The 57,357-nt window shown below is 40.2% G+C and carries 58 protein-coding genes and 2 riboswitches; of the genes, 48 read left to right on the top strand and 10 right to left on the bottom strand.

What is annotated here, in order from left to right:
* The first annotated feature begins 609 nt into the window (after positions 1 to 609).
* The 7 genes from IEX94_RS14160 to IEX94_RS14130 all read left to right on the top strand — a co-directional run bounded on the left by IEX94_RS14160 (position 610) and on the right by IEX94_RS14130 (position 6,618).
* Positions 610 to 1,299, top strand: coding sequence for a FadR/GntR family transcriptional regulator (locus tag IEX94_RS14160; protein ID WP_188858440.1), 690 nt, complete (start codon positions 610 to 612; stop codon positions 1,297 to 1,299).
* A 4-nt stretch (positions 1,300 to 1,303) separates the two neighbouring features.
* On the top strand, positions 1,304 to 2,551 hold the full coding sequence (locus IEX94_RS14155; protein ID WP_188858438.1) for a CynX/NimT family MFS transporter: 1,248 nt from the start codon (positions 1,304 to 1,306) through the stop codon (positions 2,549 to 2,551).
* Positions 2,552 to 2,789: 238 nt separating this feature from the next.
* Entirely contained in the window at positions 2,790 to 3,230 is a 441-nt protein-coding gene (locus tag IEX94_RS14150) for a cell wall hydrolase (protein WP_188858436.1), read from the top strand.
* 481 nt (positions 3,231 to 3,711) lie between these two features.
* Positions 3,712 to 4,413 (top strand): DUF998 domain-containing protein, encoded by a 702-nt coding sequence (locus tag IEX94_RS14145; protein ID WP_188858434.1) that lies wholly within the window; start codon positions 3,712 to 3,714, stop codon positions 4,411 to 4,413.
* A 346-nt stretch (positions 4,414 to 4,759) separates the two neighbouring features.
* The gene (locus IEX94_RS14140) at positions 4,760 to 5,296 is read left to right on the top strand and encodes a chromate transporter (protein ID WP_188858432.1); all 537 of its coding nucleotides are present in this window, start codon (positions 4,760 to 4,762) and stop codon (positions 5,294 to 5,296) included.
* Positions 5,293 to 5,823, top strand: coding sequence for a chromate transporter (locus tag IEX94_RS14135; protein ID WP_156857356.1), 531 nt, complete (start codon positions 5,293 to 5,295; stop codon positions 5,821 to 5,823). The genes IEX94_RS14140 and IEX94_RS14135 overlap by 4 nt, the downstream gene beginning before the upstream one ends.
* 228 nt (positions 5,824 to 6,051) lie before the next feature.
* Positions 6,052 to 6,618 carry an SCO family protein gene (locus IEX94_RS14130; protein WP_229782732.1) on the top strand — a complete coding sequence of 189 codons (567 nt, stop codon included), beginning with the start codon at positions 6,052 to 6,054 and terminating at the stop codon, positions 6,616 to 6,618.
* 84 nt (positions 6,619 to 6,702) lie between these two features.
* Here the strand turns inward: IEX94_RS14130 and tatA are convergent, their stop codons facing one another.
* The 3 genes from tatA to IEX94_RS14115 are packed head-to-tail and all read right to left on the bottom strand — an operon-like array spanning position 6,703 to position 9,495.
* Entirely contained in the window at positions 6,703 to 6,924 is a 222-nt protein-coding gene (gene tatA / locus IEX94_RS14125) for a twin-arginine translocase TatA/TatE family subunit (RefSeq protein ID WP_156857355.1), read from the bottom strand.
* Positions 6,925 to 6,945: 21 nt separating this feature from the next.
* A complete protein-coding gene (locus tag IEX94_RS14120; protein WP_188858430.1) occupies positions 6,946 to 8,694 on the bottom strand; it encodes a GMC family oxidoreductase in 1,749 nt (582 codons plus the stop codon).
* Between the two features lie 27 nt (positions 8,695 to 8,721).
* Positions 8,722 to 9,495, bottom strand: a complete 774-nt coding sequence (locus IEX94_RS14115) for a gluconate 2-dehydrogenase subunit 3 family protein (protein WP_229782731.1) — start codon at positions 9,493 to 9,495, stop codon at positions 8,722 to 8,724.
* 411 nt (positions 9,496 to 9,906) lie between these two features.
* Between IEX94_RS14115 and IEX94_RS14110 the strand changes: the two genes are divergently transcribed.
* The 11 genes from IEX94_RS14110 to IEX94_RS14060 all read left to right on the top strand — a co-directional run bounded on the left by IEX94_RS14110 (position 9,907) and on the right by IEX94_RS14060 (position 17,964).
* Positions 9,907 to 10,887 carry a 2-hydroxyacid dehydrogenase gene (locus IEX94_RS14110; protein WP_188858428.1) on the top strand — a complete coding sequence of 327 codons (981 nt, stop codon included), beginning with the start codon at positions 9,907 to 9,909 and terminating at the stop codon, positions 10,885 to 10,887.
* A gap of 4 nt (positions 10,888 to 10,891) precedes the next feature.
* Positions 10,892 to 11,407, top strand: coding sequence for a GNAT family N-acetyltransferase (locus IEX94_RS14105; protein WP_188858426.1), 516 nt, complete (start codon positions 10,892 to 10,894; stop codon positions 11,405 to 11,407).
* Positions 11,408 to 11,907: 500 nt separating this feature from the next.
* The gene (locus tag IEX94_RS14100) at positions 11,908 to 12,435 is read left to right on the top strand and encodes a GNAT family N-acetyltransferase (RefSeq protein ID WP_188858423.1); all 528 of its coding nucleotides are present in this window, start codon (positions 11,908 to 11,910) and stop codon (positions 12,433 to 12,435) included.
* Positions 12,436 to 12,524: 89 nt separating this feature from the next.
* The gene (locus IEX94_RS14095; RefSeq protein ID WP_229782730.1) at positions 12,525 to 12,686 is read left to right on the top strand and encodes a hypothetical protein; all 162 of its coding nucleotides are present in this window, start codon (positions 12,525 to 12,527) and stop codon (positions 12,684 to 12,686) included.
* A gap of 175 nt (positions 12,687 to 12,861) precedes the next feature.
* The gene (locus IEX94_RS14090) at positions 12,862 to 13,182 is read left to right on the top strand and encodes a hypothetical protein (RefSeq protein WP_188858419.1); all 321 of its coding nucleotides are present in this window, start codon (positions 12,862 to 12,864) and stop codon (positions 13,180 to 13,182) included.
* A 117-nt stretch (positions 13,183 to 13,299) separates the two neighbouring features.
* Positions 13,300 to 13,836 carry a GNAT family N-acetyltransferase gene (locus IEX94_RS14085; protein WP_188858446.1) on the top strand — a complete coding sequence of 179 codons (537 nt, stop codon included), beginning with the start codon at positions 13,300 to 13,302 and terminating at the stop codon, positions 13,834 to 13,836.
* A gap of 303 nt (positions 13,837 to 14,139) precedes the next feature.
* On the top strand, positions 14,140 to 14,790 hold the full coding sequence (locus IEX94_RS14080) for a hypothetical protein (protein WP_188858418.1): 651 nt from the start codon (positions 14,140 to 14,142) through the stop codon (positions 14,788 to 14,790).
* On the top strand, positions 14,777 to 15,535 hold the full coding sequence (locus tag IEX94_RS14075) for a cytochrome c biogenesis CcdA family protein (protein ID WP_188858416.1): 759 nt from the start codon (positions 14,777 to 14,779) through the stop codon (positions 15,533 to 15,535). The genes IEX94_RS14080 and IEX94_RS14075 overlap by 14 nt, the downstream gene beginning before the upstream one ends.
* Positions 15,536 to 15,553: 18 nt before the next feature.
* A complete protein-coding gene (locus tag IEX94_RS14070) occupies positions 15,554 to 16,162 on the top strand; it encodes a redoxin domain-containing protein (RefSeq protein ID WP_188858414.1) in 609 nt (202 codons plus the stop codon).
* A 40-nt stretch (positions 16,163 to 16,202) separates the two neighbouring features.
* Entirely contained in the window at positions 16,203 to 16,886 is a 684-nt protein-coding gene (locus IEX94_RS14065; protein ID WP_188858412.1) for a response regulator transcription factor, read from the top strand.
* On the top strand, positions 16,879 to 17,964 hold the full coding sequence (locus tag IEX94_RS14060) for an ATP-binding protein (protein WP_188858409.1): 1,086 nt from the start codon (positions 16,879 to 16,881) through the stop codon (positions 17,962 to 17,964). The genes IEX94_RS14065 and IEX94_RS14060 overlap by 8 nt, the downstream gene beginning before the upstream one ends.
* Positions 17,965 to 18,062: 98 nt before the next feature.
* Here IEX94_RS14060 and IEX94_RS14055 read toward each other — a convergent pair whose 3' ends face one another.
* On the bottom strand, positions 18,063 to 19,064 hold the full coding sequence (locus tag IEX94_RS14055) for a YeiH family protein (protein ID WP_188858407.1): 1,002 nt from the start codon (positions 19,062 to 19,064) through the stop codon (positions 18,063 to 18,065).
* 120 nt (positions 19,065 to 19,184) lie between these two features.
* On the opposite strand from IEX94_RS14055, the gene IEX94_RS14050 reads away from it, so the two are divergent.
* From IEX94_RS14050 to IEX94_RS13990, 14 genes are all read left to right on the top strand, one after another.
* Positions 19,185 to 20,087 carry a LysR family transcriptional regulator gene (locus IEX94_RS14050; RefSeq protein ID WP_188858406.1) on the top strand — a complete coding sequence of 301 codons (903 nt, stop codon included), beginning with the start codon at positions 19,185 to 19,187 and terminating at the stop codon, positions 20,085 to 20,087.
* Positions 20,088 to 20,162: 75 nt separating this feature from the next.
* The gene (locus IEX94_RS14045; protein WP_188858404.1) at positions 20,163 to 20,642 is read left to right on the top strand and encodes a YbaK/EbsC family protein; all 480 of its coding nucleotides are present in this window, start codon (positions 20,163 to 20,165) and stop codon (positions 20,640 to 20,642) included.
* A gap of 578 nt (positions 20,643 to 21,220) precedes the next feature.
* Positions 21,221 to 22,348, top strand: coding sequence for a trans-sulfuration enzyme family protein (locus IEX94_RS14040; RefSeq protein WP_188858402.1), 1,128 nt, complete (start codon positions 21,221 to 21,223; stop codon positions 22,346 to 22,348).
* Positions 22,349 to 22,388: 40 nt separating this feature from the next.
* Complete coding sequence (locus IEX94_RS14035; protein ID WP_188858400.1) at positions 22,389 to 23,585, top strand: CynX/NimT family MFS transporter; 1,197 nt, start codon at positions 22,389 to 22,391, stop codon at positions 23,583 to 23,585.
* Positions 23,586 to 23,602: 17 nt separating this feature from the next.
* Positions 23,603 to 24,121 (top strand): dihydrodipicolinate synthase family protein, encoded by a 519-nt coding sequence (locus IEX94_RS20030; RefSeq protein WP_268239594.1) that lies wholly within the window; start codon positions 23,603 to 23,605, stop codon positions 24,119 to 24,121.
* A complete protein-coding gene (locus IEX94_RS20025) occupies positions 24,096 to 24,428 on the top strand; it encodes a dihydrodipicolinate synthase family protein (RefSeq protein ID WP_268239593.1) in 333 nt (110 codons plus the stop codon). The genes IEX94_RS20030 and IEX94_RS20025 overlap by 26 nt, the downstream gene beginning before the upstream one ends.
* Positions 24,429 to 24,770: 342 nt before the next feature.
* The gene (locus IEX94_RS14025; protein ID WP_188858399.1) at positions 24,771 to 26,075 is read left to right on the top strand and encodes a pyrimidine-nucleoside phosphorylase; all 1,305 of its coding nucleotides are present in this window, start codon (positions 24,771 to 24,773) and stop codon (positions 26,073 to 26,075) included.
* 31 nt (positions 26,076 to 26,106) lie between these two features.
* Positions 26,107 to 27,288, top strand: a complete 1,182-nt coding sequence (gene deoB / locus IEX94_RS14020; protein ID WP_188858397.1) for a phosphopentomutase — start codon at positions 26,107 to 26,109, stop codon at positions 27,286 to 27,288.
* An 11-nt stretch (positions 27,289 to 27,299) separates the two neighbouring features.
* Positions 27,300 to 28,130, top strand: a complete 831-nt coding sequence (locus IEX94_RS14015) for a purine-nucleoside phosphorylase (protein WP_188858395.1) — start codon at positions 27,300 to 27,302, stop codon at positions 28,128 to 28,130.
* Positions 28,131 to 28,144: 14 nt separating this feature from the next.
* Positions 28,145 to 28,795, top strand: coding sequence for a deoxyribose-phosphate aldolase (gene deoC / locus IEX94_RS14010; RefSeq protein WP_188858393.1), 651 nt, complete (start codon positions 28,145 to 28,147; stop codon positions 28,793 to 28,795).
* 50 nt (positions 28,796 to 28,845) lie between these two features.
* A complete protein-coding gene (locus IEX94_RS14005; RefSeq protein WP_188858391.1) occupies positions 28,846 to 30,141 on the top strand; it encodes an NCS2 family permease in 1,296 nt (431 codons plus the stop codon).
* A gap of 319 nt (positions 30,142 to 30,460) precedes the next feature.
* Positions 30,461 to 31,180: a GntR family transcriptional regulator gene (locus tag IEX94_RS14000; RefSeq protein ID WP_188858390.1), complete on the top strand. Its 720-nt coding sequence runs from the start codon at positions 30,461 to 30,463 to the stop codon at positions 31,178 to 31,180.
* A 182-nt stretch (positions 31,181 to 31,362) separates the two neighbouring features.
* Positions 31,363 to 32,550, top strand: a complete 1,188-nt coding sequence (locus tag IEX94_RS13995; protein ID WP_188858388.1) for a NupC/NupG family nucleoside CNT transporter — start codon at positions 31,363 to 31,365, stop codon at positions 32,548 to 32,550.
* A gap of 170 nt (positions 32,551 to 32,720) precedes the next feature.
* The gene (locus IEX94_RS13990) at positions 32,721 to 33,269 is read left to right on the top strand and encodes a GNAT family N-acetyltransferase (protein ID WP_188858387.1); all 549 of its coding nucleotides are present in this window, start codon (positions 32,721 to 32,723) and stop codon (positions 33,267 to 33,269) included.
* 206 nt (positions 33,270 to 33,475) lie between these two features.
* Here IEX94_RS13990 and IEX94_RS13985 read toward each other — a convergent pair whose 3' ends face one another.
* The 3 genes from IEX94_RS13985 to IEX94_RS13975 form a co-directional block, all read right to left on the bottom strand.
* On the bottom strand, positions 33,476 to 34,180 hold the full coding sequence (locus IEX94_RS13985; protein ID WP_188858385.1) for an SDR family oxidoreductase: 705 nt from the start codon (positions 34,178 to 34,180) through the stop codon (positions 33,476 to 33,478).
* Between the two features lie 102 nt (positions 34,181 to 34,282).
* Entirely contained in the window at positions 34,283 to 35,425 is a 1,143-nt protein-coding gene (locus IEX94_RS13980) for an ABC transporter permease (RefSeq protein ID WP_188858383.1), read from the bottom strand.
* Positions 35,413 to 36,126: an ABC transporter ATP-binding protein gene (locus IEX94_RS13975; protein WP_188858380.1), complete on the bottom strand. Its 714-nt coding sequence runs from the start codon at positions 36,124 to 36,126 to the stop codon at positions 35,413 to 35,415. The genes IEX94_RS13980 and IEX94_RS13975 overlap by 13 nt, the downstream gene beginning before the upstream one ends.
* Positions 36,127 to 36,285: 159 nt before the next feature.
* Here IEX94_RS13975 and IEX94_RS13970 point away from each other — a divergent pair, with 159 nt between their 5' ends.
* Positions 36,286 to 36,894: a TetR/AcrR family transcriptional regulator gene (locus IEX94_RS13970; protein WP_188858378.1), complete on the top strand. Its 609-nt coding sequence runs from the start codon at positions 36,286 to 36,288 to the stop codon at positions 36,892 to 36,894.
* 245 nt (positions 36,895 to 37,139) lie between these two features.
* Here IEX94_RS13970 and IEX94_RS13965 read toward each other — a convergent pair whose 3' ends face one another.
* Together IEX94_RS13965 and IEX94_RS13960 are read right to left on the bottom strand one after the other, a co-directional pair.
* On the bottom strand, positions 37,140 to 37,835 hold the full coding sequence (locus IEX94_RS13965; RefSeq protein WP_229782733.1) for an HAD family hydrolase: 696 nt from the start codon (positions 37,833 to 37,835) through the stop codon (positions 37,140 to 37,142).
* On the bottom strand, positions 37,835 to 38,734 hold the full coding sequence (locus tag IEX94_RS13960) for a fumarylacetoacetate hydrolase family protein (protein ID WP_188858376.1): 900 nt from the start codon (positions 38,732 to 38,734) through the stop codon (positions 37,835 to 37,837). The genes IEX94_RS13965 and IEX94_RS13960 overlap by 1 nt, the downstream gene beginning before the upstream one ends.
* A 429-nt stretch (positions 38,735 to 39,163) precedes the next feature.
* On the opposite strand from IEX94_RS13960, the gene IEX94_RS13955 reads away from it, so the two are divergent.
* The 4 genes from IEX94_RS13955 to IEX94_RS13940 all read left to right on the top strand — a co-directional run bounded on the left by IEX94_RS13955 (position 39,164) and on the right by IEX94_RS13940 (position 43,858).
* Entirely contained in the window at positions 39,164 to 39,958 is a 795-nt protein-coding gene (locus tag IEX94_RS13955; RefSeq protein WP_188858374.1) for an ABC transporter ATP-binding protein, read from the top strand.
* 204 nt (positions 39,959 to 40,162) lie between these two features.
* Positions 40,163 to 41,101, top strand: a complete 939-nt coding sequence (locus tag IEX94_RS13950) for a glycine betaine ABC transporter substrate-binding protein (protein WP_188858372.1) — start codon at positions 40,163 to 40,165, stop codon at positions 41,099 to 41,101.
* A gap of 150 nt (positions 41,102 to 41,251) precedes the next feature.
* Positions 41,252 to 41,352, top strand: a riboswitch (purine riboswitch).
* A gap of 162 nt (positions 41,353 to 41,514) precedes the next feature.
* A complete protein-coding gene (locus IEX94_RS13945; protein WP_188858370.1) occupies positions 41,515 to 42,819 on the top strand; it encodes an NCS2 family permease in 1,305 nt (434 codons plus the stop codon).
* A gap of 310 nt (positions 42,820 to 43,129) precedes the next feature.
* Positions 43,130 to 43,858, top strand: a complete 729-nt coding sequence (locus IEX94_RS13940; protein ID WP_229782729.1) for a gamma-glutamyl-gamma-aminobutyrate hydrolase family protein — start codon at positions 43,130 to 43,132, stop codon at positions 43,856 to 43,858.
* Positions 43,859 to 43,885: 27 nt separating this feature from the next.
* Here IEX94_RS13940 and msrA read toward each other — a convergent pair whose 3' ends face one another.
* Positions 43,886 to 44,422 carry a peptide-methionine (S)-S-oxide reductase MsrA gene (gene msrA, locus IEX94_RS13935; RefSeq protein ID WP_188858365.1) on the bottom strand — a complete coding sequence of 179 codons (537 nt, stop codon included), beginning with the start codon at positions 44,420 to 44,422 and terminating at the stop codon, positions 43,886 to 43,888.
* A gap of 87 nt (positions 44,423 to 44,509) precedes the next feature.
* Here msrA and IEX94_RS13930 point away from each other — a divergent pair, with 87 nt between their 5' ends.
* The 11 genes from IEX94_RS13930 to purD all read left to right on the top strand — a co-directional run bounded on the left by IEX94_RS13930 (position 44,510) and on the right by purD (position 56,604).
* On the top strand, positions 44,510 to 45,220 hold the full coding sequence (locus tag IEX94_RS13930; protein WP_188858363.1) for an MOSC domain-containing protein: 711 nt from the start codon (positions 44,510 to 44,512) through the stop codon (positions 45,218 to 45,220).
* 18 nt (positions 45,221 to 45,238) lie between these two features.
* Positions 45,239 to 45,523, top strand: coding sequence for a DUF3219 family protein (locus IEX94_RS13925; protein ID WP_188858361.1), 285 nt, complete (start codon positions 45,239 to 45,241; stop codon positions 45,521 to 45,523).
* A 33-nt stretch (positions 45,524 to 45,556) separates the two neighbouring features.
* Complete coding sequence (locus IEX94_RS13920) at positions 45,557 to 46,150, top strand: DUF2179 domain-containing protein (protein ID WP_188858359.1); 594 nt, start codon at positions 45,557 to 45,559, stop codon at positions 46,148 to 46,150.
* A 585-nt stretch (positions 46,151 to 46,735) separates the two neighbouring features.
* A riboswitch (purine riboswitch) is annotated at positions 46,736 to 46,838 on the top strand.
* Positions 46,839 to 46,941: 103 nt separating this feature from the next.
* A complete protein-coding gene (gene purE, locus IEX94_RS13915; protein WP_188858357.1) occupies positions 46,942 to 47,433 on the top strand; it encodes a 5-(carboxyamino)imidazole ribonucleotide mutase in 492 nt (163 codons plus the stop codon).
* Complete coding sequence (purK, locus tag IEX94_RS13910; RefSeq protein ID WP_188858354.1) at positions 47,420 to 48,547, top strand: 5-(carboxyamino)imidazole ribonucleotide synthase; 1,128 nt, start codon at positions 47,420 to 47,422, stop codon at positions 48,545 to 48,547. Before purE ends, purK begins: the two co-directional genes overlap by 14 nt.
* Before the next feature lie 29 nt (positions 48,548 to 48,576).
* Positions 48,577 to 50,793, top strand: coding sequence for a phosphoribosylformylglycinamidine synthase subunit PurL (gene purL, locus IEX94_RS13905; protein WP_188858351.1), 2,217 nt, complete (start codon positions 48,577 to 48,579; stop codon positions 50,791 to 50,793).
* 20 nt (positions 50,794 to 50,813) lie between these two features.
* Positions 50,814 to 52,181 (top strand): amidophosphoribosyltransferase, encoded by a 1,368-nt coding sequence (purF, locus tag IEX94_RS13900; protein WP_188858349.1) that lies wholly within the window; start codon positions 50,814 to 50,816, stop codon positions 52,179 to 52,181.
* Between the two features lie 23 nt (positions 52,182 to 52,204).
* Positions 52,205 to 53,224, top strand: a complete 1,020-nt coding sequence (gene purM, locus IEX94_RS13895; protein ID WP_188858347.1) for a phosphoribosylformylglycinamidine cyclo-ligase — start codon at positions 52,205 to 52,207, stop codon at positions 53,222 to 53,224.
* Positions 53,225 to 53,226: 2 nt separating this feature from the next.
* A complete protein-coding gene (gene purN / locus IEX94_RS13890; protein ID WP_188858442.1) occupies positions 53,227 to 53,784 on the top strand; it encodes a phosphoribosylglycinamide formyltransferase in 558 nt (185 codons plus the stop codon).
* A 10-nt stretch (positions 53,785 to 53,794) separates the two neighbouring features.
* Complete coding sequence (gene purH, locus IEX94_RS13885) at positions 53,795 to 55,327, top strand: bifunctional phosphoribosylaminoimidazolecarboxamide formyltransferase/IMP cyclohydrolase (RefSeq protein WP_188858344.1); 1,533 nt, start codon at positions 53,795 to 53,797, stop codon at positions 55,325 to 55,327.
* 29 nt (positions 55,328 to 55,356) lie between these two features.
* Positions 55,357 to 56,604: a phosphoribosylamine--glycine ligase gene (purD, locus tag IEX94_RS13880; protein WP_188858342.1), complete on the top strand. Its 1,248-nt coding sequence runs from the start codon at positions 55,357 to 55,359 to the stop codon at positions 56,602 to 56,604.
* Positions 56,605 to 57,357: the final 753 nt, after the last annotated feature.

Here is a 57,357-nt window from a genome sequence, read left to right as displayed (position 1 = left end):
CTCTTTTTTGTTCAAACCTCAAATTTCTTCATTACAGGAATGCTCCTAATTTGTTTTTGTGGTTAAAAACATTCTATCAGAGGAATTAATATGGCTCATTCTTTATGTTTGAGCTTTTGGCAATTTACACAATTATAAGTACTTAATCGGTGAACATGCTAAAGGGAGAATAAACGCTAGTTGTTTTCCCATTACAGTAAGATGAATATGCTAAAGGGAAAATAACCCCCAGTTGTTTTCTCATTAAAGTAAGATGAATATGCTAAAGGGAAAATAAACCTCAGTTGTTTTCCCATTAAGCCAGATGAAACTCTAATGGGAAAATAAAACTGACAGTTGCCAGAGGAGGCGAGGCTCACCAGCCGCTCAGCAGGTGCGAGAGGTGTCGGGACTGCGGACCTCCAGATAGCCGAGGAATACATAACTGTTTCAAACTGCGGATGTTGAGTTAGTAAATAACTTTATAAAAAGAACAGGAAATCTATGAGCACAGCGTGATTTTCTGTTCTTTTTTATATTGCGTCTTAATCATTCTTATTGACAAGGCACTCTCACATGTTAACATATACAATATGCCAATCATCCTACAACTTTTAAAAGGAGAATACTATGATTCATAAAACGAACCGCATGTATTTAGTTGAACAGGTTGCTTCACAAATAGAGCAATTAATTGAGTCTGGACATTGGCCAGTTGGAGAAAAGATTCCACCTGAGATGGAACTGATGAATTTGTTTGATGTCAGTCGTAATACACTTAGGGAAGCAATCCGTGCCCTCGTTCATGCCGGGTTACTAGAAACGAAACAAGGTAGCGGGACGATTGTTCGCTCTGCCAATCCTCTTGGTGCAACGCTGAAACGCTACATAAAAAGATCTGCTTTACTTGAAACACTTGATGTACGCTTGGCGTTAGAAAAACAAGCGGCACAATTGGCTGCTGAACATAGAACCGCAACCGATTTATCAACGCTTGAAGCATGTATTCAATCTAGTCGCGAGGCAGCTGAAAATGGTGACTATGAACAATTTATTGCATCAGACATTCGCTTTCATCAGACGATTGTACAGGCCTCAGCTAATCAGTTACTGATTGATTTATACGAACCGATGGTGGAAATTGTATATTCTTTTGTTCAGGATTTAATGGCGATGGACGCTCCTTTTAAGTATGAAGAAGAACTTCATCTTGAGTTATTTAGGGCTATCCGTAACCAGGATAAGGTGGAAGCAGCATCATATATGGAAGATTATATGAAAATACTGAGAGAGAATATAATGAAATTGATGGAGGATTAACTAAATGAATAATGATGGAATATCATCTACCTTAAACAACAGTACAAAAAATAGTTGGTTGTTACTAATTGGCGTGATTTTAGTTGGCGCCAATTTAAGGGTTCCTTTAACTTCTGTTGGAGCGCTTATTTCTTTTATACGAGATGACCTAGCTATAAGTAATGCCCTCGCTGGGTTTATTACGACATTACCTTTACTTGCATTTGCACTTATATCTCCATTTGCTCCGAAAATAGCAAACCGTATCGGTATGGAATGGACAATTATGTTATCACTCGTCGTGCTCATAATTGGTATTGTAATTCGATCACTTTCAGGAATCGGCTTTTTATTTACTGGTACACTTTTCATAGGGCTAGCTATTGCAATTGGGAATGTGCTCATTCCGGGAATTGTGAAGATGAATTTTCCGCTTAAAATAGGCCTGATGACTGGTATATATGCTATATTCATGAACATTTTCGGCGCACTTGGTTCCGGTCTTAGTGTTCCCATTGCTTCAATCGGTAACTTTGGATGGCAAGGTGCGCTTGGGGTATGGGGAGCCTTGACAATGGTATCCTTGTTAATTTGGCTACCGCAGCTCAGCAAGCGGCGGAATCAGAAAACGAATGTGAAAACAGAGAAGAAAGAAAAAAGTAATCTATGGCGTTCTCCGCTCGCATGGAAGATTACAATATTTATGGGTGGGCAATCGTTAACTTTCTATACATTAATCACATGGTTGCCGGATATATTGCATTCAAACGGTTATAATTTAAACAGTGCCGGATGGATGGTATTTCTTATGCAGTTTGCTCTTATCCCTTTTACTTTTATTATTCCTGTTATTGCAGAGAAAATGAAGAATCAAGTTGGTTTAAGTGTGGCAACAGCCTTACTATTTATGATTGGTTTTGTAGGGTTACTGCAAGGAAGCCCTGCACTTGTTCCAGTATGGGTCATTCTTCTTGGAATTGCTGGCGGAAGTGCTTTTAGTTTGTCAATGATGTTTTTTACACTAAGAACAAAAGATGGAAAAGAAGCAGCAGAATTATCAGGGATGGCGCAGTCTTTCGGTTATCTTTTAGCGGCAGTTGGCCCTGTATTGGTTGGTGCGTTGCAAGATATAACTGGAGGATGGACAATCCCCCTTTTCTTACTTATTCTCCTATCTGTTGTTTTACTAATCGTTGGTATCGCATCAGGGAGAGAAGGACAAGTTACAGACGGGATAGACTTATACCCAGCTAAAGCAGTTGTAAAGCAATAAAGAAACGGTGCTCGCTCTGATGTTTGGAGTCAGATATGCCGGACATAGAGGGCTTGTAAGGATACCCCACTGAATATGAAAAAAGATATTGTTCCATTAATAATCGAAAATATAAAGGGATTCCTAAGAAGGTAAAAAACACTTTCCTAGGAATCCCTTCAACTATGCTGGACACTTTATTTCTAAAAAAGAAACATAATATACATACTCCTTCATACTATATCCTGGAGGTGAAGAAATGGCGAGAGTAGCTTACCGGGAAGCGGACGTTGATTTAATGGCAAGGATGATGAGAGCAGAAGCTGAAGGTGAAGGTGTTCAAGGAATGCTATATGTCGGAAACGTAATTGTTAACCGTGCTGTAGCAGATTGTTTAGATTTTAGTGATTTGAGAACGATTGAAGATGTCATATTTCAAGTACAAGGGGGAAATTTCTCTTTTGAAGCTGTTCAAAAAGGCAATGTATTTTATCAAAGGGCGAGGGAAAAAGAAAAAAGATTAGCAAGACGGAATTTGGAATCATGGAGGGATCATCCCGCGCAATTTGCTCTGTGGTACTTTAATCCATTTGGTCCGTGTCCACCAACATGGTACGGTCAGCCTTTTACTGGTCAATTCAAACTGCATTGTTTTTATGAACCAGAGGCTGGAACATGTGATAGTGTTTATATGGGTTAGGAGTTTGCGGGCTTTGATTGAAGTTTGTTGCTGTTTAGTACCAACATACAATTTTTAAAACTAAGGTACTGGTAGCCAATAATATTCATTCACTAGAACCATGTGGAAAAATTCAACTTGAAACTAAGCATACCAAAACGCAGCCAACTTTGTTTTGATGTACTTTTATTCCATGAAATAACGAGGGGAACTTTCGGTTGAGGGAGTTCCCTATTTTAATGGAAATTTCCATAGCGGCACTCCAAGGTGAGCTAAGGGGATAGCGCTGTTTTCCTCTTCATTTTAGCAAGAGGAAAAATCATCTGTAATAGTATGAAAGCAAGGAGGCTATAACGTGTGTGCAAGTAAAAATAGAATTTCTTCGCATTGTCTCTGGATTGGAATTAGCGCTGATGAAGATTAAATTAAATTTTGCTTCTCGACTCCTGAATAAAGCAGTATAATCGTCTCAACAAAGAAGCAAATGTTAAGGAGATGAAACATGATTTCATATGTATTCATGGGATTGTTGACTGTTATCGGTTTAAGTGCAGCTCTTTTGTTACGAAAGTATCATGAAATTACAAAAAGAATCGGCATGGTATCCTGGGTATCATTAAGTGCATATTTCTTTATGGAATACATTGTTATCCGGGCTGCTGAAGCACCGTATAATTTGTTGAGACAGCCGATGAGTGATCTAGGTGTCACTTCTTGTGGAACAGGGACATATGAACTTGCAACTTATGAAATTTGTTCCCCTTATCATTCGTTAATGAATTGGACTTTTACGCTTACCGGAATTGTTACATTTGCCGGTGCTATTTTCTTGCAGCAATGTTGGCCAAATAAACGAGGTATAAGAGCAGCAACAGTCTTACTCGTCATATTCGGGCTTAGTTATGCGATCTCAGGTATTTTTCCCGCCGACTTAAATTTTCTGATTCATACATTTGCTTCATTACCGGGAATGTTTGTTCAAATACCTGCTTTGATTTTAATCGGGGTTGCAATCAAAACGGTTATGCCGACATTATCAAAATGGACCTTCTTCTGTGTGTTTCTGTCAACCGTCAGTCTTATCCTGATATTCTTTCAGCCCCTATTTAATGATCTACCGGGCGGGCTGTTGCAAAGATTTCTCTATGGTTCCGTCTGGTTATGGATGACTGTAACTGGAATAGTACTTTGGAAAAAGGAATAAATTAAAAATCCGGATTAAGTGTTAAAGCTAGGCATATCAGCACTCTCTTGTAAATGAATTAACTTTCTGCCGCAAAAAAGTCCTCCAGCTACCACCCTGAAGGATAACCTGGCTAAAATTATCCCTGTTATTTTATCCTTTCGCACCTGTGTAATTAGAAATTAGAACCTCCATCTATTCGTAAAAATGTTCAATATTTGTTACGATCATATAGGAAGTATTTGTGATATTTTCAGTTATATGGTTCGCTACGGATGCTTGTGAGTGGCTTTATGTTTAGATGGCTTGAAAAGTTAAAAAAGGTAGAAGGATAGTGGTAACTTTGGTGAGGCAGAGGGATCTTTTTATGGCTTTTTTTCGGGCAGGCATGCTCGGATATGGTGGTGGATTGTCGGCCATTCCACTGATGCAAAGGGAAGTGGTTACGAAATTTGAATGGATGACAGATGAAGAATTTGCAGATGTATTAGCACTTGCCAATACATTGCCAGGCCCCATTAATACGAAAATTGCCGGGTATATCGGCTGGAAGATCGATCGGTGGCGCGGAATGTTGAATGCACTCCTTGCGACAATTTTACCGACATTAGTTTTAATGATCTTATTGTTAACGGTTTTAAATACTTATAAGGACCGTCCATGGGTACAAGGAATGGCCAAAGGTGTTATTCCTGTTGCCGGTGTGATGATTGGTGTGTTGGCCTGGGATTTTCTCAGGCTTTCCAAGAAACTGATGGGGTGGTTGCCGACTGTGATGCTAACGATTATCAGTTTAGTCGTCATGCAAATGCTCGGTATTCATCCGGCCATTTTAATATTGATTCTCATTATTTCCGCATTGCTTTCCAGAGAAAAAAAAGAAAGGCGAGTTGATGGGAATTGATATACTGGGAAATTTTTAAAGCAAACTTTATCGCGAATATATTAGGATATGGTGGGGGTCCAGCGACCATACCATTATTGGAACATGAAGTGGTTCATAAATATGAATGGTTTACGGTGAGCGAATTTAGTGAAATGGTGGCATTAGGGAATGGTTTACCAGGTCCTATTGCGACTAAGCTTTCAGGCTACATCGGATTTGAAATGGGTGGTGTGTTAGGATCTTTTATTGGTGTCTTTGCAGCTGTCGCACCCTCGATGATTTTAATGATTGCATTGCTTGGTTTGTTGTTAAAATTTAAAGACTCCCCGAAAGTAAAGCGGTTGACACAATATATTCGCCCGACAATTGCTGTTTTGTTAGGTGTAATGACCTTTAACTTTTTCATGAATGCTTATGAGACATCGGGGATCTATCATACTGTTATTATTGCTGTCTTAAGTTTTTTTGCGCTTGAGCGATTTAGGATTAGTCCTGTGTTAGTTGTTTTAGGAGCACTTATTTATGGAGCAGTGTTAATTGGGTAATAATTTATAAGAGAAGTTGTTAGAATTTCTGGCAAAAGACGTGAGATTAACATTTTCTCTCTCGTCTTTTACTTTTTTCTGTTTCAATTAAATTCGTAAAGATATGCGAAGTTTGTTACGATTGAATAGGAAGTATTCAGAGCTAAGTTTTAAAAATCCTAGGGACAACGAAAACTAATTTTAGCTAAGAAACCATTGATATATAGAACTGGCGAAAGAAGGGTAAGGATGAAAATCAAGAAATTTTTATTGCTTTTTGTATTACTTGTTTTCCTGGCAGCTTGCGGAGACAAGATAGAAACAAATATGTCTGAACCGATGGTTGATTTTGAATTTATAACACAAGATGAGGAAGTATTAAACTTGAACGATCTTCAAGATGAGTGGTGGGTAGCAAATTTCATGTATACGAATTGTCGAATAGTTTGTCCAAGAACAACAGCTAACATGGCGGCCGTCCAACAGAAATTGAAAGAGGATGGTCTGAGCCCACAATTCGTCTCGTTTAGTGTTGATCCAGCACACGATACTCCGGAGGTTTTGAAAGAATATGCCGAGGGGTATGATGCAGATTTAGAAACGTGGAGCTTTTTAACAGGTTATGATTTTGAAACGATTCAAGAAATATCAGAGAATACGTTTAAAACGGTGTTGGAAGAAGGAGTAGTGGGACAAAGGGCACATGGAATTTACTTTTACTTGATTGATCCTGACGGGAACATTGTAAAAAAATATGATGGCATGAGCGAGGCGGAACTTGACCTACTGGTTAACGATTTAAAGACGGTATTATAGAAGGGAACGTCAATTGATCCTAAACTGTGAAAAACACCTTCGAATGGTGTATACCATTTCGAAGGTGTTTTTTAATGCAAGTACTTAAGATTGTTTATCAGACACTTCTCCCGGTTCTTCTACATTATCCGTAGCTTCGTCTTTCTTTTCGTCCCCACTAACTAATTCATTAGCCGAATTTTTAAACTCCGAGAGTGTTTCTCCGGCCGCCTTGCCGATTTCAGGTAGTTTTTTTGGACCGAAAATAATCAAAGCTAGAAGTACAATAAGAATTAAACCTGGAATTCCAATATTAGCTATCCCCATAGCAATTCACCTACTTTTCGTCTATGCCATTTTGTGTGTGTTTGTTTTCTTTTCAGCGAGTAATCCTCCGTTTTTGAGGTATTTCTCTACACCTTCAGCGGCACGATAAGCTAAAGCTCCGATTGTTCCGGTCGGGTGATAATCGGAAAAGTGTGGAAATGCAGATCCACCTGTGACAAATAGGTTTTCCATATCCCACATTTGCAAGTAATTATTAACAGCAGATGTTTCTGGATCGGCACCCATTGCAACTCCGCCAGCATAATGTCCACCGCTGTAGATATGGTCGAACTCTTCCGGAACTTCATCTTCATCGATGATATCTGCACCCATTTCTTCCATGATCTTTCTAGTTACTTCGATACCGTACTTCGCAATATTAATATCTTGATCTGTTAATTTATTTGTAACACGTAGTAACGGATCACCAAATGCATCTTTATAGGTCGGATCTAAGTCTGTAAAATTGTGCCACCATGGCATAACTCCTGGTACAAACCAAACATGCAGCATACTGTTTGCATATTTGACAGAGTTGTCCTTGAATTCTGCACCCCAGCTAGGAGTATCACTTGGTACGGCTAGACTTTGGATTGGACCCAATCCATACTGTCTAATTTCCGGGTGTCCACCATGTATGAAGTTTTTACCCTCAGGGTCAATATGCTCTACTGTAAAGTCTCTTAATGTTGCGCCAAGAGCCCCTGCTCCACCATACATATTGAATTTCTTGTCATTGAAAAAGCCCCGAACACCGAGGAAAGTATTATTAAATTGGCCGACAAAGTTTCTTCCAATTACACCTTCTCGTTTTTTTGGATTATAAGGCTTGCCGATTTCGGAAAGTAGTAGTAAGCGTGTATTTGTAAAGGTAAATCCACCTAAAACAACTACATCCGCGGGCTGTTCGTATTCAAGTCCTGTTTTCATATCTACATACATGATCCCAGTAGCCTTTTTACCATTATGTAGCACACGACGGGCATAGGAATGAGGACGAAGCTCGTAGTTACCTGTTTTTTGTGCTGTTGGAATAACGGTAACAACAGGATCCGATTTTGCCCCGAAATCACACCCGAAGTGAGAGCAGTAGGAACAAAATTGGCACTGGCTCAGTTTTTCCCCATCTGGGTTTTCATAAGCTTCACTCATGTTACCTGCAGGAATCATATATGGATGGTACCCGAGATTCTCTGCTGCCTCTTTAAATAAATTGATTGCCGGTGAACTTTTAAGTGGCGGGTTTGGATAAGGGTTCGAACGGGGTGGTCCGAGTGGATCCTCTTCTCCTGATGTTCCTGCTGTTTTTTCAAACCGGTCATAGTACTTTTCAAATTCATCATAAGTGATGCCCCAGTCTTGCAAAGTCATTCCTTCTGGTATTTTATCTTTACCGAATTTCTCAACGGTTTTCGTATACACTTCAAAGTCAAATGGATTATTACGGAACGTACAGCCTGCCCAGTGCGCACTACCTCCACCTACATCGTTTCCAACCATCATTTCAGCTTGTGTTCGGACTGGCTGGGCTTCTTCATCCATTTCACTACGAGAAGTAATGGTTTCTTTTGATAAATCTTGCATCATATCATAACGCTGTGTAAATCTGAGTTCATCTTTACTTCCAAGATAATCGTTGACTGTTTTTTCTTTTCCTCGTTCTAGTCCAACGACTTTATAGCCAGCTTTGGCAAGCTCGGCGGATACAATACCACCTGACCAACCTGTACCAACTACAACTACGTCTACTTTATCCAGTTTTATTGCCATGAAATCTTCCTCCTGTTGTGTTTAAACTTATGATTGTTGGTAATCGTTCAATCCCATTGGTTCCATTTTGACAAATTCTTCTTCCTCGATAATATCGATGAAGCCTGGACGTGGACCTGGATAATCTACCATTCTCCAGCCATCCATGTTTTTATTTCCGCCATAGAGAGGATCCGCAAATACACCTTCGATTGTCATTTTTCGGAGTAAACTAAAGAAATGTTGTGAACCTACACCAGTCAGTTCAACCTCTCCATTATCAAATAGTTGTAATATCTCGTCTTGTTGCTCGCCATCAAGGTTACTGAATTTATCATCGAACTTATCTTCACTTACTACATCCAATTTTCTTAGGCCTTCGATAATGATTTGACCTCTGTTTAGAGGTGTTTCATAACGCATCACTTCATCATCATCCGTATCACCATTGACCTTAAATGGATTTTGCATATACTCTTTCGCGTTCGTTCCCCATGAGCCTGCTAATTGCTTGTCAATGAAATATGGTACACCTAACTCAACTGCACCTGGGCCATTGTCATCTTCCGGGTAGATACGCTCAACTGCTGCTCGCAGAATTACAAAGTCCTCAAAGCGATCGAAAAACATGCGCGCTTCTTGGAAATCGCTTGCTGATTCTGTTGTGGTTTGCGGTGTTTCTGACTCCTCCTTTAGAAACGGATTCGTTAGTATTCCCCCAAGGATAGATCCACCTACAACACCACCAGTGAATATCCCAGCATTTTTCATGAATATCCGGCGGTTCATTGTTTTTTTATTATTAGAGTTTTCATTAGCCAAGATAGTACCTCCTTAAAATTAGATATATGTACTAAAAAAAACAGTACAGTTGAATATTATACGCTTTTCTAACTTTAATGTCTAACAATCTAAATGAAACTAAAGACTTGCTTATATTTGGGTAATCCTTCAAGTGGAATGTGCGGAAGATTAGAATGAAAAATGGTCCTATTTACTTAGTTATCAGTCTACCCACAATCTAGCGTTTTAAACCAAATTTTTTGAATGAATTATGAAGTATTATTTTATAAATCTCCCCTGCTTGCAAATCAAGAAGGATGGGATAAAATTAGATAAGGAAGTAAGTGAAGTAAATAGAAAAAGCGGAAGAACAGGTGTATTTCTGCGCAAGAAATACACCTATTCAATCAGATTTTTATTTTCAGTTGTAAAAGGGGAGTGTGAATGCATATGAAGAAAAAGGTAATCGTTTATGACCGAATTGAAGAACCAGTACTTAGCGCATTACAAGAAGAATTTGATGTACGAATATTTAAAGAACGTGATGCGCATGATAATCCTGAATTCTTATCATTCCTCCAAGAGACCGAGGGGGTTATTGGGCTAGGTTTTCCTGGTCAAAGTGACATCCTTGATAAAGCACCGAATTTAAAAATCATTAGTAATGTGTCTGTCGGTTACAATAATCTAGATACCGAAGAATTAACAAAGCGGAACATCATGGGAACGAACACGCCAGATGTATTAACAGACACTGTAGCTGATATGGCAATGGGCTTAATGCTTTCAACCGCGAGAAGAATGCCCGAGCTCGACCAATATGTAAAACAAGGAAAATGGAAAGAAGCTGTTACTACAGAATTATTCGGCGTGGATGTTCATCATAAAAAGCTCGGAATTATCGGGATGGGCCGGATTGGTAAAGCTATTGCACAACGAGCTCATTTAGGGTTTAATATGGATATACTGTATCATAGCCGCACGCCGAAACCAGATGCGGAGGAACGGTTTAATGCAACATACATGAATCTCGAGAGTCTGCTTAGGAATTCCGATTACATATGCCTTATTACCCCTCTTACGGATGAAACAAGGGGGATGATTGGCAAAAAAGAATTCCAATTAATGAAGCGATCCGCAATTTTTATTAATGTATCCCGGGGAAGTACGGTTGTGGAAGCGGATTTGATTGAAGCGCTGAAAAATAAAGAGATAGCAGCGGCAGGGCTAGATGTATACGTACAAGAACCAGTAAATCCAGATAACGAGTTATTAAAAATGAAAAATGTCGTGACATTACCGCATATTGGGTCGGCTACGGCTGAAACAGAACATAAAATGGCAGCATTAGCAGCTGAAAATTTAAGAGCAGGATTGAACGGTGAAAAACCAGGAAATCTTGTAAATCCAGAGGTATGGAAGAAGGAGTAAGAAAATGGCAGAGCAACTAAGATTAAGAGCATATGAAGAAGATGATATTCATTTTCTACACAAGTTAGTGAATGATCCCGCAATTATGTCCTATTGGTTTGAAGAAGCTTATTATTCAAAGTCTCGACTAAAAGAAATATTTGAAAAAGAGCAGCAAGATAGCAGTACGCGCAGCTTTATTTTAACAAACGGCGAACAAGCACTTGGTCTTGTTCAATTATTTGATATTGATTTTGTCCATCGTCATGCTGAATATGCGATTATGATTGATCCCGCAGCTCAAGGAAATGGCTATGCAGCTAAGGCAACAAATTTAGCATCTGATTACGCATTTAAAGTGTTGAATCTACACAAATTATTTTTATATGTGGATGAAGTTAATGAAAAAGCCGTGCATGTTTATAAAAAATGTGGCTATAAATATGTTGCTACGTTAGAAGAAGCGTACTTTGTTAATGGAATTTATCATAATGCTGTCTTGATGAATATTTTTAAGCGGGATTATCTTGGATTGAATTAATTTTTTTATGTCTGAAAAGAATAGAGAAACTTGTGAAACAGTTGATATTCATGCTGTAATTAGGGTATACTTTATATAGAAAGACATATACTAAAAAGACCGCAGATGCTGGTAACATCTACGGTCACAATAAACTGAAACCCCATCAAGAGGGGTAGGTAGCTTGGGAAAATAATCCCTCACTTTCCCGCTTAAGATCATGAGGGATTATTTTTTATTGCTTTCGGACATGATAAACGCTATTAACATCCCAAAGGATATCATTAGCGCTAACACGCTTTCAAAAGCCATTGGCAACACCTCCCAACTTGGGAAGTCTCCCGCCGAAAACGAATCGACAAGACGACAAGTGCTACCATAACCCCTCATGTGAAGCTCAGTTTATTGATGAGTTTAGTATATCATAAGAACGAATGAAGTTTCCTAAGACAGAGTTATTGTGTAGCAATAGCTCTTTTTTGTGTTTTCTAGTGAAGAAAGAGCAGAAAGGAAGGGGTTAATTGCAAATACGAAAAGCTAATTCAGACGATGTAACCGGTATCGCAAAAGTACATGTAGACAGTTGGAGAACGACTTATAAAGGTATTATTCCAGACGATTTCTTGAATAACCTTTCCTACGAGCAACGAACAGAATTATGGAAGGAAAATATTGCAAGAGAAGACAATTATATTGTTGTTGCAGAAAATAACGAAGGACAAATTATAGGTTTTGCGGATGCTTGGAAAAGAGAAAGCAATATAGTGAAGAACTCAAGTGACTTAACTTCCATTTATTTGCTTGAAGAATTTCAGGGTAAAGGGATGGGGAGGAAATTACTTCATGAACTGTTTTTGCATTTTAAGCGATTAGGCATTGAGAAAGTCTTTGTCGAAGTATTAGAGGAAAATAAAACCCGGTATTTTTATGAACATTATGGTGCGAAGCTAGTTGAAACGAAACAGATAAAACTTGCCGGAAAAACGTTGAGTGAGTTGATATATGTATGGGATGATGTAGACAAGGTGATAGAGAGAATAAATTCCTAATGAGAAGCAGATTCTAAATCGTTCAGTAAACGAGCCATATGTGAAACTTCTGCAGGAGTACATACGTAATGATACGAGGAGGGATAACCGTGAAACTTTTATCCTATGCTCTATTGCTTGGCTTCATTTTATTTTTAAACTTAGGACTTTATTTACCATCCTTACTTTCAGTTGATGAGGAAGACATAGGAAAAAATACAAACCGTTTAAAGAAATCTAAATGGTTTCAAGAGTGGAATATAAACAATTAATTATTCACGATAAGGATGTCCGTAAAGTTATTGGAAAGTTCAATGATAAGAAAATTGATAAGAAATTTTTTCAGAATAGATACCGAAAAAAACTACAAAGTATTTTACAACAAAAGCCAAATAATAATTTAGCTTAGTATGCATATTATCGTGCTCAGAGTTCTGGAGGGATCGTGTGAAAGATAGTTTAATTGTGGTGTTATCCATCGTGGTAGTCACTTATATTATTTATAAAAACAGAATTAAATTAAAGGAACTTACAAAATTTCAAATTCTAGGAACGGGATTTACCTATCTTGCTGTTGCTTGTATAGGGGGATTTATTATATATTACGGTGGAAATTGGGTTGCAGGGAAAATGCCGAATTTGTTTTTTAAATATATAATTTTTCTAGTAGTCATTTGTATAACGCTATATTTATGTGTAAGTGTGTTGCACAAATTATTACGGAAGATTACGAGTGGGAAACTGCCTACAAACAATCATGATTGCTAAAGCTAACAGTATCATTGGTTAAGCTGGATTAAGCTCCGACTGTTTTTAATAAATAGCAGCAAACATAAAACGAGATAGGTGAATTAATTGAGTATAAAAATAAATAACGAACTTGAAATGAGGTCGTTAAATGAAACAGATTTAAAGCCCTTGTGGGTATTAGCATATAAAGAGTCAAATCCGGAATGGAAAAAATGGGATGCCCCTTATTATGACCACGCGGCGGTAACATACGATGCTTTTCTGAAAGAAATGAAATCATCTCTAGTACAGCAGGATAATCGCTGGGGCTTGTTTGTTAACGGAGAGTTGATCGGAACCGTGTCCTATTATTGGGAGCATAAGCCTTCAAATTGGCTTGAAACGGGTATTGTTATTTATAACCCCGATTATTGGAATGGTGGATACGGAACCATCTATTTTAAAGCGTGGGTCGATCATTTGTTCAACACTTTACCCTTAGTTAGAGTGGGCTTCGCTACGTGGTCCGGGAACGAGCGTATGATGCGGTTAGGCGAGAAATTGGGAATGCGTTTGGAAGGAAGACTGAGAAAATGTCGGTTATACAATGGCATATATTATGACTCTATTCGAATGGGAATATTAAGAGAAGAATGGGAGCGGTTATCAGACGAGTGCAAATTGTATTTTTAAGAAGCATTAATATAATAATAGTAAGATCATAAACTATTAAAAAAGAAAGGCTTGAGCACTCTAATATCTAAAGCCCAAGATGAAAATTAACTTCAGACGGGCTTTTTCTTTCGCTCTTATGTTTTACTGAACGGAACTTAAGGACAATTTAAATGCATCATCGAATACTCGCTGACTTATCTACCTTCCTTTTAAAACAAACTTTACTTCATCACTCCACTGAATAATTTAATATTTTCATCGAACTTTCATAATCAATGTGTATGCTTAAGGAGAGAACAATGGTATAAAGGAGAAAAGTTATTGGCGCTAATAAGTAAATTAATACCTATAGGTGTATTTGCTCTGAGTTTTGCAGGTGGTATCCTTTTCTTTTATATAACGAGTGATTTATCTAAAAACAATAAAAAAATACATATCGAACAGATGGTTTCAGAGTTGATAAATGTTGTCATCTTTATTTGGATCGGGAAAATTTTAACAAATCTGAAGCTGTTCATCCAAGATCCTTTGGCAGTGCTTGCTTACCCAAGTGATTCTCAAGCATTTTATCTCGCTATTCTAATCAGTGGGATTATCCTGTTTATAAACGTAAAGAGGGGAAAAATAAATGCTGTCCCATTTATGAAAGCATTTATTCCCGTAATTTTAGTCGCATCTTTTTTGTATGAATTTATTTACCTCGTTTGGCTTCAAACGGGTGGTACAATTGGATACTTTATTTTAATCTCCTTGCTTCTTATCTTATATTACATCGTACATGATCAATTACCTGACAAGCTGCTGTTCATCATGTTACTGGTAGTTTGGTCTGTTGGAGTGTTCATTCTTTATTCGATACAACCATTTGTTACCGTGTTCGGTTATATAATAGCACCTTGGTTTGTTTGGTTATTTTTTACAATAAATATCGTTATTATTTTAAGAAAGAGGGATCGTCGTGGGCGGAATTGAAGCAGATACGCTATTGATTGCGGGCACATTTCTTGCGGTTGGTGCAGGGGCGTTATCATTCTTATCTCCTTGTGTACTTCCAATTTTTCCAGCGTACCTGTCCTATATAACAGGAATCAGTGTGAAAGAGTTACAAGGAAGTAAAAATACAAAAATCAGAAAGGAAATCCTTAGTCATTCTTTAATCTTTCTAATTGCTGTATCGCTTGTCTTCATTAGCCTTGGAGCAAGTGCGTCATTCTTTGGACAGTGGGTGCAAGGATTGCTGATAGGAGATTCAGGGTTGTTTATTCAGCGGATTGCGGGCATCCTAATCATGTTCATGGGGCTCTTTGTTGGTGGTTGGATTACAATTCCAAGCTTGATGAAAGAAAGGCGTTTTCAATATACGAAAAAGCGGGCGAATTACATTGGAACATTTTTAATAGGTCTTGGATTTGCGGCTGGATGGACGCCATGTATTGGACCGATTTTCGGATCTATTTTACTACTGGCAGCTAGCAATCCTGGACAAGGCATTTTTTACACGGTGATGTATGTTGTCGGCTTTTCGTTGCCGTTTCTTGTTTTAAGCTTTTTCCTCGGTTCCACAAGGTGGATTGTGCGCCATAGTGGCATCATTATGAAGGTCGGTGCGGTCGTCATGATTCTCATGGGGCTCGTCTTGTTCTTAGGACTGATGCCACAAATTACTGGTTTCTTACTTGATATTGTTGATGATACATGGTTATCAAAGCTAGGATAATATTAGGAGGCTTTTGGGATGAAAAAGTTAATTCTTATTGTTGTATTTGTTCTCATGTTTGGCTGGGCGGTCTATGAATTTGTCGGAGATGCTGATACGGAAATTGTAGAGGAAAATGGTGTGAATGATTCTGAAATAGAAACAAGCGGAGAAGAGGGTGCGAGTGTGGCCAGCGATATCGCAGTAAGTGGGAGTACTGAAGAGGAAGGGCTCGATTTTGGTGATATGGCACCTGACGTGAAACTGAAGACAATGGACGGGGAAGAGGTGCAGTTATCTGATTTCCGCGGGGAACGTGTCATGCTGAATTTCTGGGGAACTTGGTGCCCGCCTTGCCGTGCAGAAATGCCGGATATGGAGAAGTTCCATCAGAATACAGATATAAAAATTATTGCAGTTAATTTAATTGAAACAGAGACGAGCCTTGATGATGTTCATCAGTTTATCGATGATTATGGACTCACCTTTTCTGTTTATACCGATGAAGGGAATGCTGCAGCGGAGGCGTATCGCATTCAGCCGATCCCAACTTCCTATTTGATCAACTCGGACGGGACAATTCATAATAAAGCCTTTGGTGCTTTGAATTATGAATTGATGATACAGGAGTTCGAAAAGATGAAATAACAGTTTCTTTTCCTTACAATATATATAGAGGTGTCAGAGGATGAAACAAACGGTATTAGTTGTTGAGGATGACGAGATGATTCGTAAGCTCGTGAAGATCTATTTGGAAAAGGCTGGGTATGATGTTTTGGAAGCTGTGGACGGTGAGGAAGCGCAGGAAGTCTTTTTAACTCATCGTCCTTGTTTGATTATCCTTGATTTAATGTTGCCAAAGCTTAGCGGGGAAGAATTTTGCGGGTGGGTAAAAGAGCAGGCCGCGAATGAAGTTTCTATTATTATGCTTTCTGCTAAAGCGAAGGTAGAGGATCGGATTAATGGTCTAAAAATCGGAGCAGATGACTATTTAACGAAGCCGTTTGATCCTGATGAATTAATTGCCCATGTTGAAGCAGTGATGCGTCGGACAGGTCAGTTCTGTCAAAAAATAGTCTATGACGGATTATGCATTAAGCCTAGAAGGGGAGAGGTTTTGTTATATGATGAGGAGCTTCATTTAACAAAACATGAATTCAATCTCCTTTATTATTTTATGGAGAATCCGAATGTTGTCTTGTCGAGAGAAGAATTAATTGACCAATTATATCCGAATGTGGATAAAACGGTGTTAGATCGGACGATTGATGCACATATTAAAAAGTTAAGAAGTAAAATTGAAATCAATCCATCAACTCCAACACGGATTCAAACGGTTCGAGGAATGGGGTATAAATTTGTTCATGAATAAAAAGAAGACGTCCTGGCTGCCGAAAAACTTTCTCTTTCGTTTGACTTTCATCAACATCATTATTGTAGCTTCCTTTATTGCTCTAAGTAGTTGGGCAATCTACAATACAGCATGTTTTCTTGTGGAGAGCATGGGAACAATGACTGGAATGAATCAAGCACAGTTTAATAAAACACTTTATTATTACTTGTGGATTTTCAGCCTGCTTGCGATCATCATTGGAAGCATCGCCCATTTTTATCTAACGAAACGATTAATCCACCCATTAAAAAGATTGATTGAATCTACAAATAGTATGAAAAAAGGTGATTATCCAGAACCTATCGAAGTTACAACAAGTGATGAAATCGGTCAGTTGACAAGGAACTTTAATGGATTAGTTCATCAGTTGAAAAAGAATCATGAACAGCGACAGAAATTAGTATTGGATTTATCACATGAAGTACGGACACCGCTTGCGAACTTAAGCGGCTATTTGTATGCATTAAAAAATGGGGTTATCGAGGGCGATCCAGCTTTATATGAATCGCTTTATAAAGAATCGGAACGGCTGACGAAGATGATTACACAGCTCGAAACGTTGAAGGAATGGGATTACATTTCGGAACAATTATTTTTTAAAAAAGAAAATGCTGATCTTGCGAAATTGCTTAAGGAAACGGTGAGCATGTTTGATTGGCAGTTGCAGGATAAAAATATTCCACTGGAGATCGATGTGGAATGTGCAGAATTATCAGTTGATAGAGAAGGAATTTTACAGGTGTTTCGTAATTTAATTGATAATGCGATTCGTTATTATTCTGGTTCAGGCACGATAATGATTAAAGGTGAAAGGTTAGCAAACGATTATTATATAGGTATCACTGGTCCAAGCCATCCTATTCCGTCCGACGCGGGGGAAAAGCTCTTCGAACGGTTTTACCGGGTCGATCCGTCGCGTAGTCGAGGTACGGGAGGTTCAGGACTTGGTTTAAGCATTACGAAAGAAATTATTGAACGACATAATGGAGACATTGGTTGGAAGGAAGGAAAAAATAAAAATACATTTTGGTTAACATTGCCGCTAGAAGATGCCTAATCAAACAGCATCAGGTTGGATAAATGATGAGTAGAAGAAGGAGCCATACAGCTTTTATGTTGTATGGCTTTTAGCAGTTCTAAATTTTAATATGCAAATTAAATTATAAAATAAGCAAAAATGGATAGGCAAATAGAGGTGATGCCTATTGTAATGAATGGTTTTAATGCTTTTGTACGTAAATCTCTCAGGCTTACATTCAATCCAAGGCCAACCATGGCTGCTGTCAAGATCCAGGTTGTTGCAGTACTCACGCCTTCTAAAAGCTTCACAGGAAGAGGGAAGATGCTACCGAGTACATAGCTACCTAACATACTCATTAAAATAAATCCGAGCAAGAACCAAGGGAATTCTATCTTTTCCTGTGTCTGCTCCTCACTTCGCTTGAATTTAAGAAAATAGATAAGAAGGAAGCAGAACGGTACAAGTAGGAATACTCGACCCAATTTCGCCAGAAGTGCCATAGCTAATGCTTCTTCTCCAGCTGGCTCTGCCGCGATTGCAACGTGGGCAAGCTCATGTAAGCTGATTCCCGACCAGATTCCATAATCAATTGCAGTGAATGGTAATAATGGCTTAATTAATGTATATCCAATTGCGAAAATCGTTCCCATTAACGCAATAATACCGACACTAATAGCCGTGTCTTCATCCTTTGTTTTTATTATTGGCGCGACCGCAGCAATGGCAGCAGCTCCACAAATCCCAGTTCCCACCCCGAGTAAAAATGAAATATTTTGATCTGCTTTCCACGCTTTCGCTAGCAACATCATCAGACCAATTGCAAAGACTATAACAATGGCGTCACGGAAGAGCAATCCAATGCCATCTTGGAATATAGTATTAATATTTAATTTCAGTCCATATAAAATGATAGCGAAACGTAGGAGCTTCTTCGTCGAAAATGTAATACCTGCTCGCAATATTTCCGGATAACCAAATAGTTGTCGGTAAAGAACAGCGATAACGATTGCACAAGCCAATTGGCCAACGGGCTGAAATCCTGGTACGAGTGCCAATAAATAGCCGAGTAAAGCAATAAAAAAGGTAAATGCGATACCAGCTAACCAATAAGGAAATGATTTTGCATTGTTCGTCATGGAACCCCTCCTTTTCTAAGCATAGCTAAGAAAAGTTCATAAGAAAAATAAAATATAGTAATGATTATCATAAGTAATTAGTTATAATAAAGAAAAATGAATAGGTAAGGAGGCGAGATGATGGATAAACATTTACAACTATTTATAACCGTTGCTGAAAAGAAAAGCTTTTCTAAAGCGGCAGAAGAACATTACATGACACAACCTGCTGTGAGTCAATATATTCGTGCATTAGAAGATCAAATCGGCATGCGTTTATTGGAAAGGACGAACAAATACGTTCATTTAAATAAAGCAGGTGAGATTGTCTATCATTATGGAAAGGAAATTCTAGGTTTATATACAACGATGCAAAACCTGGTGGACGATTTAACGAATAAAGCCAATGGGCCACTAGCCATTGGAGCGAGCTATACCTTTGGGGAATATGTTCTGCCGCGAATGATCGCTGAGCTAAAGAGGAATTATCCGGATATTGAACCGACTGTAACAATCGGAAATACGGTCAGGATTGCAGATTTAGTTGCGGCCCACCAACTTGATGTAGGCATTGTCGAAGGGCATTTTAACAGGAAAGATGTTCATATAGAACCGTTTGCTGAAGACGAAATGTTTATTGTTGCTTCCCCGACAAGCAAACTGTGTAGTAAAGAAGGATTAACGCATCGTGATCTTGAAAATGAAACATGGATTGTCCGGGAAAAGGGGTCTGGAACGAGAGAAGCGACAGAGAAGCTATTTCAAACTTATGGAATTAATCCTTGCCGGTTCATGCATTTTAGCAGTACCCAGCCGATTAAAGAATCGGTAGCGTCCGGGCTTGGAATTAGCCTGCTATCTAAGTGGGCGATTCAAAAAGAAGTGAGATATGGAGATTTAAAAATTATTGCAATCGACGGCCTCCCGCTCTTACGGGAATTCTCGATTATTACAAAATCTCCATTCCAGACGAGGGCCTTAGAAGTCTTTCTTAATCTTCTTCGGGACAATGGAAATGAAACAAAGAAAAAACATCCAGAATGAGCGGTGAAGTTTTTCCTCTGTATATTTTTCAAATATTTAGTTATAATGAAAGATAAAAAGAGGGGATTACATACAATGGGGAAATTAAAGAAAAGCGCGCAAGTTATACAAGATTCTCTGCTTGCGAAGGGATATGACAATGAAGTAATTGAGCTTGCAGATAGCACACGAACCGCAAAGGAAGCCGCTGAGGCACTGGGGTGTAAAGTTGCGCAAATTGCGAAGTCGATTGTCTTTAAATTGAAAGAATCCGACAACGCATTGCTCGTTATAGCCAGTGGTTCCAACCGGATTAATGAAAAGCATTTAGGGCAGTTGATCGGTGAAACATTAGGAAAAGCAGATGCGGAATTTGTGAAAGAAAAAACTGGCTTTGCGATAGGCGGTGTGTCGCCAGTCATTCAGGATGCGACGATTAAAGTTATCATTGATGAAGATTTACTTCAATACGAAGATATATGGGGCGCCGCGGGACATCCGAAAGCTGTGTTTCAAATGACACCTGTCCAATTAATTGAACTGACAGATGGTGAAGTATTAAATATAAAAGGATAAAACAGGAAAACATGTCCTTACCGATTAATGGTAAGGGCATTTTTTTTGAAAAAATCTGTTTAATTCCAATTAAATCGGGTAAAAATTGAATATATTAAAATAAATGCATTAAATTTGTGACGGAAATGTGAACAAAGGTATTGTTTCGCATAACGTATAGTGTTATACTATTCATAAATTCCGAAAGGGGCAAATTGTATGAAAACATTGGGAAACGGAGTGATAAGGTTTTTTTTGGCTAATCTTACGGTAATTGTTGTGATCGCAATGCTACCGGTATTTTTGGTCACGGATCAAGTACCTTTTTATAATAGTTTGATGGATTACTTATTTAATAATAAGTCTGCACTATAAGGAAGTGCCAGGCACTCTTAAAGAACATAGGATAATCTAAATAAACCCCGCCTCATGAGCTGGTGGGGTTTTTTTGTGTTTCAGTCTGCGGAAGTTCGGTTAATGACAAATTTATTCATCCAACAAACGATATAGGTAATTAATAACAGAAACTTTAAAAATATCAAGATTTACTATAGTATTAGATGAATAGACAACAAAAACTTTGAAAGTGAGGAAATTATATGCGTTTTGAAACAAAGGCAATTCACGTTGGGCGAGGAATAGACCCGTTAACTGGGGCAGTGACGAGTCCACTTCATTTATCTACTACATATGAACGAGCTGCAGATGGCTCGTATACAAATGATTTCATGTATAGTCGCGGGGATAATCCGAATCGTCGAGCACTGGAAGCGTGTCTGACATCGCTTGAATCCGGGTTTGACTGTGTGACTTATGCTTCCGGTATGGCAGCGATTTCTTCTATAATCGAGGCACTGCCGCAAGATTTACCACGCCGGGTTGTGATGCCGGATGATATGTATTTCGGTATTCGTGCACTTATATCTGAGACGGATATTGGAAAGAGATTCGATATTGCCATCGCAGATATGACGAATCTTGCTGAAGTGGAAAAGGTGATACAAGATGCGCCGACAGGTCTTGTCTGGATGGAGACACCATCTAACCCGCTCGTGAAAATAGTCGATATCAAAGCAATTACGAAGATTGCACAAAAAGCAGAGGCTTACACGGTCGTTGATAATACATGGCCAACCCCGGCTTTACAACGTCCCCTTTCATATGGAGTTGATTTTTCTCTTCATTCTGTTACAAAATATATTGGAGGTCATAGTGATTTAATGGTTGGGGCAATTGTGGCTAAGTCTGATAGTATCTATTTGAAAAATTTGCGTGCTTGGCAGCATGAAAAAGGTGCAGTTCCTTCACCGTTTGATTGTTGGCTGGCTCTCCGGGGTGTCCAATCGCTTTCACCAAGGATGAGAGTCCATTGTGCAAATGCTTTAGAACTTGCGGAATTCCTTGAAGCACATCCGAAAGTCGAAGCGGTCCATTATCCTGGCCTTGCTAGTCACGCAGGGCATGCGATTGCAGCTAAACAAATGAGTTCATTCGGCGGGATGTTATCTTTCCAAGTAAAAGGCGGCGAGAAAGAAGCAATGGAAGTTGCAGCAAACGTAAAAATATTTACACGTGCAACGAGTCTAGGCGGGACACATAGTCTCATTGAACATCGCGCCTCCGTTGAAAAAGATAAAACGATGGCACCAGCTAATTTATTACGTGTTTCTGTTGGAATTGAAAATATAGAAGACTTGAAAGAGGATTTGTCACAGGCATTAGAGTAAGTTCGTGATACATGAAAGGAAGCTTGGAGGCATCAATAAAATGGTATTAGATACAGAACAGAGAAGGAAAAATGAGACAATTAGCCTTCTATTAGTTGCAGGAATTATGTTATTTGCTTCTAATTTACGTGTTCCCATCACATCAATTGGCTCACTGGTGCCAGTTATCCGCGATAATTTAGACGTAAGCAGTTCGGTGATGGGCTCAATCTCAACTTTACCGCTACTGGCATTTGCGTTTGTTTCCCCATTTGTACCGAAAATCGCAAACCGGTTCGGTATGGAAAAGACGATATTTTTAGCGATGATGATATTGGGGCTTGGGATTGTTGTTCGGTCTGCTAATGGAATTAGCACATTATTTATTGGGACCGCTCTGATCGGGATTACGATTGCTTTTGGAAATGTGTTGCTTCCAGGTCTTATAAAAATGCGTTTTCCCTTTAAAATCGGCTTAATGACAGGTCTGTATACGATATTTATGAATATATTTGGTGCACTAGCTTCTGGGGTTAGTGTACCATTATCGAATATTGAAGGATTTGGCTGGAGAGTTTCCTTGGGAATATGGGTCGCATTAATCCTAATTGCTCTCATTGTTTGGTATCCGCAAGTAAGAAACCCACAGCCCCAACCTGACTTAAATGTCGAACAGAAAAAAACAAAAATGTGGACTTCTGCTACAGCTTGGAACGTAACAATTTTTATGGGTTTTCAATCATTGATGTATTTTACCCCACTAACCTGGCTGCCTGATATTCTGCAGTCTCATGGTTATTCGCTTAGTCAGGCAGGGTTGATCATCTCGGTGATGTTGTTAGGCATTATTCCAGTAAACTTTATTATTCCGGTGCTCGCCGACCGAATGAAAAACCAAAAATTATTAGGAGCGTTTACGGGTATTGTTTTCATCCTCGGTTCAGCGGGGTTATTTAGCAGCAATCTTAGTATACTCATTATTTCCGCTATCTTAATTGGGATTGGATGTGGCAGTGGTTACAGCTTATCGATGATGTTCTTTACATTACGAACTAGAAATGGTTATGAGGCCTCTGATTTATCTGGGATGGCCCAATCGATTGGCTATCTTATCGCGGCAACGGGACCAATTGCATTTGGAGGATTTTATGATGTAATGGGCAGCTGGACGGCGCCGATTATCGTATTAATTGCAATTGGAATAATCATCGTGATATCAGGAGTGCTCGCTGGTCGGGATGTCGTTATCGATAATTAAAAAATGGAGGTAACAGGATGCTGAAAGAACAGTTTCATATTGCCGTACCGACAGCTTTTTTAGAAGATGAATCAGTGGACCTGGATGGAACAATCAACCATATAAGAAACCTTTATAAACAAGGGATAAGGTCTGTACTTGTTTCAGGAACAACTGGTGAACAGCATAGTTTAAACCTGCAAGAGAAAATGGAACTCCTTAACCGCTTAGAAAAGGAAGAAGAACTCATTAACGAGATGGAAATCATATTCGGTGTTTCTTCCGTTAGGCAGAAAAAAGCGGAGGAACTTGCGGAAAGGATTCAAGAGACAAAAATCGCGGGAGTTATGCTTGGCTTTCCTCCTTATATTTTACCGACACAGGAAGAGGCTGTCAGCTATGCAAAGAGCATTTTGGAACGGAGTAAGAAACCTACCATTTTATATAACAATCCGAAGAGAACTGGTTTCGACCTTTCCGTTGACAGTATTCTTGAATTGAGCAAGCTTGAATTAGTCCTGGGAATTAAGGATGCCGGGGCTAAAGAAAAAAGTTGAAGCGATTAAAAATCATCTCAAGCGCAATGAATTTTATTTTTATGCAGGCGGAGAAGTAGATTTAGAGGAGAAAATATCTTATGGCTATTACCGATTATCGTCTATTGCAGGGAATATAGCGCCACGAGTAATCAATAATTGGTTTCGCGGATTGTTAGAAGGGCGACAGGAGAACGAACAAGAAATAATGGAAATAGGCATGATTTTAGAGCAGGTTTATCAAGGAAATGCAATTGTAAATGTGAAAAGAATCTTGAATCAGAAAGGTTTTCAAGTGGGGATTTGTAGAAGTCCGATAGGAAACTAGTTTCTTGAATAAATTTTATACTTTAGAAAGTGGAGTAGAATAATAAACAAATTTAGATTAGGGATTGGAGAGCTACCTCAAAGCTTCCAATTCCTTTTTTTGTATAAGAAACCAGTTGTTTATTATGGCGTTATTATTATATTCACATTCACCAGTCAAACCGAAATGTTTGAATAATAAAACAGTTGACTTGTAGGACGTCCAATCATATACTGGTTGTAGAACGACTGAAAGGGCTTTCTAATTAGTAGTTGTTGGACGTCCTATAAGTAGTCAGTTGCTTTGTTGGATAAAAGTATTTGAAACCGTAAAACATAATATAAAAAGGAAGGTGCTTTCCACATGAGAATGGTAGATGTTCTTGAGAAGAAACGTGATGGATTGGAATTAACAAAAGAGGAAATTGAATTTGTAATTGAAGGGTATACAAATGGTGAAGTTCCTGATTATCAAATGTCCGCATTCCTAATGGCTGTTTATTTCCAGGATATGACGACAGAAGAACGGGTAAATTTAACAAAAGCGATGGTTGAATCTGGAGACCAAGTCGATCTATCAGAAATTGACGGTGTGAAAGTCGATAAGCACTCTACTGGCGGGGTGGGTGATACAACAACATTAATCCTTGCACCACTCGTAGCCGCTGTAGGTGTTCCTGTTCCGAAGATGTCCGGCCGTGGTCTAGGGCATACAGGTGGTACGGTTGATAAGCTGGAATCTATTGCAGGCTTTCAAGTTGAAATCGAACCGGAAACATTCATTGAACTTACGAATAAAAACAAAGTCGCAGTTGTCGGCCAAAGTGGTAACTTAACACCTGCTGATAAAAAGATTTATAGCTTACGTGATGTAACGGCTACGGTAAATGCGATTCCCTTAATCGCAAGTTCGATTATGAGTAAGAAAATTGCTTCCGGTGCAGATGCAATTGTACTTGATGTGAAGACAGGCTCTGGGGCATTTATGAAGACATTGGAAGATTCCAAGGAATTAGCCCATGCGATGGTACAAATTGGTAATGGAGCTGGAAGAGAAACGATAGGGGTTATCTCGGATATGAACCAGCCTTTAGGATTTGCAGTTGGTAATGCGCTTGAAGTAAAAGAAGCCATTGACACATTACGGGGAGAAGGACCAGTTGATTTACATGAACTCTGTCTTGAGCTCGGCAGCCGGATGGTTTATCTCGGTAAGAAAGCAGATTCCATTGAACAAGCGAAAGAAATGCTTGAGGAAGCAATTAACTCAGGAAAAGCGATTGAAACATTCAAAACAATGATCACAGCGCAAGGCGGAGATGCATCGATTGTCGATGCGCCGGAAAAACTACCTAAGAGCTCCTACACATTTGAAGTGGAAGCAAAAGAAGATGGCTTTGTATCAGAAATCATTGCGAATGAAATAGGAATTGCAGCAAGCTTACTTGGAGCGGGACGTCTAACGAAGGAATCCGAAATTGATTTAGCAGTTGGACTCGTGCTGAATAAAAAGATCGGTGATGAAGTGAAAAAAGGCGAATCGCTTGTGACAATTCATAGTAACCGGGAAGATGTAAAAGATGTGATCGATAAGATTTATGGATCCTATTCTGTTTCCAAAGAAAAGATAGAGAAAAAACCCCTAATCTATGATGTCATTTATGAATAAAAGAACAACATTTTTAAAGGAGTGAAGATTAATGAGTCATACATTTAAGCGAGTATTTGTTGTTGTTATGGATTCTGTTGGAATTGGTGAGGCACCGGATGCTGAGAAATATAATGACGTAGGAGCGAATACTCTTGGTCACATTGCCGAGCATATGGATGGGCTTCATATGCCAAATATGGAGAAATTAGGGCTAGGCAATATTCACGAGTTAAGAGGCATTGGGCCTGTAGAAAAACCACTTGCACATTATACAAAAATGCAGGAAGCTTCTGCTGGAAAAGATACGATGACAGGACACTGGGAAATCATGGGGCTTTACATTGATACACCGTTCCGTACATTCCCGGACGGATTCCCTGATGAAGTCATTCAAAAATTAGAAGAGAAATCCGGTAGGAAAGTGATTGCAAATAAACCGGCATCGGGAACGGAGATTATTGAAGAGCTAGGGAAAGAACATATGGATACAGGAGCGCTAATTGTTTATACATCAGCCGACTCCGTATTACAAATAGCTGCACACGAAGACATTGTTCCGCTTGAGGAACTATATGAAATCTGTGAGTATGCCCGTGAAGTATTGAATGATCCGGAGTATATGGTTGGTCGTGTCATTGCCCGTCCGTTTATCGGAGAACCTGGCAGCTTCGAGCGGACGGCAAATCGTCATGACTATGCTTTGAAACCATTCGGGCGGACAGTGATGAGCGAATTGAAAGATGCAAACTATGACGTGATTGCAATTGGTAAGATTTCCGATATATTCGATGGAGAAGGAGTAACAGAATCTCTAAGAACCGTATCTAATATGGATGGTATGGATAAATTACTGGAAACGATGGATATGGACTTTACTGGTTTGAGCTTCTTAAACCTAGTTGACTTTGACGCGAAGTATGGTCATCGCCGTAATCCTCAAGGCTACGGAGAAGCGCTGGAAGAATATGATGCAAGACTTCCAGAAGTGTTTGAGAAGTTAAGAGAAGATGATTTACTCATCATTACAGCTGACCACGGAAATGACCCCGTCCATCATGGAACCGATCATACGAGAGAATATGTTCCGTTACTCGTCCATCATAAGGGAATAGCAGTAGGAAAAGAACTGCCGTTACGGAAAACATTTGCCGATCTTGGCGAAACGGTCGCCGACAACTTTCAAGTTATAAGTCCGAAGTTCGGGCAAAGCTTTTTAAATGAAATAAAGTGAGGGGGAGAGACATGAATAAAACAGCAATTGAAACAGCTGCAACGTTTATTAACGATAAATTGACAGCACGTCCTGAAATTGGTCTTATTCTTGGTTCAGGTCTTGGTGTACTCGCGGAGGAAATAGAAAATCCGGTACAGATAACGTATGAGGATATACCCAATTTCCCGGTTTCGACGGTGGAAGGGCATGCTGGCAGACTTGTTATTGGTGAACTTGAAGGAAAAACGGTACTTGCTATGCAAGGGCGTTTCCATTTCTATGAAGGTTACGGTTTAGATGAAGTGACCTTCCCGGTTCGAGTGATGAGGCAGCTAGGGATTGACAAGGTAATCGTCACGAATGCGGCTGGAGGAGTGAACCCAGCGTTTGAAGCAGGAGATTTAATGATGATTACGGACCATATTAATAATGTCGGAATAAATCCGTTAATCGGTCCGAATGATGCGGAACTTGGCGTCCGTTTCCCGGATATGTCAACTGCCTATGATCGCAAATATCAGGAACTAATGGAAGAGGTTGCTGAAACTCTAGAAATTCCGTTACAAAAAGGTGTTTACGTCTGGAATAGTGGACCAAGTTATGAAACACCAGCGGAAGTTCGAATGCTGCAACAAGTAGGCGGGGATGCGGTCGGAATGTCTACCGTTCCGGAAGTGATTGTCGCTAAGCATAGCGGGATGAAAGTGCTTGGAATATCCTGTATTTCGAATATGGCTGCAGGAATCTTAGACCAGCCATTATCCCATGAAGAAGTAATGGAAACAACAGAAAAAGTAAAAGCGGATTTCCTCAAATTAGTTAGAGGCATCGTACGCCGTTTACCAAGTTCCCATAAATAAGATGAGGTGAGAAAATGACAGAGAATATCGCGAAAATGATTGACCATACGTTGCTCAAAGCTGATTCAGTGAAAGAGCAAATCATAACTTTATGTAAGGAAGCAAAGGAATATAACTTCTATTCCGTATGTGTAAATCCAACTTGGGTGAAAGAAGCAGCGGAACAATTAAAAGGTACTGACGTAGAAGTTTGTACCGTTATCGGCTTTCCACTAGGCGCCAACACACCGGAAACGAAAGCATTTGAAACAAAGGATGCAATTGCAAATGGTGCGACCGAAGTGGATATGGTCATTAATATTGGCGAGTTGAAAGCTGGAAACGATGAAGCAGTTGAAAATGATATTCGTGCGGTTGTAAATGCTGCGGCAGGTAAAGCGCTTGTCAAAGTAATTATCGAAACGAGCTTACTTACAGAAGAAGAAAAGGTTCGAGCTTGCGAACTTTCTGTAAAAGCAGGCGCAGATTACGTGAAGACTTCAACTGGCTTCTCTACTGGAGGAGCCACGCTGGAAGATGTGAAACTTATGCGCGAAACAGTTGGCCCGGATATTGGTGTAAAAGCTTCTGGCGGTGTGCGCGGTAAGGAAGATGCACATGCTATGATAGATGCCGGTGCTAGTCGAATCGGCGCAAGTTCCGGGATTAAAATTGTCACCGAATAACGATCAAACGACTGGGCGGGCCGAGGGAATTTTAGAAGGAAGTAGACAGAGTGAAAGATAAATTAAATCGAATAACTGGAGTTTATGATAAAGGATCAAATGTAAAGCAAGAGATCCTAGCAGGATTGATCTCATTCTTTGCAATTGTATATATTATTGTTGTAAATGCGACGATACTTTCGGATGCTGGAATTCCGATTGAAGGTGCCGTCTGGGCAACAATTATAACGTCGATGGTCGGCTGTTTCATTGTCGGATTCGGTGCGAATGTGCCCTTGATTCTTGTTCCGGGCATGGGATTGAACGCGATGTTCACGTATACGTTCGTCCATGCCATGGGACTAACCTGGCAGGAAGCATTGGCGGTTGTATTTGTAGCGGGGATTATTTTTGTTCTCATATCATTTACACGATTAGCGACGATTCTTGCTCAGTCGATTCCAAATGCGTTAAAAGAGGCCATTACGGTTGGTTTAGGGATGTTCCTTGCACTTATTGGTTTAGAGAAGAGTCATATTATTGTGAGAGGGGAACATTCCATCATTGCGCTTGGTGATATCGGGAGCCCTGAAGTATTAGCATTTTTCCTTACATTTATTATAGCGCTTGGATTATTCCTCCGTAACATACCGGGACATTTCCTCATCACCATTTTAGTTGGAACGATGATTGCCTGGATGTTTGGCCTGATTGATTTTAACCAAGCTGGAGGGGCTAACTTATCCTTGGCTGATTATGCGGGTGTTTTCAATGCGATGTCTTTCGATGGGATCATGTCCATTACATTTTGGATTGCCGTATTTTCCCTGACGATGGTTCTCGTGTTTGAAAATATTGGTCTGATAGGTGGCCAACTAAAACAAGCACAGCGGGATGAACAGTATACCCCAGCTATCCGTTCTGTTTCCATATCAGCGATGTTAAGCGGATTGTTTGGTACAAGCCCTACGGTGTCTACGGTTGAAGGAGCTGCTGGAATTGCAGCAGGTGGCAGGACAGGAATTACCTCGATTGTGACTGGGTTCCTATTTCTTGTAGCATCTCTTTTCATTCCAGTCATTAAGTTAATTCCAAGCACAGCAATATCGCCAATTTTAATTATAATAGGCGGACTTATGATGCTTAATATTAAAAACATTAATTTTAAGGATCTGTCAGATGCCTTTCCTGCACTAATCATTATAATAATGATCCCATTCACATACAGTATCGCGGATGGAATAGCATTTGGCTTTATTGCTTACCCACTAGCAAAACTTGCAGTAGGCAAACGCAAAGAAGTATCCATGCCACTATATATCATTACCCTGTTATTCCTTATTAATTTCGTATTACAAGCGATATAAAGAAACAAAGGCGGAAGCGCCCGTTTAGCAACGTACAAACTGGAGCACTCCGGAATGAGATAAAGGAAACATGCCCCTTTAGGGGTATGCCGATGTTGGGCCTTGGCCCGTTCTTAGTCGGCCTTCCTTTTCTCTTTGAGTTGATGTGGACTTATCGATTGGAGGAGTGTGAAGTTTGATAGTTGCTGGGCGCAGAGTGGACGTGGCTCGTGCTGGTAATTTTAGTTATCCATCATTTTCCTTTGGTTTAATATCTAAATTTCTATTGAAAGCGTTCTGACCATGCTATACAATATGAAAATGGAGAGGAGAGCGCTCATTGAAAAGTCACTATCAAAAACCGCGTTACTTGATTGTTATCGAACAAATCAGAGAAAAGATAAACAATGGTGAACTTGAACCGGGAGAACAATTGCCATCCGAAACAGCTTTGGCAAAGGCACTTGGCGTATCAAGGAACACATTACGGGAAGCATTACGAATACTAGAAGAAGAAAATATTATTATCCGTAAACATGGGATTGGCACATTCGTAAATCGAGTACCTGTATTCCAGGGTGGCATTGAAGAGCTATTCAGTATTACTGAATTGATTGAAAGAGAAGGAAAAAAATCAGGAACAGAAATCTTATTTACAGGTATTGTCGGACCGCATCGGGATGATATAGAAGAGTTGGAATTGGAGGAGGACGAGCAGGTTTTCCTAGTGAAACGTGTTCGGACGGCAGATGAAGTCCCTTTAGTTTATTGTATTGATAAAGTTCCGGATAGTATTCTTCATAAGGGTTATAAACTAAGAGAGGAATCAATTTTCAACTCCTTAGGTGATGCTGGGATTGTAATCAACCATGCCAGGTCACAGATCAATACAATTGCCTATCACGACGAAATATCAAAAATTATGAACTGTGACCAGCATACGCCGCTTCTTGTGTTGCGACAGGTCCATTTTGATGAGTCGAATCGACCTGTACTTTATTCGATTAATTATTTCCGTTCGGATCAAATAACATTTAACGTATTGCGGAAAAGAGTATAAATTGGGCGAGTGAACCATTTCAAACCGAAGCATATTTTACGCTTCCAGAATCTCTGGAAGCAATATTCAGCACTATACTTGTAGGACGTCCAATCATTCACAGATAAATGGAAAGAGTTAGAATTATTTCTTATATAATGTAAGGTGTTTCACTGAAGCGGCTAATAAAGGAGGAAAAAATAATGGATATTATCCTAGGTATTGTAGGGATTGCGGTTATCCTTGGCTTAGCATATCTATTTTCCAATGACAAGAAGAACATTAATTTTAAAAGTATTGGAATTATGCTAGCCTTACAGCTACTTATTACGTGGTTTATGTTCGCGACGGAAATTGGAGCGAAGATTATTAATGGCATTTCCGCTGTATTTAACAAACTGATTGAATTTGGACAAGAAGGAATTGGATTCGTTGTTGGTGGGTTTGAACTCCAAGAGGGTGGCGTATTCTTCTTTAACGTACTATTGCTTATTGTATTCTTTGCCACACTTCTTTCCGTTTTAAACTATTTAAAAATCTTACCAACGATTATTAAATGGGTTGGAGGCTTGGTGTCTAAGGTTACCGGTATTCCAAAAATTGAAGCCTTTAACGGGGTAAATAGTATCTTCTTTGGACAATCGGAAGCTTTACTTGCGATTAAGGCACAGTTTCACCACTTGACAGCTAATCGTTTGTACATGGTTAGTGCTTCGGCAATGAGTTCGGTATCAGCTTCCATTGTAGGAGCTTACATCCAAATTTTGCCGGCAGAGTATATTCTTGTTTCCTTACCATTGAACATGTTTGGTGGTTTAATCATTGCATCGATTCTTGCTCCAATTAATGTGCCGAAAGAAGAGGACGTCGTGGATGTTCAAGATGTCAGCACAGAAAAGAGTGTATTTGAAGCGATGGGGAACGGTGCACTCGATGGTGGTAAAATTGCTTTAATCGTTGCGGCTAACTTGATTGCATTTATTGCATCATTGGAGCTAGTCAACTGGTTAATTGAATCAGTCCTAGCAGGTGTAACATTGCAACAAATCCTAGGATATATCCTTGCACCGCTTTCTTTCTTAATGGGGATTGCGCCGAGTGAAATTATTGAAGCAGGGTCTATTATGGGAACGAAGATTGTAACGAATGAGTTCGTTGCAATGCTTGAATTCCAGCCATTGATGGAGACCATGTCTGAGAAAACAATTGGAATCGTCAGCGTTTTCCTAACAAGCTTTGCTAACTTCTCTTCTATTGGAATTATCGCTGGAACAGTGAAAGGGATTGACGGGGAGAAGGCGAGTATCGTTTCTAGATTCGGTTTGAAACTCCTATTTGGTTCCATTCTTGTTTCTATCCTATCTGCAACGATTGCAGGTTTATTCCTATAATTGAATCAGATAGAATTTCCTAAATCAGCTAGAGGTCTCTAGTAAAAAATGAGACTTCTAGCTGGTTTTTATTTTCTCGGGCCTCTTTTCTTAATATTATTTTGTTGACAAAAACTGTCCAGCCTTTATTCTTAACTTAAAATGAAAATTTTAATGAGTGAGGTAAAAGGATGGGTACGATTTTTGTTAGAAAAGCAACAGAACAAGATTTAGCAGAAATTATGATGATTATTAATCATGCCAGAGCGTTACTAAAAGCGGATGGCAGTGAGCAATGGCAAAATGGAAATCCGAGCGAGGAAACAATCCTTCAAGATATTGAAAAAGGCTATGGTCACCTTCTAATTGTTAATGGTGAAATTGCAGGGACTGCTGCATTACTGACAGACCCTGACCCAAACTATGAGATTATCCATGATGGCTCATGGAATAATGACTTGCATCCTTATGCAACGATACACCGGTTAGCTATTTCTAATAAATTCAGAGGAATGCGTCTTGCGAATTATCTCTTTTCCAACTTGCTCACATTAGCTTATAGTCAAGGATTTCGGAATTTCCGGATCGATACGCATGAGAAGAATTTACGGACACAAGGGTTGATTGAGAAGTTTGGCTTTGAATATCGCGGAAGAATCTTTGTGGACCCAACTCCGGAAGGGGAGCGGAAGGCTTATGAACTTCATTGGAATAATAATTGCTTGTCATGTAATGAATAACTTTATTAGTCAGAAACATTAGCTATGCTCTGATATCATTAGTGAAACCAGTAATTCATAATAGTAACGGACACGTTTCCAAGTTAATGGAGTGAATAGAGATGTTTTAATCTTTAATTGCTCGTTTGAGCTTATCAACTAATAGGATGTATGTGTAGAATAAACAAGGGGCATACGTAGTCCCCTTGTTATAGCTACCTCCTGAGTTAAATAGGTCTAATTAAAACTTCATTCACATTAACGTAATCAGGCTGTGCTACTGCATACACGACTGCACGAGCAATGTCAACAGGAGCTAATTTTTTCCTGCCTTCTTCAAATGGACTTTTCGAACTTAGGGGTGTTTCGACCATGCCTGGTGAAATACTAGTGGTGCGTACGCCTGTATTAGCAAGCTCTTTTTCCAAGCCTGCTGAGATGGCGCGTACGGCAAATTTCGTCGCACAATAAACAGTGAGTCGTTCCGTCACTTCAAACCCAGAATCCGAAGCAATATTAACGATATGGCCACTTCCTCTTACTTTCATATCGGGCAGGACGGAGTGAATGCCATACAGAACACCTTTAATATTAATATCAATCATCTGATCCCAGTTAGTCACATCTCCTTCTGTAACTCTACTTGATCCCATCATGTCAGCATTATTCACGTAGATATCAATATTACCAAACGCTTTTTTCGCACGCTTGGCGAGGGAGTCAACATCATCTTGCTTCGTTACATCGGTGGGAACACATAATATTTTATCTTTCTTGTTAATCTCCTTTGCTATTTCCACAAGCTTCTCTCCATTTCTTGCAGCAAGAACGACATTTGCACCTTCCTTAGTGAGTTCTTTTGCAATTGCTGTTCCAATCCCACTGCTTGCCCCTGTAACGATGGCTGTTTTCCCATCTAATTGTTTTGCCATTATTGTTTCCCCCTTATTATCATGAATCATTTCTATCTACCAAACAAAATACATTATTCATTCAATTCGGTAAAGGGAAACGGTGGGAAAATTCTCTGCATATTAAGCCGCTCGCTGCCGTTTTAAAACGAGCATATTCAATAAAATAAATACAATTGTAAAGCCGATTAATACGATAAAATCATTTGCTATGTCGGAAAAGTCATATCCGCGAATCATGACATTTTGCAGAGCATCTGTCGCATAAGAAAGCGGCATGATTTTGCTGATGAACATTACCCATCCAGGAGCGTTCGATAAATCAAAAATTCCACTGAAAAAGAATTGTGTTATTACTGCCACTGGAATGAATTGGAGTAACTGAAACTCTGTACGTGCAAAAGTAGACAGTAATAAACCTAATGATAAGGCGACGGTAGCGACGATGATATTCATAAATAGCAATAGCCAGTAACTGCCAAGTCGATCCACATGCAGAATATCGACAATCATAATTTGGATGATTACAGTCTGTATCGTAACGAATAAAAAGAAACCTAAAAAATAACCGAATACAATAGATGATCGTTTTAATGGGGTTGCAAGCGTCCGTTCCAACGTACCGGAAGTGCGTTCCCTGAGAAAACTAATCCCAGCGATAAGGAAGACAAATAGAAAAATGAAAAAGCCCATTAAAGCAGGTGCGACTTGATCAAATAAATCAGCATTCTCATCGAGGTATAAATAATTAATTTCAGGTTCTTCCATTAATAAATCGACTTCTGAAAAATCAATCGGGATCGATTGACCAGTTTGTTGTTGCATATTCTTGAGTACAATTGCTAACTCATCTTGCATAACCTCAAAGTCTTCTTTCATTTCTTCCGCACGTTCTTTTTGAAACGTTTGTAAGGAGCTTTGAATCGCTTGCATCACTGGTGATTTTTTCGTAATGTCGCCGCCTTCAATTTCAATATAAGGTGTGTTAGCTTCCATATAAAAATATGCATCGATATCTTGAGTTTTCATTGCTTGTAACGCTTCTTCTTCTGAGGGAAACTCGATAATATGCGCTTCGGCTTCCAGTGATTCCTGTAATGATCGCTCAAGATCGATGATGCCAATATTCGGTTCATCACTAGAGCTTCCCATGATAACGTATAGAAGTCCAAGCACAAATACAGGAGCTAAAAGCAGGAAGAGAAGCGTACGTTTATCTTTGATCACCTGTTGGATGACCCGAATGGCAACAGTTAAGATTTGCATAAATTTTCACCTGCTTTCAAAAACGCTTCCTCAATCGTCCCGTATGTTTGTTTTAATGCTTCAGGTGTGCCAGCATCAATCAGTCTACCATCAGAAACAATTAATAGTCGGTCACAGCGTTCTGCTTCATCCATTACATGAGTCGAGACTAGGAAACTTTTGCCCTGATCACGTAAACGCTGAAATTCATTCCAGAAAACACGTTTTAATGCGGGATCAATGCCGACAGTTGGTTCATCTAAAAAGATAAGCTGCGGGTTATGAATCAAACTAATAGCGAGACTAAGCCGCCGCTTCATTCCTCCAGAATAATGTTGTACAGCCTTCTTGGTTTCTGAATCAAGATTAACAAAGGAAAGAGATTCTTGAATTCGCTTTTTTAAATTTTTGCCTCCCAGACCATAGAGTCTTCCAAAGTAAGCTAAATTAGCCCTAGCAGTCAGCTCTTCATAAAGCGCATCGGATTGAGCCATATACCCAATCTGTTTCATAGGTTTTAAGGATGGTTGTTTAATACCTAGTACTCGGATTTCCCCTTCCGTTGGTCGCGACATGCCGATTAATGCTTTGATTAGTGTTGTTTTCCCAGATCCGCTCGGTCCAAGCAATCCAACAATTTCCCCTTTATTCATCGAAAAGGTAACATCTTGTAGAATAACCTTTTTGCCGTAAGTTTGTTTTACATTCCTTACATCAATCATATAGCCACCTCCAAATTAATTTACAACTGTTGTTTATATTACGTAACGTTGTATAATTAAAGTAGCACAGACTTGATAGGCTATTCAATATTCAATAGTTGGCACTTTGTCAGTTATTTTACAAAATAAGTCTTTTTGTTTAATAAAGGTGTGAAAATCATGACTAAAAGGCAAGATCTACGAATACAGCGAACGAGAAAATCATTGAATCAAGCGCTCATAACATTAATGGAAGAAAAGAACTTCCAAGCGATTACTATTCAAGAACTAGCGGATGAAGCAATGATTAACCGCGTCACTTTTTATTTACACTACGCTGATAAATACGAGCTACTTGAAGAATGTGTGAAGGATAATTTGGATGAGATTATGCTCAAGCACCTTTCACCAATCAGGCATATTAGAAAAGGTGTTGTTTATACGGAAGCATTTCGTTCTATTGTTATGGATATTTTAAAAAGTGTGGAGAACAACGACCGGTTTTTCCAAGTTATGATCCAATCAAACTGTGAAGGATTGATTAAAGATTATTTCATAGGATTAGTACAAACAAAATTCCTTCCTCAATTAGGGGAGATGTTTTCTGGCATTCCATCGAATAAACATGTGGATGTTATGATACAGTTAATCGTTTCCGCTATTTTAGGAGTTATCACTTGGTGGATTGTTTCAGAAGAAAGAGAAAGTCCTGAAGAAATTGCAGCAATCGTTGTTGATGTTGTGACGAAAGGGCCTGCTTATGTGTTGGGATTGAAAACGGAGAAATAAAAGTGGAAGGGAAAAGTTATTATAGGGTGGTATTTAATTTTTTGAACGGTTAATATTCATGCTGTTTTATAGAAAGACATATGATAAAGAAGACCGCAGATGCTGTTACGTTTACGGTAACAATCAACTGAACCCCGTCAAGAGGGGCTAGCTAGCTTAGGTGAATAATCCCTCAATTATCAGCTAAAGTGCATGAGGGATTATTTTTATGTCCGTCAACCATTGGACTTATATCGTTAAGTCTTTTAGTCAAACATTCGTTTAATCCAAACGAAAAGCTCTGAGGTAGAAGAGACCGTGCTCGTTGCGATATTTTTCTCACATTTTTCATTTCTTGGGTTAAACCAAATGGAATTCCAGCCTGCTTCTCGAGCACCAATAATATCGTTCGAATAACTGTCTCCAATATACCAAGTTGTTGCTTTATTAAGTTGGAATCTATTTTCCGCTAGTTCAAAGATTCCTTTGTCTGGTTTAGCAATGCCTTCCTCCCCGGAGACGAAAATCTTTTCTGGTGAAAAATACTTTTCCAAACCAAGATTTCTTATTTTTTTACGCTGATGGAATTTGGGTCCATTCGTTATGATGATACTTAAAACTTCTTTCTTCATTAGAAAATCCAAAATTTCGATAATTAGTGGATAGACTTCGATTTCTTGTTGGTACTGTTCATATGTTTTTTGAAACATAATAGCTTGTTCATCGTTAATCTCTACACCTAATTGTTTAAGTGTTTCTTTGATCCGGAAAATATGTGATTGTTCTAACGTCCAAATTTGATTCTTCTCCTTAACGAAAGCTATCTCACCATTAATCTGAAATATCTCATGGAACTTCCAAAAATCGATTCGGTCTTCTTGGATAAATTCTCGAAAGGCTTTCTTGAGGGGTTGTGCCCGGTCATAGAGCGTGTCGTCTAAATCAAAAGCTAATGTATAGATTAGAATTCTCTCCTTTCATTCTCGACAAGTTTATTTGTTAATCTTCCAATGTTTTCAATCGTTACTTCCATTTCATCTCCAGCTTGCAGCCATGTTTGATTTTCTGGTGTATATCCTAAAATAACGCCTTCCGGAGTACCGGAGAAGATCACATCCCCTGGCTTTAATGTCATATATTGGGAAATATAACTAATAAGCGTTGCACAATTGAAAATCATGTGTTTCGTGTTGCTGGATTGCCTAACCTCGCCATTAATCTTACACTCAATATTCAGGTTTGCTGGATCAATCGCATCACTTGTAACGAGGTACGGTCCAATTGGAGCAAATCCATCAAGTGTTTTCCCGAGCAGCCATTGACCAGTCTTCATTTGCAGATCCCGTGCAGATACATCATTTCCAACACTATATCCATAAACATAAGACAGGGCCTCATCTTCAGCAACGTTACGGGCTTCTTTCCCAATCACAATAACAAGCTCTGCTTCATAGTCATATTTTTTAGCGGACCTAGGTAAGGGAATCGTTTGCTTGTGCCCAGTTAATGCATTATTAAATTTACTGAAGAGTACAGGAGATTCTGGTATCGCCATATCTGCTTCTTCAGCGTGAGGGATGTAGTTTAATCCGACACATAAGATTTTTTCAGGGTGGAGAACAACAGAGTCGAAGGAAACATCATTTTCATGTAAAGAATAAGATTGTTTACTTGCTTCAAGAGCGGCAATGACATGGGATAGTTGTTCTTCTCCTTCTTTGCCGGAACGAATTAATTCATCGATCGTTTGTGGGAGTGGCAAGTTATTTTGTGTAGCCGCTTCACTTAAATTATAAAGCCCATCTTCTGTTTTAAGACTGAGCAATCGTTTGTTGTTTTTAATTACATGACCTAGTTTCATTGTTATACTTCCCCCTTGTTTTTATTTTGGTATTTGTAAAACAATCTTAATTATATGGTATCATTTTTAGTGAGGATTTAAGAGGTTATAATGAATTATCCAGAAAAAATGAGTTGTGAGCCATGATTTAATGATAGACTCTCAACTCATTTACAAATTTTATACGATTGATTCCCACTGACTATCAATCATTTCATTAGAACCCTCTAATCACTCAATTGAAGTCTTGGAATCGTGTCCATAACTATAATGAATTGCTGGTTTCACTAATTATACCAGGGGATAGTTTACTGTTTCAGCTGCAAAAGTTGAATTTATAACTTTTTAGACACTTGCTTAGGCTCATCATATTTATTGAGTTGTTTTCAGAAATATCCTACAATGTGGAGTATTATATTAAAATTACCGGAATAGAGGAGGGGATCAGGAATGGAAAGCATTATCCATTTGCAAGACGTAATCTGGAGGAGGAACAGGCAAGAGATTTTGAAAAATATCAATTGGGAAGTGAAATCGGGGGAACATTGGTGCATTTTAGGGTTGAATGGATCGGGAAAAACCTCGATATTAAATATAGTAACAGGATATAATTATCCGACAGCGGGCAGGGTTTCCGTTCTTGGAAATGAATTTGGTAAAACGAATATCCCAGATTTAAGGAAGCGAATCGGTTATGTCAGTAATTCCCTTGGACAATTTTCCCAGAGCTTGAACCGGGAAAAAGTCGAAAATATTGTCGTAAGCGGAAAATTTGCTTCCATCGGTTTATATGAAGAAGTGCAGCAAGAGGACTGGGAAAAAGCGGATGAGTTACTATCGACTTTACGTTTACGCTACGTTAGCGGAAAACATTATCAAGATTTATCGCAAGGGGAACAAAGACGGGTGTTAATCGCTCGAGCCCTCATGGCTGATCCTGAGATTTTGATATTAGACGAGCCATGTTCCGGGCTTGATGTATTGTCGCGGGAAGAAGTGCTTGGATTGATGAATGATATTAATAAGCGGAATTGTCATTTACTTTATGTTACTCATCATATTGAAGAAATAGTGGAAGCAATTTCTCATGTCTTGCTCGTCCGTGATGGTGAAATTGTTGCGGCTGGACGAAAACAAGAAGTGCTTACGGATGATTTATTATCGGAAACATTTAAAATTCCTGTCAATGTTCGCTGGGATGATGAGCGTCCATGGTTAACCATTCCAAAAATCAAAGTACATTGAGTAATTTAGTAAAAGGGCAGAATTTAATGAATAAACCGTCTGAGACAGTCTTTAAGAAAAACCATCCCGTGAAACCTTCGTATATGCGGAGAATATGCGGTTTGAGTATGTTGGCTTGGAAGGGTAAACTTTTAACCTATACGTTGTTTCTCGAAGTAAACAAATTTAAATAGGAGAAACGAAACTAACATAAGGGGTGTAAATTTGGATTTCAAGAAGTTTAAGTATGTAAGTTTGATTTTAGGAGTTTTAATTACATTGCTGCTTGCAGGATGTGGTGACAAAGAAGAAGGTACGGATTCAGAGAGTGGCAGTACAGACAGTAATGGGGAAGTTGATTATAGTGAGGCGGTCGATTACACGATTATAGGTATCGAACCAGGAGCAGGAATTTCTGTAACGACAGAGGCAGCGATAGAAGAGTATGATAGTTTACAAGGATGGAATGTTGAACTATCTTCCACTGGTGCTATGATGACGGAGCTCGATAATGCAATCCGGAATGAAGAGCCAATTGTTATTACTGGCTGGAACCCGCATTGGATGTTTGCGGCACATCCAGATATGAAGTATTTGGATGATCCGCTTGAGATTTATGGCGGAGAAGAAAGTATTCATTCAATGAGCAGACGCGGGTTTGAAGAAGAACAACCGGAAGCTTACAAGATGATTGAACAGTTTGAATGGAACGTGGAAGATATGGAAGAGATTATGTATGAAGCGGAAGAAACCGGTGATGATATCAATCAAATCGCTGCCCAATGGGTAGAAGATAATGAAGATAGAGTTTCTGCTTGGTCAGAAGGTGTCGAGGATGTGGACGGTGTTGAAGTTGAGCTTGTGTCCACACCATGGGACTCGGAACGCGCATCCTCAGGAGTGTTAAAAGCAGCTATGGAGCAGAAAGGATTTGACGTAAGTGTAACAGAAGTGGATGTTGCTATTGTGTTTGAATCCCTTGCGACAGGCGATGCAGATGCTACATTAGCAGCATGGTTACCAATTACGCACAGAGAATTCTATGAAACTTATCAAGATGATATCGTAGACATGGGGCCAAACTTAGTCGGCGCCAAAATCGGTTTAGTCGTACCAGAATATATGGACATTGATTCTATCGAGGACTTGAATCCTAATAATTAAATGGAAGTGGAAGAACCAAGACAGGCAATTTAATGTCTTGGTTCTTTTTTTTGATTTCACTCCAAATTGCAACAAATACGAATGTTAATTGCGAAATATTAAATAACATTCGGGTTTTATTGACAAATATTGTCGAGGAGAGTAGAATAAGTTTATAATTAAATGAAATTGCGTATAATTTCGGGAATATGGCCCAAAGTCTCTACCAAACCACCGTAAACGGTTTGACTACGCAGGATGGGTAATGAAGCTTTTTTTCTGCTGTCATTATTCAACTCTTGTGCTTTGGTAGACGCTCCTTATCTGAGCGTTTTTTATTTTTATATATATTTAATTTTAAAAGGATAAGGGGACAATTAGAAGCAAATTTTTCCGTTCGCAACGCATTTTCCAATTTTAGGAGGAAAAGTGGAATGAAAAAGTATTTTCAGTTTGAAGAGCTCGGCACAAACTACAAAACAGAATCCATTGCAGGGCTGACTACCTTTCTAGCGATGGCATACATTCTTTTTGTTAACCCGGCAACACTTTCAGCTGCGGGGATGCCTGAGGGGGCGGTATTTACAGCAACAGCAGTAGCCGCTGCAGTAGGTACACTAACAATGGGTGTGCTCGGGAAATATCCTGTCGCACTTGCACCGGGAATGGGCTTGAACGCATTCTTCGCATATACTGTTGTTTTACAATACGGAATACCTTGGGAAACTGCTCTATCCGGAGTTCTTGTATCCGGAGTTATTTTTATCTTCTTATCTTTATCAGGTTTAAGAGAAATTATCATTAATGCAATCCCTGGAAATTTGAAGCTTGCAGTAGGTGCAGGGATTGGCTTATATATTGCTTTTATCGGCTTATCGAGTGCAGAAATTGTCGTTGCAAATGAAGCGACACTTGTAGGGCTTGGAAATTTGCGGGATCCGAATGTGTTGCTGACAGTATTTGGTCTGATTGCGGCCGTTGTTTTACTAATAAGAGGTGTTAAAGCCGGAATTTTTTACGGAATGATTTTGACGGCAATTGTCGGGATGATCTTTGGTTTAATTCCTGTTCCACAAGGGATTGGCGATATCGTTGGTACAGTACCGAGCTTAGCACCTACGTTTGGTCAAGCATTCATTAATTTTGGTGACATATTTACTGTTGAGATGCTTATTGTTATTTTAACGTTTTTATTCGTTGATTTCTTTGATACAGCTGGTACATTAGTTGCGGTTGCAACTCAAGCTGGTCTTGTGAAAGACAATAAACTTCCACGGGCTGGTCGTGCATTACTAGCAGACTCAACAGCAACAGTTGTCGGTGCGGTTGTCGGTACGTCAACAACGACATCTTATGTGGAGTCAACTGCTGGTGTTGGTGCGGGTGGACGAACTGGTTTTACATCCGTCGTAACAGCAGGACTTTTCCTGTTGGCCTTATTCTTCTCCCCACTTCTTGCAATTGTAACAAGTGCAGTTACAGCTCCAGCATTGGTGATTGTCGGGGTCATGATGGCGTCACAGCTTAAGAATATTGAATGGGATCGTTTCGAAGTTGCCGTTCCTTCCTTCTTTATCGTGCTAATGATGTCTCTTACTTATAGTATCGCAACAGGAATTGCGATTGGCTTTATATTCTATCCGATTACGATGATTGTAATGGGGAAAGCGAAAGAGATCCACCCGATCATGTACGGATTATTCGTTACCTTTATATTGTATTTTATTTTCTTAAGCTAAAGAACAAAGGTGAAGGTGCTGGCAATTTTAGGTATCGCGGAATTTAGCCACGTATTAACGTCTGTAATACCCCCACCTCTAAACAAGAGGGAAAACCAAAATGTCAAGGTGGGGGATAATACAGTCCGTAAATCCCTGATTCTGTTCAACTAACATTCAGTTGGGAGGGGAGGAACCCCCCGCTGAATGAAGTTTCACTTTACCGTTTTTTATGCAATGCAAAAAGTCGGGCCTCTATTAGGTTCGGCTTTTTTTGTATAAGTAATAATTAAAAGTATCAGATGATACAATATAGGGTAGGGAGGGATTGATGGTGAGACCTTTAATTGGGGTAGTACCGGGAATGGAATTAAATGAGAAGCATTATAAAATAACGAAAAATAATATGCTCGCAATCGAACAAGCGGGGGGAATTCCTCTTGTGATGCCTTATTTAACAAATTCAGATATGATCGATGAACTGATTGAACGGATTGACGGACTGTTTCTAACGGGTGGAGATGATATTGATCCGATTTACTTTAATGAAGAACCCCATTTGAATCTTGGTCCGTTTATCCCAGAGCGGGATGCGTTTGAAATGAAAATAACAAGGGAAATATTAGCGAAGGATAAGCCGGTATTTGGGGTGTGTAAGGGGGCGCAAATGTTGAATCTTGCGGCTGATGGTGATATGTATCAGGATATTTGCGGGCAGCTAAAGGGTGAACTGATCCAACATAGTCAAAAGGCTGCCAATTATGCACCAATCCATGCAGTCGAATTAATGAAGGGTTCTTTGATCTATCGATTGGCCGAGGAGAAAACGATTCGAGTGAATAGTTATCATCATCAGGCAAATCGTAAGCCTGGTAAGCATTTTATCATTAGCGGAAAAGCCCGTGATGGCGTTGTTGAAGTTGTGGAAAGCACAGTTCACCGTTTTGCATTAGGAGTCCAGTGGCATCCGGAGCATATGAAAGATCCTGTGTCGAAAAAGATATTTCGTGGATTTGTTGCTGCGTGTGAAGAAGGAAAAAGAGAAAAGAAAAAGGCTTGAGAAGATTGAATTTCCCAAGCCTCTGTTTTAGTTTTCAGTCATAACGTTCCAATGGGTTTCGATAAAATCATCTCGCCCAGATTTTGTCCGGTCTTTCTCATATACTTCTTTTTCTTTTTTATAGAAGTCTTGATGGTATTCTTCTGCCGGGTAAAAACGAGTTGCTGGAAGGATTTCCGTTACAATCGGTTTCTTAAAAATTCCACTTTCTGCTAACTTTTCCTTTGATTGTTGAGCCTTCTCCTTTTGCTCTGGAGTCGTATGAAAAATTGCTGCCCGGTATTGGCTGCCGCGATCATGGAACTGACCACCAGCATCAGTCGGATCGATTTGCTTCCAATATAAATCAAGAATTGTATCATAGCTTATTATCTCAGGGTCGAACGTGATTTCAACTGCTTCGTAATGGCCAGTTTCCCCTGTTTTCACTTGTTCATAGGTTGGATTTTCCACCTGGCCACCCGTATAACCGGAGATTACGTTATGAACGCCTTCCCATGTATCAAACGGCTTTACCATGCACCAGAAACAGCCACCTGCAAATATTGCCTTTTCTACAGCCATATCTATACCTCCAAGTCTTTCGGTTTCTTTCTAACATTCTTTCATATAGAATAAAATTAATAATATCATGGAAAAGCAGGTGAAACAATGGAGGAGCCACATCTACATAAATTGTTTATCGGTAAAGTGCAGCGGGTAGGTAAAGAAAATGCGGAAAATCCATTAGAAAGGCAATGGGAAACAGGAATTTTTAAAGGTGAAACAAAAGGGCCGATCTGGCTTAATAAAACTGGTTTTATAGGCGATGAAGTTGGCGATAAGAAGAATCACGGCGGAATGGAGAAGGCTGTTTTTTGCTATCCGATCAAGCATTATACATACTGGCAGGAGAAATATGACCATGAAGATCTCGTAATGGGAGGTATGGGAGAGAACTTTGCTGTGCTGGAAATGGATGAATTCAGTGTATGTATTGGTGATACGTACAAGGTCGGTGATGCGGTGATTCAGGTTTCACAGCCCCGACAGCCATGCTGGAGACCGGCACGCCGTTTTCAGATTCTTGATCTCGCTCTCCAGATTCAGAATACAGGAAGGACAGGCTGGTATTTCCGTGTACTTGAAGAAGGTAATGTCAAAGCGGATAGTCCAATTGACTTAGTGGAGCGCCCTTATCCACAGTGGACTGTTCAAGCTGCGAATGAAGTGATGCATTTTTATAAAGATGACTTACGGCTCGCAGACGAACTAGCTTCCTGTGAATTGTTGGCTGAGAATTGGGTCAAGCGTTTGAGGAAGCGATTGCGCGGTCAAGAGTCAGGAATAGATCGACGTGTATTTGGTCCGAATAAAGAATAAGTTAGGAGCGGATAAGTCATGGAAGTTGTTCTGAATGAATTGAAACTAGATGCGCAGAATGTTAAAGAGGAAATTAGGGAAGATAAAGGAAAGATACGGAAATTTATCGCTTTTGACTTTAAAGTTCATAGTGACGACTATCATGACGTGACGACGGAACTATATAAAAATGATTTTTTAGTCCGAGTGCCGGAAAGAAATCTCGAGTTCCAAGCAGTGATTCATAATTATTCGACTTCCGTTACAGATTTATATGTGCAAGATGCGGTTGGGGATTTTAAGTTGGAACTAATTGAAAAGTAAGAAGAAAGAATGATGTTTTCGAGGGGGATTGCGATGCTTGAAAATGCGTTAATTATGGTGGCAATTATTTTTATAATCAATGTCGTCTATGTATCAATGTTTACAGTGCGGATGATTTTTACATTAAAAGGCAAGCGTTATATCGCGGCTTTAGTAGGTATGTTCGAAATTGTCATCTATGTCATCGGGTTAGGGTTAGTGCTTGACAATTTGAATGAGATCCAGAACCTGATTGCCTATGCGCTCGGTTTTGGACTTGGTGTAATTGTCGGTTCCATGATTGAAGAAAAGCTCGCGCTCGGATATATCGTTGTGAATGTAACCTCCTCCAATCCGGACATTAAGTTCACCCAACAAATTAGGGAAAAGGGGTTCGGTGTTACGAGTTGGTATGCTTATGGGATGGAAGGGGACCGCTTAGCGATGCAAATCTTGACGCCGAGAAAGTATGAACTTTCCCTATATGAACTCATTCAGGAAATTGATCCGAAAGCATTTATCATCTCTTATGAGCCAAAGCAAATCCACGGTGGGTTCTGGGTGAAACAAGTGAAGAAAAGTAAGATTCAGAAGCACCATGAAGAGCTCGTGGAAGAACATGAGAAGGAGAAAGAGGAAGAAGGCTGAGGCATTTAGTTTATATACACTTTGATATGTGTGGAGTCGCAGATATCAAAGTGTATTTTTTTATTTTATTATGGTTGCTTTCCCATTAGAATATTATAAATGTGCTTACGCGAGATTAAAACTCGGTTGTTTTCCTTAAAAAGCAAGATGAATGGACGAATGGGAAAGTGAAGACCGGTTATATTCCCAATAAAGCAAGATGAATGGACTATTGGGAAAGTAAAGTCCGGTTATTTTCCCATTAAGACAGGAAGAATGAACTAAAGGGAAAATAAAGTCCGGTTATTTTCCCATTAAGGCAGGAAGAATGAGCTAAAGGGAAAATAAAGTCCAGTTATATTCCCAATAAAGCCAGGGTGTTTAGCCGTTTAACCATATCCTTCGCTCACTTTTAAATTTCGATGTATAAGAGTTACACACCCCCATCATTTTCAGTCCAGCAAATTTGAGCAAACCACTAAAGTGGGACAAATGCTCTGACCCCATGTCCCAGAAAAAGAGTGAAATCCGAACGTTAATAGGTGAAGTTATTTTATCGTTCGATTTTTGTTGATTTTCCTTCCTTGTTTTGATATGCTTAACGCAGAAAAAGTGAATAAAACACCTCATATATTTCATGGAGAATATGGCTCCGAAGTTTCTACCCTTGACCGTAAATCTAAGGACTATGAGGGGAGATGGGTCATTATGCAAAATAATGATGAATGTTATCTACTCGTAGTCTATCATCTTCTCTTATATGTGGAGAATTAGATAGACTTTTTTAATCTTAATGGAAAGTAGGGATTTTCATGGCTTTAGTAGGTGTAATCATGGGAAGTATCTCTGATTGGGAAACGATGGAACATACGTGCAAGGCACTTGAAGAATTAGAAATTCCGTATGAAAAAGAAGTAGTTTCTGCACACCGTACACCGGATGACATGTTTGAATATGCGAAAAATGCCCGGAAGCGCGGACTAAAAGTAATTATCGCTGGTGCGGGGGGAGCGGCACACTTACCAGGAATGGTAGCCTCGCAAACCAATCTTCCGGTTATCGGCGTACCAGTCCAGGCGAGAGCGCTGAACGGACTTGATTCCTTACTATCGATTGTGCAAATGCCTGGTGGCGTACCGACTGCGACTGTAGCTATTGGAAAAGCCGGAGCGACGAATGCAGGAATTTTAGCCGCTCAGATTATCGGTACTTATGATGAAGGAACAGCGAATAGATTAGTAGATTATCGAAATGGAATGAAAGAAAAAGTAGCAGAAATGAGGGAAGCTCTTGCAGACAAATAAAGTGATTCTACCACCGAAAACGATTGGGATTATTGGCGGCGGACAACTTGGTCGGATGATGGCAATCGCAGCGAGATACATGGGGTATAAAATCGCTGTCTTGGACCCGACACCATATTGTCCGACAGCCCAAGTGGCGGACACACAAATTACAGCAGCGTACGATGACATGAATGCCATCAAAGAACTGACAAAAATCAGTGATGTCATTACGTATGAATTTGAAAATGTTGATTTGGAAGCGGCGACGTATATTGAATCCCTTGGTAAATTACCCCAAGGTTCCCTCGCGCTTGAAGTCACGCAAAACAGAGAGAAAGAAAAGACAACGATCAAAGACCTCGGTCTCCCAGTACCGGACTTTTCCATTGTAAGAAATGGAGCAGAAGCAAAAGCTGCATTAGAAACAGTGAAACTACCTGTTGTTATTAAAACATGCAGCGGTGGTTATGACGGAAAAGGCCAGCTGAAGATCGAGACAGAAGCGGATAAAGAAGAAGCAATCCGATTTGCGGAAGAACAGAAGCACTGCATCATTGAAGAATGGGTTCCTTTTGATAAAGAAATTTCCGTCGTGTTTTCAAGGACTGCAACAGGTGAGATTGAGTATTTCCCGATTTCTGAGAATGAGCATCGCGACCATATTTTATATAAAACAACCGTCCCGGCTGCTGTCAGTAAATCAGTCCAAGAGAAAGCGTACCATGCGGCGAAATTACTCGGGGAGAAGATGGGAATTGTCGGAACCTTTGCGATTGAGATATTTGTAAGTGGAGATGACATTTACTTAAATGAAATGGCACCCCGACCGCACAATTCTGGTCATTACAGCATTGAAGCATGTAACATATCACAGTTCGATCAACATGTCCTCGCTATTTGCGGGCTTCCATTAAAGGAAATCGAATTATTACAGCCGGCAGTGATGGTGAACGTGCTCGGTGAACATGTCGAAGGATTGCTCGAACATATGCAAGGGAGTTCGTTGGGGCACAGCCATTTATATGGTAAAGCTAGTGTGAAAGAAAAGCGGAAGATGGGTCATATCACTTTTGTCGACAAGGACGAGCAAGCAGTATTGCGCCAAGTTGCGGCTTATGAAAACGGCAAGTAGCAAATTTCCAAACACGGAGGGGAAAAGGAATGAGCAATAATTCAATGACAAACGAGCAAATTGAAACGGAAAAAATCTATCGGGAAATGGGATTAACGGATGAGGAGTTCCAACTCGTAAAAGAAAAAATGCAGCGACTCCCGAATTATACGGAAACTGGAATTTTTTCCGTTATGTGGTCAGAGCATTGTAGTTACAAAACATCGACACCATTATTAAAAAAATTCCCGACAAAAGGCGAACATGTTCTCCAAGGGCCTGGTGAAGGTGCTGGTGTTGTTGATATTGGTGACGAGCAGGCGGTTGTCTTTAAGATCGAAAGCCATAACAGCCCGTCTTACATTGAACCATTCGAGGGTTCGGCTACAGGAGTCGGCGGGATATTACGTGACGTATTTTCGATGGGAGCCAAGCCGATCGCTGCACTCAATTCCCTTCGTTTTGGAAAGTTGGATCAAGACCGGACGAAATGGTTATTCACCGAAGCAGTTCGCGGTATTGCGAATTACGGAAATACGATTGGAGTTCCCACAGTTGGCGGGGAAGTTCAATTTGATGAAAGCTATGAAGCGAATCCGCTTGTCAATGCGATGGTCGTGGGGCTCGTTAATCATCAAGACGTGCAAAAAGGGGTAGCATCTGGTGTCGGTAATACAGTCATTTATGCTGGTGGGAAGACTGGAAGAGACGGAATCCATGGTGCTACATTCTCCTCCGATATTGTGGAAGCAGAAGAAGATCATAAGTCAGCTGTTGCGATTGGTGACCCGCATATGGGTAAGAAACTGATTGAAGCTTGTCTTGAAGTCATTCATTCGGATGCACTCGTTGGAATCCAAGATATGGGAGCGGCAGGCCTTACATCTTCAGCAAGTGAAATGGCGAGTAAGGCGGGAACTGGGATAGAACTTGTTCTTGACCATGTCCCGCAGCGGGAAGAAAATATGAACGCATACGAAATGATGTTATCTGAATCCCAAGAGCGCATGCTGCTAGTTGTAGAAAAAGGTCGGGAGCATGAAATCATAGCCATTTTCGAGAAGCATGGTGTTGAAGCGGTAGCAATCGGTGAGGTACTTGAAGAAGAAGTTTTCCGAACTAAACATCAAGGTGAAATCTATGCGGAAATCCCAGTTGCAGCTCTGACAGATGATGCACCTGTGTATGAGATGCCTTCTAAAGAACCGGATAATTATCGCGCATTACAAGCACAGGAAGTTACAATCCCTGCTGACTTGAACCATAGTGAAATGCTCCGGACCTTATTACAGCAGCCGACAATTGCTAGTAAGGAATGGGCGTATAAACAATATGATTCAGAAGCGCAAGGAAACACCATTGCTGGACCTGGTCATGATGCAGCAGTCGTAAAGATTGATGGAACGGATAAAGCAATTGCGATTACAACGGATTGTAATTCTCGTTATCTCTATTTAGATCCGAATGTGGGCGGACAAATTGCGGTCGCTGAAGCAAGCAGGAACATTGTTTGTACTGGTGCGAAGCCACTTGCAATTACGGATGGATTAAACTACGGAGACCCGACAAAGCCTGAGAACTTCTGGCAAATGGAACAGAGTATCGACGGGATTCGTGAAGCTTGTCTAGCACTTGAGACACCGGTAATCAGCGGGAATGTATCGCTTTACAATGAGTCGAAAGGTGAAGCGATCATGCCGACACCAATTATCGGAATGGTTGGTTTACTGGAAGATACGAAATATTTAACACCGAACACGTTCCAAGCAGCAGGAGATGCGATTTATCTCATCGGCGAAACAGAAGCAGAGTTCGGGGGAAGTGAACTGCAGAACGTTTTAGAAGGAAAGTACGCAGGTAAAGCTCCTAAAATAAACTTAGAGACAGAAACAGCAAGACAGAAACAGATCTTAGAGGCGATCCGGGCAGGAGTCGTAGCATCGGCTCATGATATTTCAGAAGGTGGTTTTGCCGTTGCCCTTGCTGAATCCGCATTTAATGAGAAAGGTTTAGGAGTGGCAGTTACGCTGGAAGGGGACGCGACAACTGCATTATTCAGTGAAACCCAGTCGCGCTTTATTCTTTCTGTTAAAAAAGAAAACAAAGCGAAATTTGAAGAAATCGTTCGTGACGCAACCGAAATCGGCACGGTGACAACAGATGGAACATACGAAATCCAAGTAAGTGGCCAAGCAATCATTAAGGAAAATGTAGACCAACTCAATACGCTCTGGAAAGAAGCAATCCCGGCGTTATTGAAATCTTAAAGCTAAAAGAGGAATGCCTTATGTTTGGAATTTGGGGACATACCCATGCTGCTGCGCTCTCCTATTATGGGCTGCACGCTCAGCAGCATCGTGGACAAGAAGGGGCCGGCGTTGTTGTCAATGATGGAGAAGAATTGAAGCTCCATAAAGGATTAGGACTTGTCAATGATGTATTTAAACATGCCGATTTTCAGGAGTTTACAGGTAAAGCAGCAATCGCCCATATCCGCTATTCGAAGCATGGGGATAAAAATCGGGCGGTGGATAGTGTCGAGCCACTCGTCTTTCATTCAAGATCAACGAGTATAGCCATTGCCGACAGTGGCAATATCGTCAATGGTGAAAAACTGCGTGAAGAATTGGAGGATAACGGCAGTATTTTACAGAGTGCGACAGATTCGGAGCTCCTCGCCCACTTGATTAAACGCAGCAAGAAAAAGTCGAACGAAACAGCGATAATAGAAGCTCTTCAGCAACTTAAAGGTGCTTATACATTTTTAATTATGGATCAAGCGCATATGTATGTCGTGAATGATCCCCACGGTATCCGTCCCCTTTCGATCGGGAGACTCGGGGAAGCGTATGTTGTTGCCTCGGAAACGAGTGCTTTTGATATCGTTGGAGCAACCTTTGAACGAGAAGTTTTGCCTGGTGAGTTGCTTGTTATTAGTGACGAAGGATTGAAGTCTGTAAGATTTGCCATGCGGGAACAGCGCCGTCTCTGTGCGATGGAATATGTTTATTTTTCCAGACCGGACAGTGATTTAAATCAGGTAAATGTTCATGCCTCAAGAAAACGGATGGGGATGGAGTTGGCGAAAGAAGCACCAGTGGAAGCTGATGTCGTGACCGGGGTTCCGGATTCAAGTATTTCGGCGGCGATTGGGTACGCAGAGCAAATCGGTTTACCATATGAAATGGGTATTATAAAAAATCGTTACATCGGTCGGACATTTATTCAACCATCCCAGGAACTAAGAGAGCAAGGGGTAAAGTTGAAGCTTTCACCGGTGCGTGGGATTGTCGATGGGAAAAGGGTTGTCATGATTGATGATTCAATTGTACGGGGGACGACCTCTAAACATATCGTAAGGCTGTTAAAAGAAGCGGGAGCAAAAGAAGTGCATGTGCGTATTGCTTCACCCGCGATTCAGAATCCTTGTTATTACGGAATTGATATGTCAACGAGGGAAGAATTGATTGCGGCGAACAACTCGCTTGAGGAAATAGCTGAGCTGATCGGAGCAGACAGTATCGAGTATCTTTCCGTAGAAGGAATGAAACAAGCAATCGTTCGGGAAAAGTCGATTCATCAAGGGATTTGCCATGCTTGTATGACCGGGGAATATCCGGTGCCAATTTTAGACAAAAGAGAAGATCCTTTTTAAATAATGAATAAGGAAGTGTAATCATGTCAGATGTATATAAGAAAGCAGGCGTTGATGTTGAAGCGGGCTATGAAGCGGTAGAACGGATGAAGAAGCATATTAAGAAAACAACACGCCCGGAAGTGCTCGGCGGAATCGGTGCATTCGCAGGATTATTTGATCTATCGAAGTTTTCATTTAAAGAACCGGTCATGGTTTCCGGGACAGATGGTGTCGGAACGAAACTAAAGCTTGCCTTCGAAATGGATAAGCATGACACGGTAGGGATTGACCTTGTTGCGATGTGTGCGAACGATATCATTGCTCAAGGTGCAGAGCCATTATTTTTCCTCGATTATATTGCGTGTGGAAAGAATAATCCGGAAAAAATCGAGCAGATTGTAGCTGGTGTCGCGACCGGTTGTGTAGATGCTGGTGCTGCATTGATTGGTGGGGAAACAGCGGAAATGCCGGGGATGTATAACGACGAGGAATACGATCTTGCAGGCTTTGTTGTCGGAATTGTGGAAAAGTCGAAGCTTGTTACCGGTGAACAGATTGCTGAAGGAGACGTTCTCATCGGGCTCACGTCCAGCGGAATTCACTCCAACGGTTATTCGTTAGTGCGGAAAATCGTCGCTGATCTTGATTTTAATCAAACCTATAAAGGTCTTTCGAAACCATTGGGCGAAGTACTTTTAACACCAACGAAGATTTACGCAAAGCCAGTTGCAAATGTACTGGAAAAACTCACGGTTAAAGGGATTTCTCATATTACTGGTGGAGGATTTTATGAAAACTTGCCACGAATGTTACCAGCCGGTTTAGGAGTCAATGTAAAACAGGGCAGCTGGAACATCCCAGAGATCTTCCCATTCTTAGAGCAAAGAGGTGTCATTCCAGAGAAAGAAATGTACGGTGTATTTAATATGGGTATTGGAATGGTGCTTGTTGTGGAAGAAAAAGATGCAGAAGCTGCGGTTGCAATCCTACAAGAAGCTGGGGAAGAGGCTTCCATTATCGGTAAAGTAACTGGTGAAGAAGGAGTTCAGTTTTCTTCATGAGTATGGTGAAAGTAGCTGTATTCGCATCTGGTAAGGGAAGCAATTTCCAGGCTATGCTGGATGCAGACAATCTCCCATGTGAAATTGTTCTCCTCGTCTGTGATCAGCAGCAAGCTGGGGTTTTAGATAAAGCGAAGCAGCATGGTATTGAAACATTTGTCTTCTCTGCGAAGAATTATGAAAGCAAGGAAGCGTATGAATCGGAAATAGCGGAACAGCTGAGAAAGAAAGGAATCGAATGGATTTTCCTTGCGGGTTATATGCGTCTGATTGGTCCGACACTGCTTGAAGCCTACGAAGGGAAAATTGTCAACATCCATCCATCGTACTTACCTGCCTTCCCGGGGAAAGATGCAATCGGTCAAGCTTTTGAAGCTGGAGTCGAGGAGACGGGTGTTACCGTCCATTTCATCGATGAAGGAATGGATACGGGGCCGATTATTGAGCAAGTTGCTGTTCCGATTTTAGCAAATGATACGAAAGAAACGTTACAAAAACGGATCCAAGCAGTGGAACACCGTTTGTATCCGCAAGTAATTAGAGAGCTAATACAAAAGTGAGGGATTTTTCATGGGGAAAAGAGCGTTAATCAGCGTTTCCGATAAAACGAATATTACAGAGTTTGCCAAGAATCTTGAGGGACTTGGAGTTGAAATCATTTCAACTGGAGGCACGTTACAAGCGATAGAAAGTGCAGGAGTTAAAGCGATTGCGATTGATGAAGTGACAGGATTTCCTGAAATTATGGATGGCCGTGTGAAGACATTACATCCGAAAGTTCATGGCGGACTACTTGGGATACGCTCCAACGCTGGTCATAGGAAAGAAATGGAAGAAAATGAGATTGAGCCGATTGATATCGTTGTTGTCAATCTTTATCCATTCAAAGAAACATTACAAAAGCAAAATGTATCAAAGGAAGAAATTATCGAGAACATTGATATTGGTGGCCCGACAATGCTTCGTTCTGCTGCAAAGAACTTTGAGGACGTGCTTGTGGTTGTGGACCCGGAAGATTATCCGCGGGTGCTTGATGCTTTGCAGGAAGATGATGCACCAATTGAACTGCGCCAGCAATTAGCGGCAAAAGTGTTCCGCCATACGGCAAATTATGATGCAATGATTGCAGGTTATTTCGCAGGAGAGACCAAAGAAGAATTCCCAGAAACCTATACAGTTACATATGAAAAAGTCCAGGACTTGCGTTACGGGGAGAACCCGCATCAGAAAGCAGCCTTTTACCGTGCACCACTAGCAACTGGAATTAGTTTAGCTGGAGCGAAACAGTTACACGGAAAAGAGCTATCTTATAACAATATTCAGGATGCAAATGCGGCGCTTGAGATTGTCGGTGAGTATGAAGATGCAGCAGCTGTGGCGGTAAAGCATATGAACCCGTGCGGAATTGGCGTTGCTGCTAACCTGCATGATGCATATAAACTAGCGTATGATGCGGATCCGATTTCAATTTTCGGTGGAATTGTTGCACTTAACCGCGAAGTCGATCAAGCAACAGCGGAAAGTTTACGTGAAATATTCCTTGAAATCATTGTAGCACCAAGTTTTTCAAAAGAAGCACTGGATATTCTGACAGAAAAGAAAAACATTCGCTTACTTGAAGTAGATATGTCAGAGAACAAAGAAGTGAACCACAAACTGACAACTGTTGGCGGCGGTGTGCTTATTCAGCACCAAGATGCTGGACAAGTTACAGCAGACGATCTCCAAGTTGTAACGAAGAAGCAACCGACAGAACAAGAGATTGCTGATTTGCTATTTGCTTGGAAGGCAGTGAAACATGTAAAGTCGAATGCGATTGTGCTCGCGAAGGATAACCAGACAATTGGAATTGGAGCAGGCCAGATGAACCGGGTCGGCTCCGCTAAAATTGCAATTGAACAAGCAGGAGAGAAAGCGAACGGATCAGTGCTGGCGTCTGACGCATTTTTCCCGATGCCGGACACAGTGGAGAATGCAATTAAAGCAGGGATCATAGCAATCATTCAACCAGGCGGCTCGAAACGTGACCAGGATTCGATTGATGTCTGTGATGAGCACGGGATTGCTATGGTTTATACAAATATGCGTCATTTCAAACATTAATTGAAATCGGGAAATAGAGGAGAATAGCGATGAACGTATTAGTTGTTGGCCGTGGTGGCCGTGAACATAGTATTGTTACAAAGCTAAAGGAAAGCGAGCAGGTTACAACCATTTATGCAGCACCAGGAAATGCAGGTATGGCGGGAACGGCTGAATGTGTAGCCATTGATGAGATGGATATTGCCGGACTTGTAGCATTTGCAAAAGAAAAGAAATGTGATCTAACTGTCGTCGGCCCGGAAAGTCCGTTGAATGCAGGGATCGCTGATGCCTTTCAGGAAGCAGGCTTAAAGATCTTTGCTCCGACAAAGGCGGCAGCTCTATTAGAAGGCAGTAAAAGTTTTGCAAAAGAATTTATGAAGAAATATGATGTGCCGACTGCCGATTATGCTGTTTTTAATGATGCGAACCAGGCGAAAGCATATATTAAGGAAAAAGGTGCTCCAATTGTTGTGAAAGCAGATGGTCTCGCTGCTGGAAAAGGAGTTATTGTTGCACTAACGGAAGAAGAAGCACTAGCAGCTGTTGATGAAATGCTTGTATCGAAAGCCTTCGCTGAAGCTGGTGCGACTGTCGTTATTGAAGAGTTCCTTGATGGGAAAGAATTTTCTCTCATGGCTTTCGTAAAAGAAGATAAGGTGTTCCCGATGGTGACCGCACGCGACCATAAGCGTGCGTTTGACGGAGATGCGGGACCGAATACCGGCGGCATGGGTGCTTTTGCTCCTGCTGACGATGTGACGGAGAAAGATCTGGACTTTGCGATGGAGCATATTTTACTTCGGACGGCAAAAGGGATGATTGCGGAAGGTCGTCCGTTCACAGGAATCCTTTATGCTGGACTGATTATGACGAAAGAAGGACCGAAAGTCATTGAATTCAATACGAGATTCGGTGACCCGGAAACACAGGTTGTCCTGCCGTTATTGAAAAATGATTTATACCAAGTGTTTATTGATGTGATTGATGGCGCGGATCCGAAGCTTGTCTGGGAAGACAAGGCTTGTCTCGGCGTTGTCGTTGCGTCGGTTGGCTATCCGGGGGCTTACACGAAAGGTATCGTGCTGCCAGCCTTGCCGGAAGGGCCTAATCCATTTACAGTACATGCCGGGACCGTGCTTGAAAATAACAGACTCGTTTCGGATGGTGGGCGTGTGCTTCTCGTTGGAGCTGTTGCTGATACGAGAGAGAATGCAGCGAAACTCGTTTATGAATCAATGGGTGAACTAAAAAGTTCAAACGACTTTTTCTATCGTACGGATATTGGTAAACTATAAAAGAACTGGGACAAGGGCACTGACCCCAATGTCATCAAGTTAAGCTATAAATAATTACAGTTAAACGATGACAAAGTTAAGCATAAACAGCATGAGGGTAACAAAAGTGAATTTATTTCTGCCTTCCCTTGTGAAGTAGCTACTTTTGATTCGGGATTCACACATAAAGCTGTAATCATAAAAAATTATCCGACTTAATTCCACAGCTTCTAAAAACTTACTTTTAGTCAACATAATCACCCCTTATTGTTGGTATAATACCTTTACCAACAATAAGGGGTTTTGAAACCAGTTATGGAATTTCCTGTTTAGGGGTCAGAGCAAGTGTCCCAGTTATGATTAAGATGGTATGAAACGATTGGTTTCGTTCGATCAGGTCGGCTTCATACCATTTGGTACGCAGTAAAATTATTCTTTAAAATCGCCAGCAATGTTAAAGAATAATTTTACTGCGTACCAAATGGTATGAAGCCGAGCTGATCGAACGAAACCAATCGTTTGATACCATCTTAATCATAACTGGGACACTTGCTCTGACCCCTAAACAGGAAATTCCATAACTGGTTTCAAACCCCTTATTGTTGGGAAAGGTATTATACCAACAATAAGGGGTTGTGAAACCAGTTATGGAATTTCCTGTTTAGGGGTCAGAGCAAGTGTCCCAGTTACGATTAAGATGGTATGGAACGCCCGGTTTCGTTCGATCAGGTCAGTTTCATACCATTTGGTAGGCAGTAAAGATTATTCTTTAAG

This window comes from Oceanobacillus indicireducens, from assembly GCF_014647195.1.
Classification (GTDB): Bacteria; Bacillota; Bacilli; order Bacillales; family Amphibacillaceae; genus Oceanobacillus; species Oceanobacillus indicireducens.
Note: the sequence above shows the minus strand (reverse complement) of the source record. Positions and strands in the feature narration are given on the sequence as shown.

Coding starts and splice junctions, on each gene's coding strand:
- IEX94_RS14160 (WP_188858440.1), top strand. CDS start 610: ATGATTCATAAAACGAACCGCATGTATTTAGTTGAACAGGTTGCTTCA.
- IEX94_RS14155 (WP_188858438.1), top strand. CDS start 1,304: ATGAATAATGATGGAATATCATCTACCTTAAACAACAGTACAAAAAAT.
- IEX94_RS14150 (WP_188858436.1), top strand. CDS start 2,790: ATGGCGAGAGTAGCTTACCGGGAAGCGGACGTTGATTTAATGGCAAGG.
- IEX94_RS14145 (WP_188858434.1), top strand. CDS start 3,712: ATGATTTCATATGTATTCATGGGATTGTTGACTGTTATCGGTTTAAGT.
- IEX94_RS14140 (WP_188858432.1), top strand. CDS start 4,760: ATGGCTTTTTTTCGGGCAGGCATGCTCGGATATGGTGGTGGATTGTCG.
- IEX94_RS14130 (WP_229782732.1), top strand. CDS start 6,052: ATGAAAATCAAGAAATTTTTATTGCTTTTTGTATTACTTGTTTTCCTG.
- tatA (WP_156857355.1), bottom strand. CDS start 6,924: ATGGGGATAGCTAATATTGGAATTCCAGGTTTAATTCTTATTGTACTT.
- IEX94_RS14120 (WP_188858430.1), bottom strand. CDS start 8,694: ATGGCAATAAAACTGGATAAAGTAGACGTAGTTGTAGTTGGTACAGGT.
- IEX94_RS14110 (WP_188858428.1), top strand. CDS start 9,907: ATGAAGAAAAAGGTAATCGTTTATGACCGAATTGAAGAACCAGTACTT.
- IEX94_RS14105 (WP_188858426.1), top strand. CDS start 10,892: ATGGCAGAGCAACTAAGATTAAGAGCATATGAAGAAGATGATATTCAT.
- IEX94_RS14085 (WP_188858446.1), top strand. CDS start 13,300: ATGAGGTCGTTAAATGAAACAGATTTAAAGCCCTTGTGGGTATTAGCA.
- IEX94_RS14070 (WP_188858414.1), top strand. CDS start 15,554: ATGAAAAAGTTAATTCTTATTGTTGTATTTGTTCTCATGTTTGGCTGG.
- IEX94_RS14065 (WP_188858412.1), top strand. CDS start 16,203: ATGAAACAAACGGTATTAGTTGTTGAGGATGACGAGATGATTCGTAAG.
- IEX94_RS14060 (WP_188858409.1), top strand. CDS start 16,879: ATGAATAAAAAGAAGACGTCCTGGCTGCCGAAAAACTTTCTCTTTCGT.
- IEX94_RS14055 (WP_188858407.1), bottom strand. CDS start 19,064: ATGACGAACAATGCAAAATCATTTCCTTATTGGTTAGCTGGTATCGCA.
- IEX94_RS14050 (WP_188858406.1), top strand. CDS start 19,185: ATGGATAAACATTTACAACTATTTATAACCGTTGCTGAAAAGAAAAGC.
- IEX94_RS14045 (WP_188858404.1), top strand. CDS start 20,163: ATGGGGAAATTAAAGAAAAGCGCGCAAGTTATACAAGATTCTCTGCTT.
- IEX94_RS14040 (WP_188858402.1), top strand. CDS start 21,221: ATGCGTTTTGAAACAAAGGCAATTCACGTTGGGCGAGGAATAGACCCG.
- IEX94_RS14035 (WP_188858400.1), top strand. CDS start 22,389: ATGGTATTAGATACAGAACAGAGAAGGAAAAATGAGACAATTAGCCTT.
- IEX94_RS20030 (WP_268239594.1), top strand. CDS start 23,603: ATGCTGAAAGAACAGTTTCATATTGCCGTACCGACAGCTTTTTTAGAA.
- IEX94_RS20025 (WP_268239593.1), top strand. CDS start 24,096: ATGCCGGGGCTAAAGAAAAAAGTTGAAGCGATTAAAAATCATCTCAAG.
- IEX94_RS14025 (WP_188858399.1), top strand. CDS start 24,771: ATGAGAATGGTAGATGTTCTTGAGAAGAAACGTGATGGATTGGAATTA.
- deoB (WP_188858397.1), top strand. CDS start 26,107: ATGAGTCATACATTTAAGCGAGTATTTGTTGTTGTTATGGATTCTGTT.
- IEX94_RS14015 (WP_188858395.1), top strand. CDS start 27,300: ATGAATAAAACAGCAATTGAAACAGCTGCAACGTTTATTAACGATAAA.
- deoC (WP_188858393.1), top strand. CDS start 28,145: ATGACAGAGAATATCGCGAAAATGATTGACCATACGTTGCTCAAAGCT.
- IEX94_RS13995 (WP_188858388.1), top strand. CDS start 31,363: ATGGATATTATCCTAGGTATTGTAGGGATTGCGGTTATCCTTGGCTTA.
- IEX94_RS13990 (WP_188858387.1), top strand. CDS start 32,721: ATGGGTACGATTTTTGTTAGAAAAGCAACAGAACAAGATTTAGCAGAA.
- IEX94_RS13985 (WP_188858385.1), bottom strand. CDS start 34,180: ATGGCAAAACAATTAGATGGGAAAACAGCCATCGTTACAGGGGCAAGC.
- IEX94_RS13980 (WP_188858383.1), bottom strand. CDS start 35,425: ATGCAAATCTTAACTGTTGCCATTCGGGTCATCCAACAGGTGATCAAA.
- IEX94_RS13975 (WP_188858380.1), bottom strand. CDS start 36,126: ATGATTGATGTAAGGAATGTAAAACAAACTTACGGCAAAAAGGTTATT.
- IEX94_RS13970 (WP_188858378.1), top strand. CDS start 36,286: ATGACTAAAAGGCAAGATCTACGAATACAGCGAACGAGAAAATCATTG.
- IEX94_RS13960 (WP_188858376.1), bottom strand. CDS start 38,734: ATGAAACTAGGTCATGTAATTAAAAACAACAAACGATTGCTCAGTCTT.
- IEX94_RS13955 (WP_188858374.1), top strand. CDS start 39,164: ATGGAAAGCATTATCCATTTGCAAGACGTAATCTGGAGGAGGAACAGG.
- IEX94_RS13945 (WP_188858370.1), top strand. CDS start 41,515: ATGAAAAAGTATTTTCAGTTTGAAGAGCTCGGCACAAACTACAAAACA.
- IEX94_RS13940 (WP_229782729.1), top strand. CDS start 43,130: ATGGTGAGACCTTTAATTGGGGTAGTACCGGGAATGGAATTAAATGAG.
- msrA (WP_188858365.1), bottom strand. CDS start 44,422: ATGGCTGTAGAAAAGGCAATATTTGCAGGTGGCTGTTTCTGGTGCATG.
- IEX94_RS13930 (WP_188858363.1), top strand. CDS start 44,510: ATGGAGGAGCCACATCTACATAAATTGTTTATCGGTAAAGTGCAGCGG.
- IEX94_RS13925 (WP_188858361.1), top strand. CDS start 45,239: ATGGAAGTTGTTCTGAATGAATTGAAACTAGATGCGCAGAATGTTAAA.
- IEX94_RS13920 (WP_188858359.1), top strand. CDS start 45,557: ATGCTTGAAAATGCGTTAATTATGGTGGCAATTATTTTTATAATCAAT.
- purE (WP_188858357.1), top strand. CDS start 46,942: ATGGCTTTAGTAGGTGTAATCATGGGAAGTATCTCTGATTGGGAAACG.
- purL (WP_188858351.1), top strand. CDS start 48,577: ATGAGCAATAATTCAATGACAAACGAGCAAATTGAAACGGAAAAAATC.
- purF (WP_188858349.1), top strand. CDS start 50,814: ATGTTTGGAATTTGGGGACATACCCATGCTGCTGCGCTCTCCTATTAT.
- purM (WP_188858347.1), top strand. CDS start 52,205: ATGTCAGATGTATATAAGAAAGCAGGCGTTGATGTTGAAGCGGGCTAT.
- purN (WP_188858442.1), top strand. CDS start 53,227: ATGGTGAAAGTAGCTGTATTCGCATCTGGTAAGGGAAGCAATTTCCAG.
- purH (WP_188858344.1), top strand. CDS start 53,795: ATGGGGAAAAGAGCGTTAATCAGCGTTTCCGATAAAACGAATATTACA.
- purD (WP_188858342.1), top strand. CDS start 55,357: ATGAACGTATTAGTTGTTGGCCGTGGTGGCCGTGAACATAGTATTGTT.